This is a genomic window from Mesorhizobium sp. M7A.F.Ca.US.008.03.1.1 (genome assembly GCF_003997495.1).
Classification (GTDB): domain Bacteria; phylum Pseudomonadota; class Alphaproteobacteria; order Rhizobiales; family Rhizobiaceae; genus Mesorhizobium.
The window spans coordinates 57,672-112,151 of record NZ_RZRU01000020.1 but is presented as its reverse complement, the minus strand read 5'-3'; the positions used below and the strand labels follow the sequence as shown (position 1 = coordinate 112,151).

The window sequence follows — 54,480 nt, the reverse complement described above, 5'->3', positions numbered from 1 at the left end:
CCAGGACCCCCTTGCCAAGAGACCGACTGAAGGCCCCCTCCATCACAAGAAGATAGGTCGCCAGGACCAGCACTTGGAGGAAGCCTAGATCCAGTGCCGCAGTTCGAAAATTTCCGTTTGAATCAAGGTCTATCGAAAGGGTTGATACTGCCTTCGATTGAGCGTCCGTGCTCGTGCCGGCTGCCCATCTGGCCACCGGAAGACCGAAGAAGGATGTTGCACAAACCTGCCAATCGTAGCGGGAAAGTACAGGATCGCCTGTTCCTTTCAGACTGGCGGACTGGCAAGTTTTCCAGTTCAGCCAGAAGCGGCCTTTCACTCCGCCGTCGGTCATCAGAAACAAGGCCGCAACCAACGCATAAAGAGCAACGAAGATGACAAGGTAGTCGATAAGCGAAGCGAAAAGCCGTCGCCAAAGGCCACCTGGACGGGGCCAGGTCACTGCAAGTTCAACGCCTTCGTCAGTCATCATCCCCTCTCGCCGACAACTGACTGCGCTCCACCTTTGGCGGAAGTCTCAAGCAGCGAGGCCATGCTACCCGCCGGTAGCGCCGTTGGCTACCACCTTGCCGTCCTATGCCGCGCTGAGCTTGGCCATGGTCTCGTCGTCGACTTCGAAGTTGGCGTAGACGCTTTGCACGTCGTCGTCGTCCTCGAGCGTGGCAACCAGCTTCATCAGCGACTGTGCCCGCTCCTCGTCGACCGGAACATTGTTCTGCGGCTGCCAGATCAGCTTCACCGATTCTGCCTCGCCGAGCGCGGTTTCCAGAGCCTTCGACACGTCGCCGAGATTTTCGAAGGCGCAATAGATGGTGTGGCCTTCCTCGTCGGTTTCCACGTCGTCGGCGCCGGCTTCGATCGCCGCTTCCATGACCTTGTCGGCGCTGCCGGCCGATGCCGGATAATAGATCTCGCCGACGCGGTCCCACATGAACGACACCGAGCCGGTTTCGCCCATCGCCCCACCGGCCTTGGTGAAGGCGGCGCGCACATTCGAGGCCGAACGGTTGCGGTTGTCGGTCAGCGCTTCGACGATGACGGCGACGCCGCCTGGACCATAGCCCTCATAGCGCACGGCTTCGTAGTTCTCTGCATCGCCCATCGAGGCCTTGTTGACGGCGCGCTGGATGTTGTCCTTCGGCATCGACACCGCCTTGGCGTTCTGGATCGCCAAGCGCAAGCGCGGGTTCATCGATGGATCGGGCGTGCCGCTCTTGGCGGCGACGGTGATTTCGCGCGCCAGCTTGGAAAACATTTTAGACCGCACCGCATCCTGGCGGCCCTTGCGGTGCATGATGTTCTTGAACTGTGAATGGCCAGCCATGGCACCCCTGTCGTCTTCTCGGCTAGAGCATCCCGAAGCGAAGTGATCTGACCTCGTCTTCCGCAATGCCCGAATTCAAAATTTCAGAGCGTCCCAAGTGCACCTCGTGGAAGCACGGCGTTCTCTGTCGGAATGGCCGGCTTATAGTTAAATCGGCTCAATTCGTCCAGCCGCACCGCGCACGGGACGCCCGACATGGGCTGTTGCGAGCGTTCACGCCTCCAGATCGGATTTCAGCCGGTCGATGATACTGAGGGCATGCCCGGCATACTGGCTGATCCAGCGGTCGTGGATCTGCTTGATCGGCAGCGCGTTGAGATGGTTCCAGCGCTCGCGGCCGTCGCGCCGCGCAACGATCAGGTCGGCCTCCTCCAATACCTTGAGATGCAGCATCACCGTGCAGCGATCGATGTCGGGAAACGCATCGCACAGCATGCCGGTCGTCTTCGGCGCGTCCTTCAGCTGATCCAGTACTTCACGCCGGCGCGGATGCGCCAGCGCCTTGAAAACATTGTCGTCTTGCGATCGGCTTGACATGTTATGTTTCTATAACATATTGTTGAGCCGATCAAGGGAAGGAGTTGTGGATATGTCACTTGGATTCAGTGTTTCCGGACGCATCGGCAAGCCGGTCGCCGACGTCTTCGACGCAGTCGTCAATCCGAAGAAACTGAGCGGCTATTTCACCACGATCGGCGGCGCCAGCGCCCCGCTGGAAGCCGGCGCCGGCGTCGTCTGGTGGGGCAAGGTGCCGGTCGAGGTCGACGAAGTGGTCAAGGACCGCCGCATCGTGCTGCGCTGGGATGCCAGCGACGCCGATGGCAAGCCGGCCTACAAGACCCGCATCGAGATGAATTTCGAACCGCTGGACGATGGCGGCACCTTCGTCACCATCGCCGAGAGCGGTTGGCAGGAAGGTGCGGTCGGCCTGAAGAAGTCCTACCTCAATTGCGAGGGCTGGTCGCAGATGCTGGCCTGCATGAAGGCCTATGTCGAATACGGCATCAATTTGCGCGACGGCTACTACCGCAGCGAGATGAGGGGCGAACCCGCCAATGAGACCAACATTTGAACACGACAACGGAGCCAGCTATGACCGCGACAATCACCGGCGGCATCAACATCGCCATGAAGGTACCGCCGCACCAATATGAGGCGACGATCGCCTTCTACCGCGACGTTGTCGGCCTGAAGCCGTTCACGGACAAGGCACCGGCCGTCGGCTTCGAGCTGGGGTCCAACCGCCTGTGGATCGATGAAGCGCCGATGATGAGCCAGGCCGAGGTGTGGCTGGAGCTGTTTACCGACGATTTTTCGACGGCTGCGGATCATCTCGCCAAGGCTGGCGTTGTGCGTTGCGACGTCATCGAGCCCTTGGGCGAAGGCTTTCGCGGCGGTTGGATCGCCAACCCGGCCAACATCGTACACATGCTGCGCGAGCCCGATGCCTGGTGAGCGCCAAGCCACGAAAGGAGCATCCGATGGAGATCCGCGAAAAACCAACCGCCGAGGCCGGCATGCTGATCCGGCGGCCTGTTGCCGACGTGTTCGAGGCCATCGTCGATCCGGCCATCACCACGAAATTCTGGTTCACCCACGCCAGCGGCCGCCTGGACAGCGGCAAGCAGATCCGCTGGGAATGGCGCATGTATGACGTCTCGACGATGGTCACCGTCACCGAGATCGTTGCGAATGAAAAGATCGTCATGCAGTGGAGCGATCCGCCGACCACCGTGGTCTGGACCTTCACCGAAATGCCTGGCGAGACGACCTTTCTCGAGGTTCGCAATTTCGGCTTCGCCGGCGATGGCGACGAGCAGGTTAAAGAGGCAGTCGGCTCAACCGGCGGCTTCACGCTGGTGCTGGCCGGTGCCAAGGCGTGGCTGGAACAGGGCCTGACGCTCGGCCTGATCGGCGACCGTCACCCCAAGGGCGTGCCAGGGCACTAGGTGCTCAGGGCCTGCCTTAATGCCCTCCGCCCGGCTTCTTGCGCCGCCGCGCCAGCATGTTGAGCCCCTCGACCAGCGCCGAAAAGCCCATCGCCGCATAGATGTAGCCCTTGGGCACATGGTAACCCATGCCGTCTGCGATCAGCGTCATGCCGATCATCAGAAGGAAGCCCAGCGCCAGCATGACGATGCTCGGGTTCTTGGCGATGAAATTGGCCAGCGGCCCGGCCGCCAGCATCATCACGCTGACCGCCACGATCACGGCGATGTACATGATGGCGATCTCGTCGGTCATGCCGACGGCGGTGATGATGGAATCGATCGAGAAGACCAGGTCGAGCAACAGGATCTGGAAGATCGCGCCGGCAAGGCTGATCTGCAGCGTCTCGCCCATCATCGTATCCTTGTGGTCGTCGGGATCGACCGTGTGATGGATCTCCTTGGTCGCCTTCCAGACCAGGAACAGGCCGCCGGCGATCAGGATCAGGTCGCGCCAGGAAAAACCGTGGCCGAAGGCCGTGAACACCGGCGTGGTCAGCTGGACGATGATCGAAATGGTGGCCAGCAGCACCAGCCGCATGATCAGCGCCGCCGAGATGCCGAGCCGGCGGGCACGGGCCCGTTGTGCTTCCGGCAGCTTGTTGGTCAGGATCGAGATGAAGATCAGATTGTCGATGCCGAGCACGACCTCGAGCACGATCAGCGTCAGCAGCGCGACCCAGGCCGTCGGGTCGGAAACAAATTGAAAATGCGGCGCCAGGAATTCGATGAGCTGCATGGAGGTCGTCCCCTCTTTTAACGATCTAGAGCAGTGTCGCCGGCAGTTAGGTACTAAGGGTGCCTATATCAATGTCACGACCAGAAGGACGGTGCGGTTTCCTCCAGCCGCGGCCCGCGACGAAACGGCGCAATCCGCTCGGTCAGCCCGGTGCGGTCGGAAATATCGACGCCGACGCCGCACAAGGTCGCCGGTCCGGTGGCTGCCTCGAAACGCCCTTTCGGCACCTTCGACAGGAACCGGTTGAGCGGTTCCTCCTTGTCCATGCCGAGCGAGGAATCATAGTCGCCGCACATGCCGGCGTCGGACATATAACCGGTGCCGCCATTGAGGATCTGGTGATCGCTGGTCGGCTGGTGGGTGTGGGTGCCGATGACGAGGCTGGCACGGCCGTCGACGAAATGCGCGAAGCACATTTTTTCCGAGGTCGCCTCGGCGTGGAAGTCGATAATCACGGCATCCGCCTGCTCGCCGAGCGGACAGGCGGCAAGCTCGCGTTCGCCGGCCTGGAAGGGATCGTCGAGCTCGGGATGCATGAACACCCGGCCCATGATGTTGGCGACCAGCACGCGCGCGCCGCTCCTGGAGATATAGACACCGGAGCCGCGCCCGGGCGTGCCCTTGGGAAAGTTCGAGGGGCGCAGGAAGCGCTCTTCGCGCGGCGCGAAGGCGAGCGCGTCGCGCTGGTCCCAGACATGGTTGCCGGTGGTGACGACATCGGCACCGGCGGCGATCGTCTCGCGAAAGATATCTTCGGTGATGCCGAAGCCGCCGGCGGCGTTCTCACCATTGACGATGACGAAATCGAGTTTGAAGTCGGAGATCAGGCCGGGCAGTTGTTCCCACACCGCCGTCCGTCCTGTCTTTCCAACCATGTCACCGAGGAAGAGAAGTCTCATTTGATCCCGCACCGAAGGTCAGCGAAAGCTGCATGACGCCAGTGAAGATCATGCGTCTCCTATCTACAATTTTGGCGCGAAGCGGCGCAACCCGCTCTCGGTCAGTATTTCCGGAATGACGACGTCATGTTCCTCATCCGGCACCATTGCCACCTCCTGGCAGTCGAAGGCGATGCCGACCAGCCGCGGCGGCTGCCCCTTGTCGATCAGCTTGGCGATGGCGCGGTCATAATAGCCGGCACCATAGCCGATGCGATGGCCGCGCGCATCGAAGGCGGCGAGCGGCACCAGCATCACCGAGGGGTCGAGCACCTCGGCTTCCTCGTGCGGGCCGACCGTGCCGAAACCCATCTCGACCATCGGCGCGCCGCGCACCAGTTCGCGAAAGACGATGGTAGTCTTGTCGAGAATGGCCGGCAGGCAAAGCCGTGCGCCCTTTTCACGCAAGGCAAACATCAGCGGCCGAACGTCGACTTCCGAACGCATCGGCCAGAAGCCGGAAACGATCTGGCCCGGCCCGACATGGAGGTAATCGCGTGCCGTCTCGGCCATTTCAAGCGCGACCTCCACCCGCCAGAATTCATCGAGCGCATCGCGGCGTCCGAGGGCCTCACGGCGAAGCTGCTTTTTCAGGTCTTTGAGAGAGGTCATGCAGCCAGGGTAGAAAAGGTCAGATTTGGATGGAGTTTTGGGAGCGACGTTTTCCTCCGCAATCATCCACCGCAATGCGGGACGCGTGGCGATAAGTGACGATCCACGCAACCGGTGGAGAGAGCGATCCCGGGAACCTACAAAGTAGGTGGGCGCCGTGTGAGAAAACCCACGGGTCTTCCCAGGGACAGCTCCCTAAGGATCGTTAAGGCCCCGGGGAAAATGTTCTCCTGCCGGGAAGCACAGACCGTCCCGCCCAATATAGGCTGCCGGCCGGCTAAGCGCCAGTGAGACAGGCATTCTTTCCGTGTTGGGTTCAGGCCCTCGCGCCGCCAACACCTCACCCTTGCACAGGCACGGCCGCGTCCTTACGGTCGCGATGACCAACCGAGGAGCAAGAATGCGTTTTGAAGGCACGGCGGCCTATGTCGCCGACAAGGATCTGATGGTGGCCGCCAACGCGGCGATCGCGCTGGAGCGACCATTGCTGGTCAAGGGCGAGCCCGGCACCGGCAAGACGGAACTCGCCCGCCAGGTGGCTGCGGCACTCGGACTCGATCTCATCGAATGGCACGTCAAGTCGACGACGCGGGCGCAGCAAGGTCTTTACGAGTATGATGCCGTCTCGCGCCTGCGCGACAGCCAGTTGGGCGACGAGCGCTTTAACGACATCAGGAACTACATCAAACGCGGTAAACTCTGGGAGGCGTTCGCCGCCGGCAGGAAGGTCGTGCTCTTGATCGATGAGATCGACAAGGCCGACATCGAATTCCCCAACGACCTGCTGCAGGAACTCGATCGGATGGAGTTCTTCGTCTACGAGACCGGCGAAACCATCCGCGCCGCCGTCAGGCCGATCGTCATCATCACCTCCAACAACGAGAAGGAGTTGCCGGACGCGTTCCTGCGCCGCTGCTTCTTCCACTACATCCGCTTTCCCGACGTCGACACGCTGCACAGAATCGTCGATGTCCACTATCCCGGCATCAAGCAGAACCTGGTTCGGGCAGCCCTTACCCAATTCTATGAGATCCGCGATGTGCCGGGGCTGAAGAAGAAGCCGTCGACCTCCGAGGCGCTCGACTGGATAAGGCTGCTGGTCGCCGACGACATCGCGCCGGAAGATTTGCGCGCCGACCCGAAGAACATGCTGCCGAAGCTGCATGGGGCGCTGCTGAAAAACGAACAGGACGTGCATTTGTTCGAACGGCTGGCCTTCATGGCCAGACGGCAGGGATGAAGAGCGGTTCGCACATGATTACTGGACCGCAACAACTCGGCCTCTGACGCCGAGCTGGAAGGCCGTTGCTACGAGCGGGCCTCGCCCGCAGTCTGAGCGGAACCATGCCCCCTCTGCTCTTGCGGCGCGTCGGTCTTGGCGCCGAAGATGATGAAGCTGATGACGGCAAGAGCGAGAACGCCGATCCCGCAATAGAGCATGACCCAGCCAAAACCGCTGACCAGTGCGGCATGCGCGATGGCGCCGGATGGGTCTAGGGTCGCGAGCCTGGGCGAATATTGCGTCAAGCCATCGAGATTTCCGGTGGCGATCTTTTCCGCCAGTGCACCCAGTTCATTCGGGCCGAACGCCCCGTCAAATGCGTTCCGCAGATAAGAGACTATCCCCTGCGTAAGCAGCAGGCCCAGCACCGCGATGTTGATGGCGAGCGTGATCAAGCGCGCACTGATATCGATGCCCGAAGCCATGCCGGCGCGATCCGGTGACACCGAGCCGGTCGTGGTGTTGGTGGTCGGTGAATTGGTCAGGCCGATGCCGATGCCGGCGATCAGCGTGCCGGGCAGCATGGTCACCCAATTGGCGCCCTCGAGCCCGGACCCTATCCGCATGGCGATAAAGCCGATCCCTAACGTCAGCAGACCGAGCGGGATCGCAACCCGCGCCTGATAGCGCGCGCGCAAGCGCTCGGCGGTCGAGGACATCAGCATCAAGGGAAGCGTGTAGACGAGCAGCAACAGGCCGGTCGCGGTGCTGTCATAGCCCAGAACGCCCGAAAAATAGATCGGCAGATAGATGATGAACGGCCAGTAGCTGAAATTCATGCCAATGCCGCCCATGATCGCTCCCGAAAACTGACGGATGCGGAAGACGGAGAAATCGAACATCGGATAGGGACTGATCTTCTCGGCAAAAAGGAACGCGACGAAGGACAGGACGGCCGCAACGGTCACGCCGATGCGGGCACCGGACCCGAGATCGGCGCCTTGCGTGATCAAATAGGAGAAGCCGAACACCGCGAATGAGAGCGTCAGGATGCCGGCCCGATCAAGCCTCTGGGCGTTGTGATCGCGTGATTCAGTGACGCCTCCGCCGATGAAGACCAGAGCAAGGATCGCGAGCGGCACATGGATGAGGAACACCCATTGCCAACTGGAGAACGCCACGATCAATCCGCCAATGGCGGGCCCGAAACCAAGCCCGATGCCCGAGACGACGCTCCAGGCAACGAAAGCCTTGCCGCGTTCACCACCATCTTGAAACTGATGGGACAGCACGGCCACGCTGCAGGTGAACATCGCTCCGCCCGCGAGCCCTTGCAAAAAGCGGGCGATGATCAGAATTGGAGCGCTCGGTGCGAGGCCGCACAGCAGGGAGGCAAAGCCGAAGACTATGGTGGTGATCACCATCACCCGTTTGCGGCCGAAACGGTCGGCCAGTGTCCCCGTCGCCATCAACACCGTGGTGCAGGCGATGGTGTAGGCATTCATGATCCACTGCAAATCCTTGAAATCGGCGGCGAGCACGCTTTCCAGTTTCGGAAGGATCACCGGCACGCTGGAGATTTCGAGACCGAACAGCAGCGAGGCAAGGCAGACCCCCACAAGCGCAACGGTGTTTCGCTCAATTTGAAACCTCATATCGATCACTTTCTATCGGAGTTGCAGGCAGTGCTTTTCAAACTGCCGTCGATGAGATAGATCACCCCTGATCATGAAAAAAGGCTATGCATCTCTATTTCAGAGATGACAAATGGAATGCTCGAGATGACCAGCCTTGATGTCGACGCCGTGCGGACCTTCGTCATGGTGGCCGATCTGCGGAGCTTCACCCGGGCGGCGGCGGCGCTGGGCAGCACCCAGGCGACGATCAGCGTCAAGCTGCGCCGGCTTGAAGAAAAGCTCGGGGCGCGTTTGATCGAACGAACCCCGCGCCGCGTGAGCCTGTCAGCGAGAGGAGCGATCTTTCTCCCAGCGGCGCGCGAATTCCTTGCCGCCCATGAACGCGCCATCGCGGAGTTTTCCGAGGCGCCGTGCCGGCTTGCCCTCGGCTTTGTCGACCACGTCGCGGGACCCGAGCTTTCCATACTGATAGCCCAGCTTCATGCCCACGATCCGTCGCTCGCGCTCAATATAAGGATCGATACCAGCTCCTTGCTGGAGGACGCTTTCGATCGCGGCGAACTCGATGCGGTCATTGTGCACCGGGAGAGCGACGGTCGCCGGGGCGAAGCCTTGTCGCGCACCCATTATGGCTGGTTCGCCACCCCCGCCTTCGAATGGCGACCCGGGACGCCCTTGCGCCTGGCGCTTTTAAGCACCGTATGCAACTGCCCCGACCGTGTGAGAGCGGTCGAGGCGCTGGACAAAGCAGGCATTGCCTGGAATGAGGCTTACGTCGGCGGTGGCGGCGCGGCAGTCAACATCGCGGTATCAGCCGGTTTTGCTCTATCCGCCCTCGCTTACCGTGTCGCCCCTCCCGGGTTGATCGAGGTTGGCCGCAAATTCAGCCTGCCGCCAATTCCCTCTTCCGAGATTGTTCTGCATGCGCGCGCTTTGGCGCCACGGGCACGAGAGGCACTGAAGATGCTCACAACCGCTTTTCGCGAGTCCAATTTGCCGACAGGATAGGACAGGTGTCACGATCCGATTCTATCGGATCGGGCTCCAAACTTCGGAGGAATGAAATGACCGAGATCACCGTCCGCCCGCTCGCGCAGTCCGACCACGCCGACTGGCGGCGGCTGTGGACCGACTACCTCACCTTTTACGAGACGAAGCTTCCCGAAGAGGTCTATGCCGTCACCTGGAGGCGGCTGTTCACCGAAGGTGAGTTCGAGCCGAAAGGCTTCATCGCCACGCTGGACGGCAAGGCGGTTGGCCTCACCCACTATCTCTACCACCGCTCCGGCTGGTCGGAAAAAAACAACTGCTATCTGCAGGACCTGTTCGCCGACCCTGACGTACGCGGCAAGGGCATCGGCGCGGCGCTGATCGAGGCAGTAAAACAGGAAGCCGCGAAAATCGGCGTCAAGAACGTCTACTGGATGACGCACGAGACCAACACCACCGCGCGCAAACTCTACGATCATGTCGCGCGCCGCACGGGCTTCATCGAGTATGATTTGCTGTAGATAGACAATGTTCATCCCCTTCTTCCTCGAATTGAAGGCCGCTCGTGTTCCCGTTTCGCTGCGGGAATATCTGTCGCTGCTGGAGGGGCTGGAAGCCGGGCTGGTCGACTACGACGTCGAAGGTTTTTACTACCTCGCCCGTGCGGCGCTGGTGAAGGACGAGCGCCACATCGACCGCTTCGACCAGGTGTTCGCCCATGTCTTCAAGGGCGTCGAAGCACTGGGAGGGCCGGATGCCGTCGATGTCGCCAACATTCCCGAGGAATGGTTGCGCCGCCTCGCCGAAAAGCACCTGACCGACGAAGAGAAAAAACTGGTCGAGGCGCTGGGCGGTTTCGAGAAACTGATGGAGACCTTGAAGCAGCGGCTGGACGAGCAAAAAGGCCGCCACCAGGGCGGCTCGAAATGGATCGGTACCGGCGGCACCTCGCCCTTCGGCGCCTATGGCTACAATCCCGAAGGCGTGCGTATCGGCCAGCATGACGGCCGCAACCGCCGCGCGGTGAAGGTGTGGGACAGACGCGAGTTCAGGAATTTCGACGATGCGGTCGAGCTCGGCACCCGCAACATCAAGATCGCGCTGAAGCGCTTGCGCCGCTGGGTGCGCGAGGGCGCCGAGGAGGAATTCGACCTGCCCGGCACCATCCACGCGACGGCCGAACATGGCTATCTCGACGTGCAGACGCGACCAGAGCGGCGCAACGCGGTGAAGCTTTTGATGTTCTTCGATGTCGGCGGCTCGATGGACGACCACATCAAGAGCGTCGAGGAGCTGTTCTCGGCCGCCCGCGCCGAATTCCGCCAGCTCGAATATTTTTATTTCCACAACTGCCTCTATGAGGGCGTGTGGAAGGACAATCGCCGCAGACATGCCGAGGTGATTCCGACCTTCGACCTGCTCCACAAATACGGGCCGGACTACAAGGTGATCGTCGTCGGCGACGCCTCGATGAGCCCTTACGAGATCGCTCACCCCGGCGGTTCGGTCGAGCACTGGAATCCGGAGGCAGGCAGCGTCTGGCTCGGCCGTCTGCTGCAGCAATGGCCGAACGCGGTATGGCTGAACCCCGAAGACCCCAAGAACTGGGGCTACACCCATTCGATTGCGATGATCCGCGACATCTTCGGCGGCCGCATGTTTCCGCTGACGCTGGCCGGGCTTGAGGGCGCGACCAAGCAGCTTTCAAGAAAGCACTGAAGACCGACAAGGAGAGCCGATGATCTGCTTCCTCTGCCTGCAATGCGGCGTCCAGTTCGCGGCGACAGAGACGCCGCCAAAACATTGCCCGATCTGCGAGGACGAGCGCCAATATGTGCGCTGGGAGGGCCAAGCGTGGATCACGCCGGAGGAACTTGCTGAAGGGCACCGGCTTGTGATGAAGGACGATGCCGGCGTTCTCGCCTTCGGCATCGAGCCGCGCTTCGCCATCGGCCAACGGGCGCTGCTGGCACAGACGCCGCACGGCAACGTGCTGTGGGACTGCGTTTCGATGGTCAGCGACGAGGCGGTGGCCGAGATCAACCGCCGCGGTGGTCTGACGGCGATCGCCATCTCGCACTGCCATTATTATTCGGTGATGGCCTGTTGGAGCGAGGCGTTTGGCGGCGTGCCGATCTATCTCCATGCCGATGACCGCCAATGGATCATGCAACCGCACAAGGCGATCGTCAGCTGGCAAGGCGAGACGCTGGCCATAAACCCTTCGCTGACGCTCATCCGCTGCGGTGGCCACTTTGCCGGCGGTCAGGTGCTGCACTGGAAACGCGATGACGGCGACGTCTTGCTGGCCGGCGATATCCTGCAGGTGACGCCGACGCGCCGCCATGTCAGCTTCATGTACAGCTATCCGAACTACATTCCGCTCAACGCAGCGGTCGTGCGCCGCATCGCGGCGGCGCTGCAGCCATTCGCGTTCGACCATATCTATGGTGCATGGTGGAACCAGAATGTCATCGGGGGCGCAAAAGCGGCGTTGGCTGCTTCGGTCGATCGCTATCTGGCGGCGATCGCATAAAGATCACGATCGAAAATGCGGGCAAATCGCGTAACAAATGCCTATCTTGGTGCGAATATGAGGTTGCAATCCGCGCATGACCCGAACCTCCGGTTCGGAAAGGATCATGCGCAAACCAGAGTACTACAGCGTCCTTTGCGCGTCCGATGGACGCGCGGCGCTGCAGGAGCGAGCCGGCAAGGCTGAGGAGATCGAATGGACACCCACACCTACCCTGTAACCCGCACCGACGCCGAATGGCGCGCCCGGCTGACGCCGGAGCAGTATGCCGTCATGCGCGGCCACGGCACCGAGCGGCCGGGAAGCTGCGCTTTGCTCTACGAGAAGCGCGCCGGCACCTTTTCCTGCGTCGGCTGCGACCAGCCCTTGTTTGAATCCAAGCTGAAGTTCGAGAGCGGCACCGGCTGGCCGAGCTTCAACGACCCGGTACCGGGCTCGGTCGAAAACACCGTCGACCGCAGCTATGGCATGGTCCGCACCGAATGCCACTGCGCCCGCTGCGGCAGCCATCTCGGCCATGTCTTCGAGGACGGCCCGCCGCCGACCGGCCTGCGCTATTGCATCAACGGCGTGGCGCTGAAATTCGAGCCGGCGGCCTGAACCGAAATTTGATCGCGAAACATTGGGAAGGGCGGCTGCGGCCGCCCTTTTTTGTTGCGTCTGAAGTTGGCTGGCGCGCCAACGCCCGCTCAGGCCACGACCGTCAGGATTAGCCACAATGTGGCGCCGAGCGTCATCAGCGAGGCCTTGGCGCCACTGGCCTTTTTCGTGGTTCGCCATACGGCAAAGGTCAGAAAGATGTTGTAGGGCACCGGCGCAAAATGCACCGCCAGAACCAGCGCGAGCGGCAGCTTCAGTCCAAGCAGGATGATCGCGGCCACCAAAGATGCGACGTTGAGCGCCGTGCCGACAAGAACAAGGTCGCGCCAGAACAGCCGGTCGAGCGGCACCAGCCCTTGCCAGCGTGAGCGGAAGAAGGATCCGACGCCTTCTAGCAACACCTGATCTCTACCCCTGTCCCAGGACTTCGGTTACCGCATGCTCGAAGCGCGAGCATTCGGTCACCAGCCAGTCGGCCATGGCTGGCCAGTTATCCTCGGCATAGCAGTTTACCCGCCACATCGAATTGATGCCGAGATCCTCGCAACTCTGTTCCGGCCTGAGCTTCAGCCTGGCTTCGATATCAGGCTGGAACGGTTTCAACCGCGACCACGCCTGCGTGGCGCCGAACTTCTCGTTGCGGCCGAAGAAGACGCCGACCTGGCTCTGCGCCGGCGCGACATACATGGAAAGGACCAAGGCGAAGTCGGGCAGCCCGCGCTGCCAGAACCAGGGTCCGCGCCTCGCCATCAGAGCTCTTTCTTCCGGATGCCGCTCGGCGAACAGCGTCCAGAAGCCGCGCTGGCGGAATTCAGAGGCGCGGCGGGCGCCGAAGTCGAATTCGCTCATGGCTCAAACCGTATCTCCGGCAACCGCGTCGGTGCCGGGGCCGGCTAGTCTTACACCATGCCGAGTGCGGCCTTGTATAGATCGAGGATGGTTTCCTCTTCCTGCCGCTCGGCCTGGTCCTTCTTGCGCAGCCGGATGATCGTGCGCATCGCCTTGGTGTCGAAGCCGGTGCCCTTGGCCTCGGCGAACACTTCCTTGATGTCGTCGGAAATGGTCTTCTTCTCTTCCTCGAGCCGCTCTATGCGCTCGATGAAGGCACGCAGCTGGCCGGCGGCAACAGTCTGGCTGGTATCGGTGATATCGTCGGCCATATTTTTCTCCAAAAGAATCGGCTCCGCGACTCGCGGACGACTGCGGCAAAATTTGAGCCGGTTCGATGCCCGACCGGCGGCGGCGGGTCAAGCCGTTATCGACCAAGCCACGCGGGCTGCCGCCAGAAGCCGACAACCAGTCCGTTTTGCGAACTCTTAATTGAAAGCGATCAGCAGATCCTTGGCATCGATCTGGTCGCCCGCCTTGACCAGCACCTCGGCGACCGTGCCGTCCCGCTCGGCATGCAGCGCCGTCTCCATCTTCATCGCTTCGATGGAAAGCAGCACGTCACCGGCCTTCACAGCCTGGCCGGCGGCCACCGAAAGCGCCGAGACGACCCCCGGCATGGGTGCACCGACATGTGCCTCGTTGCCGGGTTCGGCCTTGCGGCGGGCCTTGGCGGCGGACGCGCCATGCGCCCTGTCGGGCACTTTCACGCGACGCGGCTGGCCGTTGAGTTCGAAGAACACGGTGACCATGCCCTTCTCGTCGACATCGCCGATGGCCAGGCAGCGCACCACCAGCGTCTTGCCCTTCTCGATGTCGACGAAGATCTCGTCTTCCGGCTTCATGCCGTAGAAATATGTCGGCGTCGGCAGGACGCTGACCGGCCCATAGGTTTCCTGCGCGCCGGCGAAATCCGTGAACACCTTCGGATACATTAGCCACGAGGCGAATTCGAACTCCGACAGCTTGCGCTCGAGCTTCCCCTCGATTTCCTTGCGGTTGGCCTTGAGGTCGGCTGGCTTGAGCAGCGAGCCGGGCCGCACCGTGATCGGTCTGTCGCCCTTCAGCGCCTTCCTCTGCAGCGCCGCCGGCCACCCGCCAGGCGACTGGCCGAGATCGCCGCGCAGCATCGAGACGACCGAATCCGGGAATGCGATATCCTTGTCCGGGTTTTCGACATCGGCAACAGTGAGATCCTGGCTGACCATCATCAATGCCATGTCGCCGACGACCTTGGAGGACGGCGTCACCTTGACGATGTCGCCGAACATCAGATTGACGTCGTGATAGGTCTGCGCCACCTCGTGCCAGCGCGTTTCAAGCCCGAGCGAGCGCGCCTGTTCCTTCAGATTGGTGAACTGTCCGCCCGGCATCTCGTGCAGATAGACTTCCGAGGCCGGCCCTTTCAGATCGCTTTCGAAGGCGGCGTACTGGTTGCGCACCGCTTCCCAGTAGAACGAGATCTTCCTGATCCATTGCGGGTCGAGGCCTGGGTCGCGTTCGGTGCCCTTCAGCGCCTCGACGAGCGAGCCAAGGCATGGCTGCGAGGTGTTGCCGGAGAAAGCATCCATCGCCGCGTCTATGGCGTCGACGCCGCTTTCCACCGCCGCCAGGACCGTCGCCGCCGACAGGCCCGACGTGTCGTGGGTGTGGAAATGGATCGGCAGGTCGGTCGCCTCGCGCAGCGCCTTGAACAGCACGCGAGCCGCTACCGGCTTCAGCAGGCCGGCCATGTCCTTGACGGCGATGATATGGGCGCCCGCCGCCTGCAACTCCCTGGCCAGGCCGACATAGTATTTGAGGTCGTATTTCGCCCGCGCCGGATCGAGGATGTCGCCGGTATAGCAGATCGCCGCTTCGATCAGCTTGCCCTCGGCGCCGACCGCATCCATGGCGACGCGCATATTGTCGACCCAGTTCAGGCAATCGAAGACCCGGAACAGGTCGATGCCGCCGCTTGCTGCCTGTTTGACGAAATGCTGCACGACATTGTCGGGATAGTTGGTGTAGCCGACGCCATTGGCGCCGCGCAGCAGCATCTGCAACAGCAGATTGGGCGCCGCCTCGCGCACCAGCGATAGCCGCTCCCACGGATCCTCGGTAAGGAAGCGCATGGCGACGTCGAAGGTGGCGCCACCCCAGCATTCCAGCGACAGAAGCTGCGGCAAGGCACGCGCATAGGTACCGGCGATGCCGGCAATGTCATGCGTGCGCATGCGTGTCGCCAGCAGCGATTGATGGCCATCGCGCATCGTCGTGTCGGTGACCAGAACCTCTTTCTGGTCGCGCATCCAGGCTGCGAATTTCTGTGGACCCAGCACGTCGAGCTTCTGCTTGCTACCGCCCGGCACATTGCCGTTGAGATAGGGCACAACCGGCGCCGCCGCGTCAGCTTTCGGCTGCGGCCGGCCGCGCGTCTCGGGATGGCCGTTGACGCTGACGTCGGCGAGATAGTTGATGAGCTTGGTGGCGCGATCCTGACGCTTGACCTGCTGGAACAGTTCCGGCGTCGTGTCGATGAACTTGGTCGTGTAGGAATTGTCGGCGAAGCTCGGGTGGTTGATGATCGCTTCGAGGAAGGTCAGGTTGGTGGCGACGCCGCGGATGCGGAACTCGCGCAGCGCGCGGTTCATGCGGGCGATGGTCTCGGCAGGCGTCGGCGCCCAGGCCGTGACCTTCTCCAGCAGCGGGTCGTAGAAGCGGGTGATGACGGCGCCGGAATAGGCGGTGCCGCCATCGAGGCGGATGCCGAAGCCTGTGGCGCCGCGATAGGCGGTGATGCGGCCGTAGTCCGGGATGAAATTGTGCTCGGGGTCTTCCGTGGTGATGCGGCACTGCAAGGCGTGGCCGTTCAGCCTGATGTCCTTTTGCGCCGGCACGCCCGATTCCGGCGTGCCGATGGCAAAGCCGTCGAGGATATGGATCTGCGCCTTGACGATATCGATGCCGGTCACCTGCTCGGTGACGGTGTGCTCGACCTGGATGCGCGGGTTGACCTCGATGAAATAGAATTTGCCGGTGTCGGCGTCCTGCAGGAACTCGACCGTGCCGGCGCCGATATAGCTGGTCTCGCGGGCGATCTTCAGCGCATGGCCGCAAAGCTCCTCGCGCTGCGACATTTCGAGATAGGGCGCCGGCGCCCGCTCGACGACCTTCTGGTTGCGGCGCTGGATCGAACAGTCGCGCTCGAACAGGTGCACCGCATTGCCATGAGTGTCGCCCAGCACCTGCACCTCGACATGGCGGGCGCGTTCGATCAGCTTTTCGAGATAGACCTCGTCCTTGCCGAAGGCGGCTTTCGCCTCGCGCTTGCCTTCGGTGACTTCACGGGCAAGATCGGCTTCGGCACGAATGGCGCGCATGCCGCGGCCGCCGCCGCCCCATGATGCCTTCAGCATCACGGGATAGCCTATTTCCTTGGCCAGTTTCTTGACCGCCTCCATGTCATCAGGCAACGGATCGGTGGCGGGGATCACCGGCACGCCGACCTCGATGGCGAGATTGCGCGCCGCGACCTTGTTGCCGAGCCGCCGCATTGTGTCCGGCTTCGGCCCGATGAAGGTGATGCCGGCTTCGGCACAAGCGTCGGCGAATTCGGGACTTTCCGACAACAATCCGTAGCCGGGATGAATAGCATCGGCGCCCGACAGTCTGGCGACGCGGATCACCTCCTCGATCGACAGATAGCTTTCGATCGGTCCCATGTCCCGGGTCAGATGCGGCCCACGTCCGACCTGGTAGCTCTCGTCGGCCTTGAAGCGGTGCAGGGAGTACTTGTCCTCCTCCGCCCAGATCGCCACGGTTTTGAGGCCAAGTTCGTTGGCCGCGCGAAAGACGCGAATGGCGATTTCGGACCGGTTGGCGACGAGGATCTTCGTGATGGCCAAGGACTGGGCTCCAGCGACGGAAGGAAGAGAAATCGGCGCAATGATTAGCGTGAAAATGCTGCAGTGCAAACGAAATTGACGCCCATTTAAACCGATTGAAATGGAATCGTTGCGCCAGAGGCCCCTCGCATTAATCCAAACAGCCAGAAAAGCGCCGGCTTTGCGGCTAACGCACGATCATTCCCTGGCTAAGCACCCGGCTCCATCGGCCGCCCCTGAACATGACGATGGCAAAAGAAAATGCCCGGCGCGAGGCGCCGGGCATCCGTAAATGGTTGGAAACTGACGAGCTTACATCTTCTGGATGTAGGTGTACTTGCCGTCGTCGCCCTTCTTCCATTCGTACATGACGTAGCCGGGCAGCGTCGGGTCGCCCTTGGCGTCATAGGACAGGTCGCCGAGCACGGTCTTGAACGGACCATTGCCATGCAGCGCCTTGGCAACTTCCTGCGGGTCGTTCGACTTGGCAGCGGTCGCGGCTTCCGCGATCGCCTGCACGGCAGCGTAGGCGTAGAGCGTATAGGCTTCCGGCTCGAAGCCCTGCGCACGGAACTTCTCGACGAGTTCCTTGTTGGCAGGGATCAGGCGCGGATCCGGGCCGAACGTGTTGAGCGTGCCCGCAACCGCGTCGCCCGCGATCGAAGCCAACTCGTTCGACACGATGCCGTCGCCGGAAACCAGCGTCGCCTTGAGGCCTTGGTCGGCCGCCTGACGGATGATCAGGCCGGCTTCGGTGTGCAGGCCGCCCCAGTAGATGATGGAAACGCCGGCTTCCTTCATCTTGGCGATCAGCGCCGAGAAGTCCTTGTCGCCGACATTGATGCCTTCATACATGACTTCCGTCAGGCCCTTGGCGTTCATCGCCTTCTTGGTTTCGTCGGCAAGGCCCTGGCCATAGGTGGTCTTGTCGTGCACGACCGCGATCTTGGCGTCCTTGAAGTTGGCCGCGAGATAAGCGCCGGCAATGCTGCCCTGCTGGTCATCGCGTCCGCAGGTGCGGAAAACGTTCCACAGGCCGCGCTCGGTGAACTGCGGGTTGGTCGCGGCCGGCGTCACTTCGACGATGCCGTTTTCCGCATAGACTTCCGAGGCCGGGATCGAGACGCCGGAGTTGAAGTGGCCGACCACGAACTTGACGCCGTCGCCGACGAACTTGTTGGCGACCGAGATGCCCTGCTTCGGATCGGAGACGTCGTCGCCGACTTCGAGCTTGATCTGCTCGCCGTTGATGCCGCCCTTGGCATTGATGTCGGCTACGGCCGCTTCCGCACCCTTCTGCAGCTGTGCGCCGAAGGCGGCGTTCGGACCGGTGATCGGACCGGCGACGCCAAACATTACGTCAGCCCACGCGCTGCCGCTGAACGCGACAAGCGCGGTCAGGGCAACGGCGGACAAAAGTGACTTTTTCATTTAAACGCTCCCATTAACGGAGTGGGCGTGGATGAAGCTTTCATGCGATGCCCACCCTTATCGCAGAAAGCATAGTTTGCCGATTTTCAGGCACTTGTCACGCCGATTCAATTTCGAGGCGGCGTTAATGATGAACGTCAACCTTTCGGTTTCCAGCTCAAGAGTGAAGCTCTTTCGTAGAGCCAATTATACTGTGTCACCATCTGGTTGGTGCGCGTGTATTGATAGCCGACGAAGCCGAGAATCATCAGCACGATGGTGTCGACGACATAATAGTGCAGCGAGAACATGGTGCCGCCGAACAGCGCGTGATGGATGAAGCGGATCGCGATGCCGAGGCCGAGCATATAGGCGAATAGCTGGATGAAGCTGCGCCACGTCTGAGCACTGGCCTTGCCCGTCATCCACGCCGCCCAGCCGCCGAGCAGACAGGTGACGAAGAAGAACTGCCAGATCGAGGGTTCCTCGTAAAGAATGCCCTGCATGGTGAAGTCTCCTTAGCATGACCCGAAAAGTTGCGGACTTTCCGGACAAGATCATGCGACAAACAAACAATCTGGAGCGGAATGGCGAATGCACGCATTCCGCTCCGAACTCAGTGGTGTCCGCCTTCGAGATAGGCGGCGCGCACTTCCGGATTGGCGAGCAGTTCCTTGCCGGTGCCGCTCATCGTCACATTGCCGTTGACCATGACATAGCCGCGCGTGGCGAGCTTCAGCGCGCCGAAGGCGTTCTGCTCGACCAGGAACACGGTCAGCCCCTGGGTGCGGTTCAGTTCGCGGATGGCGTCGAAGATCTGCTTGACGATCAGCGGCGCAAGGCCCAGCGACGGCTCGTCGAGCAAAAGCAGCTTCGGTCGTGCCATCAGCGCGCGTCCGATCGACAGCATCTGCTGCTCGCCGCCCGACAGCGTACCGCCGCGCTGCGCGATGCGCTCCTTCAAGCGCGGGAACAGCGTGAACACCTTCTCGACGTCCTCGTCATAGTGCTTGAGGTTGTCGAGGCTGGCGCCCATCTGCAGGTTTTCCATCACCGTCATGCGCGGAAAGATCCGCCGACCCTCGGGCGACTGAGCAATGCGCATGCGTGCGATCTCGTGCGTCGGCATCTGGGTGATGTCGGTGCCGGCAAAGGTGATGGTGCCGGCGCGAGCCCGCGGCGCACCGAAGATGGTCATCATTAGCGTCGACTTGCCGGCGCCATTGGCACCGATCAGCGCCACGATCTCACCCTGGTTGACGGTGACATCGACGCCGTTCAGCGCCCGGATGTTGCCGTAATAGGTCTGCACGCCCTTGATATCGAGCAGCGTTGTCGCGGCCATCACTTGCCCCCTCCACGCTTGCCCGCCACGGGCTTGGCAGCGGTCTTGCTCGCAGTCTTTCCGGAGGCTGCCTTGGCAGTCTTTGCGGAAGCATGGCTTGTCGCCACCTTGCCCGCATCGACGCGGCGCGAGAATTCCGTGTCCTTGTCCTGGCCGAGCAGCCGGGCCTGTTTGACCCATTCCTCGCGGGCGATTCGTCCGTCAAAGGCGAGATAGGCTTCGGCGGCCTCGACGTCAGCTTTTTTCCAGGCGCCGATCTGGTCGAAGTGGAAGATGCCGTGATCGTTGAGCTTCTTCTCGTTGACCGTCCCGATGCCCTTGATGCGGGTCAAATTGTCGGCCTTGCCGCCGCGAGGCGCAGCCAGCCGGTTGGAGATCTCTCCAGCCTTCGCCGCAGGCTTGGCGGATGCGGTCGACTTCGCCGCCGTGCCGGTTGCCGCCTTTGACGCCGCTTTCGGAGCAGGCTTTGCCTTCGCCGACGGCACGGCTGCCAGCGAGGCTGCCTTGTTTGCCGCGGCGAGCGACCTGGCGTCGACCTGAGCGGCCTTTGACGCTCCCTTGGCCACCGTGACCCGCTCGCCCGAACTATGGCCGACCGTGTCGGTCACCGGCCCGGCGAGATAGGACGACGATGTTCCCGGACCATGCGCGGCATCCGGCCCTGTATCGAGCTGTTCGATGACATCCTCGTCGCCGACTTCGGTAAGGACCGCTTCGACCTCTTCGTCGTCGACGCCGAGATAGGCGGCGATGACGCGCGGATCTGTGCGCACCGACTGCGGACTGCCGTCCGAAATCTTGCGGCCGTATTCCAGCACCACGACATGGTCGGAGATCTGCATGACCACCGACATGTCGTGCTCGATCAACAGGATCGACGCGCCGGATGTGTTCTTGATGTCGATCAGCAGCTCGTTGAGCGCCGCCGATTCCTTCGGATTGAGGCCGGCGGCCGGCTCGTCGAGGCACAGAAGCTCGGGTCCCGTGCACATGGCGCGAGCGATCTCGAGACGGCGCTGCGCGCCATAGGGCAGGTCGCCGGCCGGGTCGTCGGCACGGTCGACAAGATCGGCCTTTTCCAGCCAATGCTTGGCAAGCTCCACCGATTCGGCCGAGGCCTTGCGATAGCCGCTGAAGCCGAACAGGCCAAGGACCGTGTAACCCGATGCCTTCATCAGTTTGTTGTGCTGGGCGACCAGCAGGTTCTCCAGCAGCGTCATGCCCGAGAACAGGCGGATGTTCTGGAAGGTGCGCGCCACCTTGGCGCGCGCCGGGATCTCATGGTTGGGCAGCCGCTCGAGCAGGAAGGTCGAACCATCGTTCCGGTTGAGCGTGATCATGCCTTCCGAGGGCTTGTAAAAGCCGGTGATGCAGTTGAACACCGTGGTCTTGCCGGCGCCGTTGGGGCCGATCAGCGCTGTGATCTCGCCGCGCTTGGCGGCGAAAGACAGATCGCCGATGGCCACCAGGCCACCGAACTTCATCGACAGATGATCGACCTGAAGGATAGCGTCGTTCATGCCCGAAGTGGCTTTCTGAACAGGATTTGCATTCATCAGCCGTGTCCTTCCTTGGTGAAGGAGCTTGAGACAGCCTTTCGCTCCTTGAGGAAGGCGGTTGGTTCACGACTGCCGACGAAGCCGCGCGGCTTCCACAGCATGACGATGACCATGGCCATGCCGAACAGAAGCATGCGGTAGAGTTCCGGTGTGAAGTCCGGTCCGAAGACCTGCTTGAGGAAGTCGAGTTCACGCAACGCCTCGGTGCCGCCGATCATCACCATTGCGGCAACCGCGATGCCGACCAGCGAGCCCATGCCGCCCAGAACGACGATGGCCAGGATGATGGCCGATTCCAGGAAGACGAAGGATTCCGGGCTGACGAAGCCCTGCCGTGCGGCGAAGAACGCGCCGGCGAAGCCGCCGAACATCGCGCCCGTGGCGAAGGCTGTAAGCTTCGTGGTTGTGGTGTTGATGCCGAGCGAGCGGCAGGCGATCTCGTCCTCCCGCAACGCTTCCCAGGCACGGCCGACCGGCATGCGCCGCAGCCGGATGGTGACGAAGGCTGTCAGCAGCGCCAGCGCCAGAATCAGGTAATAGAGGAAGATCTTGTAGTAGGCGCTCGATGTCGCCAGATGCAGCACCTTGGCGATGTAATTGGGGTCCGACACGTTGAAGGTCATCAGGCCGAAGAAGGTGACCTTCGGGATGCCGGAAATACCGGCCGAACCGTTGGTGACCTCGCGCCAGTTGATCAGCACCAGGCGGATGATCTCACCGAAAGCCAAGGTGACGATCGCCAGATAGTCGCCGCGCAGGCGCAGCACCGGGAAACCGAGCAGCACGCCCCAGAAGGCGGCCATGGCGCCGGCGGCCGGCAAAAGGATCCAGAACGACAGGCCGTACTGCGTGCCGAGCAGCGCGTAGGCATAGGCGCCGACCGCGTAGAAGGCGACATAACCGAGGTCGAGCAGGCCGGCGAGGCCGACGACGATGTTCAGGCCCCAGGCCAGCATCACATAGATCAGGATCTGAATGCCGAAATTGTCGACCCATTTCAGCGAGCCTTGCAGCCCGCCGACGAACGACCAGGACATCAGCGACAGGATCGCCACCACCAGGATCGGATAGAGGATCAGCGCGGCAATCCCGAGTTTGGTGAAGTTGGCATGGATGAAGCCCCGGAAATAATAGATCACGCAGGCCAGCACATAGATGACCGCCAGCGCGCGCAGGAATTGCAAATAGCCCGCCGGCTCCGCTCCCACCCATCCAACGAGAGAGCTGTTGACCGCAAACAACAACACCGCCGCGACCAGGGCCACGATGAAGGCCGGCAACTGGAAGAAGCGTGACGCCACGCTGGCCGGCAGCAGGCCGGTGGCGACGTCGGTGATCTTCTGGTTGGCCAGGAAGGGCTGGCCATAAGCGACATAGAGGAAGCGCCCGATGGCCGTGGCGATCACCACCACGGCAAGCAGGCCCCAGCGCGTCGTCAGGACCAGTTCATTGGAAATGTTCTGACCGGTCTTCAGGCCGATGAACAGCACGAACAGGCCGAACGATATGGCAGCCGCATAAAGCGCCTCGCGCAACGCGCGCTGCATGGGGGTGGCGACGGTGTCGCGCTCCGGAGATACGGTGACGGCCATGGTCTCAGACCTTTTCGACTTCTGGCCGGCCCAATATGCCGGAAGGCAGGAAGATCAGCACAATGGCCAGGATCGAGAACGCCGCGACGTCCTTGTAGTCGATCGAGAAATAGGCCGACCACATGCTCTCGATGAAGCCGATCATCAGCCCGCCGACCACCGCGCCCGGCAGCGAACCGATGCCGCCCAGCACCGCCGCCGTGAAGGCTTTCACGCCCGGCGTGAAGCCATCCGAGAAGGCAATGACGCCGTAATACATCAGGAACAGAGTACCGGCGACCGCGGCAAGGGCCGCACCCATGATGAAGGTGATCGAGATGGTACGGTCGACATCGATGCCGAGCAGCGCCGCCATCTTGCGGTCCTGCTCACAGGCCCGTTGCGCTCGCCCGAGCGAGGTCTTGTTGACCAGATACCAGAACAGCGCCAGCAGCAGCGCCGTGACGACGACGATGATGATCTGCTTCAGCGACACGCTGATGCCGTTGATGTTGTAAACCTGGCTGACCATCGGCGGGATCGGCTTGTTGCGGGGGCCCTGCGTCACCTGGACGAAGTTCGACAGCGCGATCGACATGCCGATGGCAGTGATCAGCGGGGCCAGTCGGAACGAACCGCGCAGCGGCCGGTAGGCGACCTTTTCGATCGTCCAGTTGTAGAGGCTGGTGAGCAGCATCGCCACGATCATCATGATCAGCAGCGCCAGCACAACCGGCACCGAATAGAACAGCGCACCAAGGGCGAGGAAGACGATCAGCGCCGTGAAGGCACCCACCATGAAGATGTCGCCATGGGCGAAATTGATCATGCCGATGATGCCGTAGACCATCGTATAGCCGATCGCGATCAGCCCATAGATCGATCCCAGCGTCAGCCCGTTGATAAGCTGCTGGACAAAGTACTGCATGTGTACATGGCTCCCCTGGAATGTCGCCCATGCAGACGCATTCCTTTTCGTATTTCCCCTAGTCGTAAAGTTTCGAGCCCGGATTGCAACGTCATTTTTCAATCGTCATGCGTGTTTTCGAAGCACGCTGTCCGATTGCCCGTTTTCCATCATCCAGCCCCTGGACTATCGCGGACCCTATCATTGGCATAACGCAATGTCTTTGACGATTCGACCGCATCATGCGCTCCGTTTCGAAGAAATCACCGTCAAAATTAGGTGATGAAAGGAATCCTTGCGTTTTTGGCACGATCCATTTTTCAGGCTGTTGCTTTCCGCTAGGTCAGGATTCCCATCACTTGACAACAAATCCGTGCGCGAAGGGGTCGCGGTCGTCGATGAAGATGGTGTTCAGTCCGGTCATCCGCGCCCAGCCGCCGATCGAGGGGATGATGGCCGGTTTGCCGGCGACGGTGACATCCTTTTCGACCTTGCCCTTGAACAGCGAACCGATGATCGATTCATGGACGAAGCTGTCGCCGGCCTTGAGTTTGCCCTTGGCATGAAGCTGTGCCATGCGCGCCGAGGTGCCGGTGCCGCAGGGCGAGCGGTCGATCGCCTTGTCGCCGTAGAACACGGCATTGCGGGCATCCGCCCCATCCACCGTCGGCGCACCGGTCCACAGCATGTGCGAAAGCCGGTCGATGCCAGGATTTTCCGGATGCACGAAGGAATATTTCTCGTTGAGCCGCTGGCGCACCACCGGGCTCCAGGCGATGAAGTCGCCCGCCGAATAATCGGCCATGTCGCGATAGTTCTCCTGCGGCTCGACGATGGCGTAGAAATTGCCGCCATAGGCGACATCGACGGTGATTTCGCCGAGCCCAGGGCATTCGACCGTCAGCCCTTCGGCATGGAGGAAGGACGGCACATTGGTGATGCGCACCTCCTCGACATAGTCGCCGACCTGTTTGTATTCGGCGATGACCAGCCCGGCCGGCGTGTCGAGCCTGAGCACGCCCGGCGTCTTTGGCTTGATCAGCCCGTGCTCGATGGCCATCGTCACCGTACCGATCGTGCCATGGCCGCACATCGGCAGGCAACCGGAGGTTTCGATGAACAGGATGGCGATGTCGCAATCCTCGCGCGTCGGCGGATAGAGGATCGAACCGGACATCACGTCGTGGCCACGCGGCTCGAACATCAGGCCGGTGCGGATCCAGTCATACTCGGCCAGAAAATGCGCACGCCGCTCCATCATCGTCGCGCCCTGTAGCAGCGGGCCGCCGCCAGCGACCAGCCGCACCGGATTGCCGCAGGTGTGGCCGTCTATGCAGAAGAAGGATTTCTTGGCCATGACGCTCCTCGAAAATCAAAAACCCGAAAAAATCAAAATCGTTGCGGACTGAAGGGAGCCGGATCGATCGGTGGAGTCTGCCCCAGGACAAGATCCCGGATCAACCTTCCGGTGGCTGCCGCCTGGGTCAGGCCGAGATGGCCATGGCCGAAGGCATAGACCACCGACCGCCTTCCCGGCGCGCCACCGATGACAGGCACTGAATCCGGCAGCGAGGGGCGGAACCCCATCCATTCGCGCCCGCCCGAGGGATCGAGCCCCGGCAGGAATTTCTGCGCCTTCTGCAGCAGCGCCTTCGACCTGTTGTAATTGGGCGACCGCTCGATGCCGCCCAGTTCGACGGCGCCGCCGACGCGCAGGCCCGTTTCGAGCGGCGTGACGACGAAACCATGGCCGGAGAAAATCAGCATCCGCTTCACGTCGAAGGCACTCGTCGGCAACGTGGTGTTGTAGCCGCGCTCGGTCTCCAGCGGAATGCGATCGCCGAGCTGCCGCGCCAGCAGATGCGACCATGCGCCGGCGGCGACGACAAGGTGTCGCGCCTGCCTTGTGGCGCCGTCTGCCAACGTCAGCGTCGCACCATCCTGATCCGCCGCGACTTGGCTGATCCGGGCCAGCTCAAATCGGGCGCCCTTGGCCTGTGCATAGACCCACACGGCCTTGCCCAGCAGTTTCGGGTCGGCGACCGTCTTCCATCCCGGCACGAACGTGCCTTTGATGAAGCGCGGCGAAAGGCCTGGCTGCAAACGCGCCAGCTCCTCCCCTTCGACATGGCGAAAGCCGATGCCGAAACGCTCACGCGCCGCCCAGCCGGGCAGCCCGGCCTGAAATTCGGCTTCGCTTTCGTAGAGCTCGAGCGAGCCGTCCTCGCGCAGCATCGAGCGCGTGCCGGAGCGGTCGAGCAGGCCCATCCACTCCGCCTCGGCCAGCTTCATCATGCCCGCCTGAGCGGCAAGGCTCGCCTCATATTTCCCCGGCGCACCGGCGCGCCAGAAGCGGACCAGCCAGGGCAGAAGCTTCGGCAGATAGGCGGGCGGAATGCTGAGCGGGCCAAGCGGATCGGCCAGCCACTTCGGCAGCTGCCGCATCATGCTCTTGTGTGCCAGCGGCAGCACGTCGGAGAAGGCGAAGGCGGCGGCATTGCCGGAGCTCGTCTCCTCGCAGATGCCGGTGCGGTCGAAGATCGTGACCTTGCGTCCGGCCTCGGCGAGAGACGCAGCGGCGCAGATGCCGATGATACCGCCACCGACGATAGCAATGTCCAACATCCGGGCTGGTGCCGTCACGACGGAAAGTCTCCAGGGTTGAGGGCTTTTGTCATCAGAGGGGTTTTCCGGTCGGACTGGGTGACCGTCCAGCCAAGGATTTGATAAAAACCTTCTGCCTCCTTGGCGGCATTGACTTCAAGCTGCTCCAAACCGAGGCGGTGTGCGTAGGCCTCGATTTCCTGCATAAGAATCCGGCCCAAGCCGCGCCGCTGCAAATCCGGTTCGATGGCAACAAGCCTGACGATGCCGAGGCGGGGACCGGCAACATCAAGTCTCGCGGTCCCTACCGGCGCGTCGTCGCGCATGAGGAGCAACGGATGATTGCCCGCAAGACGATCGTCGGGATGCCGTTCGTCATAGCCATCCAAACCCCGGCCCTCCCAAAGAACGCGTTTGCGAATATGATGATATGCCGCCCAGTCCCCATCGCTTTCGACGCGCTTGAGACGGATCCGGGACGGCATATACCTTTCCTCAGAACTGCGGCAGCTTCGGCCGCACCGCGAGCGCATCCTTGACGATCTTCTCGACAGTCTTGCGGCGATCGCCAGACAGCGGCTGGCGCGGCATGCGCACGCGGTCATTTGTGTTGATCGCGAACACTTCGGCAAGCTTGATGTTTTGGACCAGATAGGTCGAGACGTCGAGATCGAGCAGCGGCCGGAACCAGCGGTAGATGGCGAGCGCCTCTTCGCGGCGGCCCTGCTTCATCAGCTGGTAGATGGCGACCGTCTCGCGCGGGAACGCGGTGACCAGTCCGGCCACCCAGCCGATGGCGCCGACCGACAGCGCCTCGAAGGCCAGATTGTCGACGCCGGTGAACAGGTCGTAGCGGGTACCGAGGCGATTGATGATCTCGGTGGACCGGCGGATGTCGTCGGAAGATTCCTTGATCGCGACAAAGCGCTTGTCCGACGCCAGTTCCTCCATCTGGTCGACGCTGACGTCGACGCGGTAGGCAAGCCGGTTGGAGTAGATCATGACCGGCAGGTCGCCCGCCTCGGCGACCGCGCGCAGCGCAGCGACCGTTTCTTCCGCATTGGTGTGGTAGATCGGGCTCGGCACGACCATGAGGCCGTTGGCGCCTTCCCGGCTCGCGCGCTTGGCGATGCTGGCCGCCTCGCGTGTGCCGGCCTCGTTGACGGTCAGCAGCACCGGCTTCTTGCCGGCGACCTTCTGTGCGGTCTTCAGCACCTCGATCTTCTCCTCGGGCGACAGCATCGGCCCCTCGCCGAGCGATCCGCAGACAATGATGCCGTCGCAGCCGGCCTCCATCTGCAGGCTGAAGCAGCGCTCCATCTCGGCATGATCGAGACGATCATCCGCGGTGAATTTGGTCGTGACGGCAGGAAAAACTCCGGTCCACATGATCATCTCTCCATCTGATATATCAGTGGTATATCTATTAACAAACCCGCTGTCAATGCGGATTCCGCTATGATATATTCAAGATATATCAGGAGAGCGCATTTGATATCCATGGCAGCAAGCACCCCGACCGAGCCGGCCGCGACCAGAGCTTACCATGTGCTCGAGCACATGATCGTCACGCTCGAACTCGCGCCGGCAAGCTTCGTCACCGAGGGTGCCCTGATCGACAGGCTCGGACTTGGCAGGACACCGGTGCGCGAGGCGATCCAGCGGCTGGCCTGGGAAGGGCTGCTCGACATCAGGCCGCGCGCCGGCATCGCCATCGCCCCGCTGCATCCCGGCGATTGGCTGCGCGTGCTCGACGCACGTCGTGGCGTCGAGGTGGTGCTGGCCCGCTCGGCCGCCCGCTTCGTCACCCGCGAAGCCGCCGACCTGTTTCACGAAGCAGCCCTTGCCATGCAGCAAGCGGTGATCTCGGGCAACGTGCTTGCCTTCATCCAGGCCGACAAGGCGCTTGACGAAGCGCTGGCGCTGGCCGCCGACAACCCGTTCGCCGCCCGCCTGGCCGCCCCCTTGCAGACCCACAGCCGCCGCTTCTGGTTCCGCTACAAGGCCGACACCGGTCTTGCCGAATCCGCCGAGCACCATGTCGCGCTGATCCGCTCGATCCTCGACGGCGACGAGGAGGCCGCGGCCAAGGATGCCAAACGCCTGATGGCGCTGCTGCGCGGCCACGCCGAGGTGGCCGCAACGCGCTGAACGTCTTTTATCTCCGGTGCGCTTTCGCGCCGACGCTTCCTCGAAGCTCGAGTCAGGTCCCTGGCAAGGCAGCCGCCGCCGTCAACGGACGGTCCCAGCCTTCGCCCGCCGTGATGACACAGCTCTGACCATGCGTGTCGGTGGCAAGAATCGTCCAGGTCCCTTGGTCGGAGACGAATATCTCGAGAATCACGCTCGAGTTGACCAGGCCGCGCGCCGCCTCGCTTTCGTGGAATTTTTCCCCGAGCGCTTTGATCATATCCGCACGGGCCGCGCATTGCTCCGCCAGCGCCGGAACGACGGGAAACGCGGAAAAGGCCGCGAAGAATAACGTCGCCACAAGACGTGTCATCTGACACCTCCTTGCGCCAACGATATCCCCGAAGCTGTCGCCAGCGCCATTGGGTTGATCTGCCGCACCTCGTCGCAGCAGGACTGCAAACCTAAGATGATAGCTGCCCGCTTGGTTCCATCACATTAGCGTTCAAGCAAATAGCGACTTGACCGGAAGGCAAAAGCCCGGGTTCGAGCCGGGCTTTGCTCGGTTCACCGCGCGCCCGAAGCCTAGGCCGGGACGCGCAGAGAACTTCTGGCTCAGTTCATCGTCGGAATGACGAACTCCGCACCATCCTTGATGCCGGACGGCCAGCGCGACGTCACCGTCTTGGTCTTGGTGTAGAAGCGGAACGCGTCCGGGCCGTGCTGGTTCAGGTCGCCGAAGGAAGACGCCTTCCAGCCGCCGAACGTGTAGTAGGCGATCGGCACCGGGATCGGCACATTGATCCCGACCATGCCGACCTGGACCCGCGAGGCGAAGTCGCGGGCGGCATCGCCGTCACGGGTGAAGATGGCGACGCCATTGCCCATCTCGTGGTCGTTGGCGAGCTTGATCGCGCTCTCATAGGTCGGCGCGCGCACCACCGAAAGCACCGGCCCGAAGATCTCTTCCTTGTAGATGCGCATGTCCGCGGTGACGTTGTCGAACAGGCAGCCGCCCATATAGTAGCCGTCTTCATAGCCCTGCATGGAGAAGCCGCGGCCGTCGACGACCAGCTTGGCGCCTTCCTTGACGCCGGTGTCGACATAGCCCTTGACCCGCTCCAGGGCCTGCGCCGTCACCAGCGGACCGAAATCGGCGGAGGAATCCGTCGATGGGCCGACCTTCAGGCTTTCGACGCGCGGTATCAGCTTTTCCATCAGCCGGTTGGCGGTGTCGTTGCCGACAGGCACGGCCACCGAGATCGCCATGCAGCGTTCGCCGGCCGAGCCGTAGCCGGCGCCGATCAGCGCGTCGACGGTCTGGTCCATGTCGGCGTCGGGCATGATGATCATGTGGTTCTTGGCGCCGCCGAAGCACTGCACGCGCTTGCCGGCGGCCGTGCCGCGCGAATAGATGTAGTGGGCGATCGGCGTCGAGCCGACAAAGCCGATGGCCTTGATGTCGGGATCGTCGAGGATGGCGTCGACGACATCCTTGTCGCCGTTGACGACGTTGAGGATGCCTGCCGGCAGGCCAGCCTCGAGGAACAGTTCAGCAATGCGCATCGGTACGCCCGGATCGCGTTCCGACGGCTTCAGGATGAAGGCATTGCCGCAGGCGATGGCAGGCGCGATCTTCCACAGCGGGATCATCGCGGGGAAATTGAACGGCGTGATGCCGGCAACGACGCCGAGCGGCTGGCGCATCGAATAGACGTCGATGCCGGGGCCGGCGCCGTCGGTGAATTCACCCTTCATCATGTGCGGCGCGCCGATGCAGACTTCGACCACTTCGAGGCCGCGCTGGATGTCGCCCTTGGCGTCGGCGATCGTCTTGCCGTGCTCGCGCGCCAGGATGTCGGCCAGTTCGTCATAGTCGCGGGCGACCAGTTCGAGGAACTTCATCAGCACGCGCACGCGGCGCTGCGGGTTGGTCGCGGCCCATTTCGGCTGAGCCGCCTTGGCATTCTCGACAGCCGCGCGCAGTTCCGCCTGCGAAGCCAGCGCCACCGTGCCACGCACGGAGCCGTCCATCGGCTGCATGACATCCTGCTTGCGGCCGCTGGTCCCGGCGACATGCTTGCCGCCGATGAAATGACCGTAGTCGATCATGATTTCTCTCCCTTTGTTTGTGATGCAGCATTGTCCGCCTTTGGCCGGCGGATGGCAACGCGACGGAGAACGCAACCGTTGTGCGGAAAATAGATAACGATTGACGGAGGAGCATCAATTCCCGCAAATGGCGCGATCACGAGACGACGCCCGAGGATTGACAGGTTGAGTTCCTTCGCGCCCCCTTCTGTCCTGCCGGACATCTCCCCCTCTAGGGGGGAGATCGGCAGTCGCGCGGACGGCTCTCCCCTAACCACCTCGGCGATCGGCGAAAGCAGAGATAACAAGGCAATCTCCCCCCTTGAGGGGGAGATGTCCGGCAGGACAGAGGGGGGCGCCACAGAACGCAACGTCGGTGGCTGTCATCCGGATCATCTCCATGAACTGGGATGACGTCCGCATCTTCCTCGCGGTGGCCCGAGCCGGCCAGATCCTTGGCGCGGCCAAACGGCTTGAACTCAACCACGCCACCGTCTCGCGCCGCATCGCCGCACTTGAGGGTGCCCTGCGGACAAAGCTGTTTCGCCGCTTGACCACCGGCAGCGAGCTGACACCCGCCGGCGAGCGCTTTCTGGAAATCGCGGAGCGCATGGAGGGCGACATGATCGCCGCGCGCTCGACTGTCGCCGGCGAGGGCGACGACGTCTCCGGCACGGTGCGCATCGGCGCGCCTGACGGTTTTGGTGTCGCCTTCCTGGCCAAGCGCCTCGGCGAACTGACGGCTCTCCACCGCGAGCTGACGATCCAGCTGGTGCCGGTGCCGCGCTCCTTCTCGCTGTCGCGCCGCGAGGCGGACATCGCCATCACTGTCGAGCGGCCGACCGAAGGCCGGCTGGTGGCGGGAAAGCTGGTCGACTACTCGCTTGGCCTGTTTGCCTCGCGCGCCTATGCGGAAATGCATGGTTTGCCCCATACGGCCGCCGAGCTCGGCCAGCACACCCTCATCGGCTATGTGCCGGACCTCATCGTCAGCCCATCGCTCGACTACGCAGCCGAATTCAGCCCGGACTGGCGCACCAGCTTCGCCATCTCCTCGGCGCTCGGCCAGGCCGAAGCGGTGCGCTCGGGCGCCGGCATCGGCATCCTGCACACCTTCGTCGCCCGCTCGATACCGGAACTGGTGCCGGTCGATGTGGTGGCGCCCATCCGGCGCGCCTACTGGCTGGTCTATCACGAATCGGTCCGGCCGCTGCGCCGCGTCCAGATCGTGGCTAGCTTCATCACCAAGATGGTGGAGCGGAAGAGAAGCCTCTTCCTATAGATAGGCCATCAGGGTGTATCGAGAACGAACGAACTCACCACCCGTTCGGCTTGATCGGCCAGCGGCCCCCACATTTGCGTTACTTGCTCGGCGCTCTGGGCCATGACATTGCAGTTCACATACCCGTAGCGCGCGCCTCGGACCGAAAACGCAAATCTGGAATGGCCATAAAAGGTTGTACTCTCGCGGCGCACCGTGAAGTCCACGTCGGCAAGGCGTACAGGATAGCCGTCCGGAAACCTTGCAAGCCTGTCATTGCTGAAATCGGCTGTGCTGAATGAACTCCCTATTGTCCTCTTCCAATTGTGCATCGACCAGCCTTCCATGAATTTACGCGTATCGGACTGCGAGCCCTGTGCCGACGGAATGTAAATCGAGGCCGATACCATGCAGTTGAGATCGGCGGACTTCACGCTCAGCCTTATCTCCTCGTCGGTAAGCGACTCATTGATCCACCCCTCCGGAAAGGTCAGCGAAAAACCGTTCACCTGGTCGTGGACAGTCTTATCGGCGGGATTGGCCGCTGTGGCGTAGACCAGAAACCCGACAGCAGTGGCCAAAAAGCAAAAACGCATCGCCGGTGCTCGCGAAATACCAGGCAAGATAACGCCCGGTCAGGTTGTGCTACCCGGCATATCACAATCGGACGATACACACGCCTTTTCCTTGCCACAAAACCGGCCAGTGTGGCATCAGGCGTGCGGATCGCTGGCCACGGGGCAGTCGCCGAGTGGGAAATCGTTCAGAAAGCTGGCGCGGATAGACATGCGAGCCGTTCTTGCCATCCTGCCGCTGCTTGTCGTTTCCGCTTGCGCCAATCCGTGGACGAAGGTGCCGGAGGCCGAACTGCCCAAGCCGATCCGCTACGCCATGGCGCGGCCCTCGCATTTCGTCTTCGGCAATTATTGCGGCCCCGGCACCCGCACCGGCGATCTGTCGGCCCGGCCGGTCAACCGCCTCGACGCGGCTTGCCAGACGCATGACGCCTGCTACATCGCCCGCCACGACCATTGCGACTGCGACGGCGCCCTCGTCGCCACGGCGAAAGCGATACGCGGCGACAAGACAGCGCCGCGCAAAATGCGCGGCGAGGCGGAGCTGCTGATCGCCACCTTCGCCATTCCCGTCTGCAAGGTTTTCCCGCAAGGCTTCATGCCACCGCGTGACCCGGCGCAATTGAGCGCCATGAAGGCCGGAGCGGCCGGGTGAGAGTCCGCGCATTCATCATCGCCGCCGTGTTCGGGCTGGCGGCCCTTGCCGGCTGCGCCGGCGCTGGCCGCAATGCCTGCGACATCCTGCAAGGCCAGACGGCCTGCGAACGGCCCTTGCTGTCGGCCGGGACATCTGGGCCGCGTATCGCCGCCGCCCAGTTTTTCGGCGACGCCGGCACGAGCGACTACGAAAAGCGGTTCCTGGCGCTGCTCGCCCACCACCAGCTTGGCGCCATGGACCGCGCCAATGGCACCGGCCCTTTCGGCCACGACCGCTATGAAATCCGCAACAGCGATTTCCAGGCGACCTACCGGACGCTGCAGCAACTGGCCGGGCCGGTTGCCGAAACGCATCTGCCGCCGGCCGGCGCCAGCGGCGGCGACGGCCGTTTCGACGGCCGCTGGCGGGTGTCGCGGCAGACGCTCTACATCGATGCGGCAGCACGGCCCTCGGAACCCAAGACTTTCGATTTCTCCGGCCTGCAGGCGCGCAGCGTCGAGATCGTGCTGCGCCAGGCCGGCAAGCAACCCGCCGACATCGAGGGCACCTGCGACGGCACGCTGGCGATCCGTGCCGGTGGCGGTTCACGCACCATCGCCACGGGCACGGCATTTCGCTTTCGCCTGTCCGGCGAGGACGACACGGTCAGCCTGTTCCCAAGTGAAAGCCTGAACCGCTGCAGCGTAAAAATCCGCTCCAGCCTTGTCCCGGCCGGCGCACCGCTCACCATCCGGCGCGAAGAGAGCGCCGATCCGGCTCTCGCCGCCTTCGATAGTCGCTACGAGCGTTGCCCGATGCCCAACCCCACCGGCCTCGATGCTCTCAGCCGCGCCTTCTATGCCAGCCGCTGGCTGTCGCAGACCTGTGCCTTGCCGATCGGAAAGCCGCGCCTGCTGCGCAAGTCGCGCGACGGCTTCAACGCCAAGGTCGAGGCGCTGATGGGAGCGCCGCTGTCCGACAGCGCCATCGACAAGGGCGACCCGGAGCTGCCGCTCGACTTCTCCAGGGCGCCAAGGCTGAAGCTGATCTATCTGTCGTCGCTGGAGTTCAAGGCCGACTTCTCAGGCCGGATCATCGAGCGGCTGATCCGCCATCATGCAGCACTTGGCACCAAGGTCCGCATCATGGTCACCGACGTGCTGGAGCGCGACAAGGACGACGCCATGCTGCATCGGCTGGCAGCCGAATTCCCCAATGTCGAGCTGCAGGAATATCGCTGGCGGGCGGACCGGGGCGCGCCGATCGACGAGCAGATTTCACAGCTGCACAAGGTCCATCATGTCAAGATGCTGGCAACGCTTGCCGACGATCCCGGGCGCTCACGCGCCATCATCGGCGGCCGTAACATCCATGACGGCTTCCTGTTCCACCAGCCGATCGATCTGTCGCGCTATCCCGATCTCGAGCAATACGGCAAGACCGACGGGCTCTCGCTGAACTACTATTCGAACTGGAGCGACTTCGACATCGAGTTCGCCGATCCGGCCACGGTGGAGACACTCGCCGCGCATCTTTCGACAGTGTGGCTGCGCGACGCCGACACCAATCTGGCGCGACCCTTCTCCATTCCGGTCCGGTCCGACGGCGCCCGGCCGTCAGGCACGGCGCGGCACTTCATTTCGGTGCCCTACGAGGATGGCCACGCGCTGGAAGACTATTTCGTCGAGCTGGTCGACGCCGCCCAGCACCATATCCAGATCGTCAATCCCTACCTCAACCTGACGCCCAAGCTTGCCCAAGCTGTTGACCGGGCGCTCGCGCGCGGCGTCAGGATCGACATTGTCGGCCGCATCGATCTCAAGGGCGATATCGGCGGCAAGTTCCTCACCGCGCTCAACAAGCTGTTCGTCGAGAAATATGGCGACCGCATCAACATCCGCGAGTTCAAGGCGCCTGACGTGGTGCTGCATTCCAAGATCATGATGATCGACGAAAGGCTGGTCGCCATCTCGTCGGTCAATCTCAACAACCGCAGCTTCTTCCACGATAGTGAGAACGGCATGATGGTGCTGGATCCGGCCTTCTACACCAGGATGAAGCCGATCTATGACGACTATGTCGCCCACTCCAATCCGGTCGCCACCAATGTGACGATCCCGTGGGCCTATCGGCTGTTGTTCGACGAGGACTGGGTCCGGCAGGCGTTCTAACCCTCTACCGCAGATAGCGCTCCTGCGCGAGGTCGCGGACGTCGATGTCAGGCACCCGGCTGGAGATGATGTCGGCCAGCACCTTGCCCGAGCCGCAGGCCATGGTCCAGCCGAGCGTGCCGTGGCCGGTGTTGAGATAGAGATTGGAGAGCTCGGTGCGGCCGATCAGCGGCGGACCATCCGGTGTCATCGGCCGCAGCCCGCACCAGAACGTCGCGTCCCGCATGGCGCCGGCGCCCGGAAAGAGATCGCCGACCGAGTGTTCCAGCGTGCGCCGCCGCGATTCGTGCAGCCTTAGGTCGAAGCCGGAAATCTCGGCCGTGCCGCCAACCCGGATGCGGTCGCCAAGCCGGGTGATCGCCACCTTGTAGGTCTCGTCCATCACCGTCGACACCGGTGCCGCGGCGGCGTCCTTGATCGGCACGGTGATCGAATAGCCCTTGACCGGATAGACTGGGATCGGCCGCTTCACCCTGCGCATGAACCCTGCCGAATAGCTGCCCAGCGCCATCACATAGGCGTCGGCGGCCTTCCAGCCTTTGCTGGTGCTGAGATTGGCAATGCGGTTGCGGCTGCGGATGACGCGCCAGATCGTCACGTCGTATTCGAACTTGACGCCGCGGGCCACGCAAAGCTCGGCCAACCTGTCGGTGAACATCTTGCAGTCGCCGGTCTCGTCGTGCGGCAGCCTGAGGCCTCCGACGAACTTTTCGCGCACCCCGGCAAGGCCAGGCTCAGCCGCGATGCAACCATCCTGGTCGAGGATCTCGTAAGGCACGCCATACTTCTTCAGCACCTCGACATCGCCGCCGGTGCCGTCGAGCTGCTTTTGCGTACGGAACAGCTGCAGCGTGCCCTGGGTCCGCTCGTCATAGGCGATACCGGTTGTTTCGCGCAGCGCCTTCAGCGTGTCACGGCTGTATTCGGCGAGCGGCACCATGCGCGCCTTGTTGATCGCATAGCGCTCGGCCGTGCAGTTGCGCAGCATCTTGATCAGCCATGTCCACATATGCGGGTCGAAGGCCGGCCGCACCACCAGCGGGCCATGCTTCATCAGCAGCCATTTGATCGCCTTCAGCGGAATGCCGGGTCCGGCCCAGGGCGAGGCGTAGCCGGGCGAAATCTCGCCGGCATTGGCGAAGCTGGTTTCCAGCGCCGGACCTTTCTGGCGGTCGAGAACCGTCACCTCGTGGCCGGCCTCGGCAAGAAAGTACGCCGTGGTCACTCCGATGACGCCACCGCCCAGCACCATGATCTTCATCGTTCACTCCTTGCCGCGCGCCCTTCAGGACACCTTGGACACGGCCGCATTTCCGATTTGCGCATGATCCCAGCGAAAATCGATGCCGATTTTCGAGATCATGCAGTGTTGCCTGTTCACGCCGCCGTGGGACCGGGGTCGTCATCCCCTGTCTGCCGCATTCCGGCTCCCTCGCCAAGGGGCTGCCAATCGGCTGCGGCGCTGTAGACGAGGGTGAGCCCATGCGGCCGTCGCGCCTCGGCTTCGGATTTCTCCCTGACGGCACGCCGCGCGGCCTCCGGCTGGTAGAGCACGGCCGCGATCAGGATCGACTCCCGCCTGCCGTCGGCCTGTTCGATCCATGCAGTCTGGCCCTCGGCCATGCCGAGCATGCAAAGCCCCCGCCTTGTCATGATCGACAGGCTGGAGCCGACCGGACCGCGCACCTCGTTCTGCACCAAGGTCCGGGTCTGGGCAGCGCCGGCATCGACACGAAACACCACTCTGCTGTTCAGCGTCACGATGCCGGGTCCGACCGAATCGATCGCAACGACCTCGGCTTTGGAAAGCTTGTCTTCAAGCATTGGAACAATCGGATCCGCGAAAGCCCGCCGACGCTCCAACATGATCTCGAGGACGGCGAAGTCCTTCGTCGTCAGCCGGAAATTCGCGCCTGTCATCGCCGTCTCCATGATCAGGACCCCTCGCGCCCGCAGGCCGGCATATCGACCACTTCGATGATCGCCGACAGTTCCCGGCCGCCACGGCTGCTCCAGCACACCGTCTGTCCGACCGACGCGCCGATGAGCGCCGTGCCCATTGGCGTCAGCACCGAGATCCTGTTTTCACTGATGTCTGCTTCGCTGGGATAGACCAGTGTGACGCGCTGGGTGCTGCCGCCATCGTTGCGGATTGTCACCGTCGAACCCATCCGCACCACGTTGGCCGGGATGGAAGCCGCTGCCGTGACGACGGCACGGTCCATCTCCGAAAGCAGTTCTTCGGCCGTCTCGGGCACGCGGTCGAGCGACGCCCGCGCCAGGCCCGTCAGCCTGTGGTGGTCGGCATCGCTGACCAGAAGCCGGCTCGGTGGACGCAATCCTGTTGCATGTTGCATGGCAAACCTCATGACTTGGCGCATCGAACAGACGCGCGCCTGCCGCCGCACAAACGGTGGCTTGATGAAAAGCCGGCAGCCGCGAAGCTGTCTGGCTCGAGAATGATGATGTCAGGTAGAAATGCCCCGGTTCGGACGGACGCCAAAAGGCAGCCGCGCCGGGGCTACGATCCCGCGATCGGGCAGACCCTGAACAAGGTTCTGATATAAGCGAGATTGCTCATGCAAGGAGCCTTGCCGACAGGCGTCCACTTGTCAAGCGCGGCCAAACCGCTCAACCGCCGACATAGCGCCGATGGAAGCGCGGGCCGAGGCTGGTCAGGATCTCGTAACCGATGGTGCCGGCATGGCCGGCGGCGTCATCGACGCTTTGCGAAGGACCGAGCAGTTCGACGAGATCGCCCTCGCGCAGCCTGCCGACCGGCAGGGCGGAAATGTCGAGAATGATCGAATCCATCGACACCCGCCCGAGGAAAGGCAGCCGCGCGCCCTCGAACCAGGCGGCGGACGCGGCGCGGCGTTGCCAGCCATCCGCGTAGCCGAACGAAATCGTCGCCAGCCTGAGCGGGCCTTGCGCATGATAGGTGTGGCCATAGCCGACGCCCGCGCCTTTTTCGACGCTGCGCGTCTGTGCCACCTTTGCCTGCAGCCACACCACCGGCAGCATCGGATTGGACTTTGCCGGTGTGGGATTGATGCCGTAGAGCGCGGCACCGGGGCGGGCGAGATCGTAGTGAAAGCGCTCCCCAAGAAAGATGCCGGAGGAATTGGCCAGCGAGGCCGGCGCCTCCGGCAGCATCTTGCGCAGCCGCTCGAACGCCGACCGCTGCTTCTCATTGGCCGGATGCTCCGGCTCGTCGGCGCAGGCCAGATGGCTCATCACGTAACGGATGTCGATGCCGTCGAAGGCCTGCGGGTCGGCGGCAATGCGATCCACATCCCGAAGCGCCATGCCGAGCCGCGACATGCCGCTGTCGACCTGGATCGCGGCAGGCAGTTTTCGGCCGGCGCGGCGAGCCGCCGCACGCCAAGCCGCCAGTTGCTCGGGGCTGTTGATGACAGCGCTAAGGTTCGCTGCCACGGCGTCCGCCTCGGCACCGGGCGGAATGCCGTTCAACACGAAAATGGCAGGGCCCGGCCCAAGCGAGCGGCGCAGGGCGACGCCTTCGCCCAGAAGCGCAACGAAGAAGATATCGCAGCCTTCGCGCAGCAGCGCCGCCGCGACCTGCCCGGCGCCAACGCCGTAGCCGTCCGCCTTGAGCACACCAGCGCAGCGAACATCGCCCAACCGCGCTTTCAGCCGCCGGTAGTTTTCACGGATTGCACCGAGATCGATGGTGAGGAGGGCCCCAGCCGCCACTTCGCTTGTGGCGGTGACCTCTTCTGGCGGCGACTTTTGGGGGGCGTCGTTCATGGCGACCCTTCGCGTGGTAGGGGATACATCAATAGGACCGCCGGGCCGGCGCGGCAACTGCGGTTTGTATCGCGGCTATTGCACCAGATGCCGGAACGCCGCCACCACATCCTCATAGACATGGCGCTTGAACGGCACGATCAGGTCGGGAAGATCCTCCATAGGCCGCCATGCCCATTTGTCGAACTCGGCGGTGTGGCCACCCGGCGGCGGGTTGATCTGGATCTCGCTGGTGTCGCCGTGGAAGCGAAAGGCGAACCATTTCTGCGTCTGGCCGCGATACCGGCCCTTGAAGGCGATGCCGACGAGATGGTCCGGCAAATCATAGTTGATCCAGTCCGGCGCCTCGGCCAGCAGCGAGACGCCGCGCATGCCGGTCTCCTCATAGAGTTCGCGCTCGGCCGCCTGCAGGGGCTCCTCGCCCTCATCAATGCCGCCTTGCGGCATCTGCCAGAGTTGCGTCGTGCCGGCAAATTCGCTGTCCGGTTCGGCAATGCGGTGCCCCACCCAGACCAGGCCCTCGGCATTGAGGATCATCAGCCCGACACAGGGACGATAAGGCAACGTTTCGCGGTCGATCTTTTTTGTCTTTGCCATCAGTCAGTCTTTCCAGCCGTGTTCCGATGGCAAGCCTTTTTGCGGGTCAATGGCCACCGCCGAAATCGGTACGATCTCGATGCCGCGCTTCTTGGCCTCGGCCACCCAAGACGTCACCGTGTCGACCGTCAGGTCGAAGGCCGAACCGATGCCGACGGCAGTGCCTTTGGCCCGCGCGGTCGCCTCCAGGCTGTCGAGCTTCTTCAGGATTTCGCCGCGATCCTGTACGGCATCGATCGCCATGTCGCCGGAGACGAAGGGCACGCCGTCCTTCAGCGCCAAGTCCGGCGCCAGGCTGCGAGCCGACGAGCCGTCGTCGATATAGGCGAGGCCGCGTTTGCCGAGCTCGGCGATGAACGGCTCCATCGCCGCCGCGTCGGCGGAAAAGCGGGCGCCCATATAGTTCATGACGCCGGTATAGTTGGTCGTCCGCGACAACGCCCAGTGCAGGCTCTTCAGGTTCTCATCCGCGCTCGCAGCCACCGTCAGCGTGTTGCGTCCCGGATTGACCTTCGGATAATCGAACGGTTCGAGCGGCACCTGCATGACGATCTCGTGGCCGCTCTGCCTGGCTGCCTGCATCCAGCGGCCGATGCTGTTGCCTTGCGGCGCGAAAGCCAGCGTCACTTCCGCCGGCAGCTTGGCGATGGCCGCCTGGGTGCCCGTCTGCGAAACCGAAAGCCCGCCGATGACGATCGCCACCCGTGCGCCGCGCCCGCCCGACCAGGGCCGCGCATAGACGTCGAACGGCCGCCTGCCATCGGCGGCGCGCACCGGCAACGGCCCGGTCTCGCTGGCCTCGACCAGCGCCTTGTCTGGAATATGCGCGATCTTCAGGTTCTGGCCGATGGTCGACGGATCGCGAATGACGATCGCTGCCTTGGGCGGCCCACCGCCCTCCTCTGTCTGCACATGGATGATCTGCGGCCCGCCTGATTTGACCGGCGTCTCCGGCTTCGGTGCCGCCGGGGCCAATGCGGGCGGCGCGGCGGCGGGCTCGGCCGCCGCGGTCACTTTGGGCGTTGAAACGGCAACCTCTTGCGGCTTTCGAAACGACTTTTCCCTGAGCGCGATCGCGCCGGAGACGCCTGCCAGCGCCAGCACGGCCACCGTCGCCATGATCGCACCGCCGCTGGGCTTGCCGGTGGCGCGCGGCGACCGGACTGCCTGTCCGAGCGGGCGTTCGATGTCCTTGCCGATATCAGCCAAGCCTAATCCCCGGGCGCATGGCTCCGAAGGCGAAGCCGCTTCGAAAAGACATGCGCGAATTCATCAATCCCGGCGCACCCCGCGCCATGTCTTGGGGGCTTTGCCTCGCACCCCGAATCAAACTGCCGGAACCTTTCGGTCCCGGCAGCATCGCATTGCTTCCATCAGGCTCAAACTGAAAGATGGAGCGGCGCGTGCACCGCTCCAGATCTTACTGGTTGAGAACCGCTTTTTGCGGATTGGGCGGGAAGGCCGGATCGGTCTTCTGGCCGCGCAGCAGTTGCTCGGCATAGATGAGCTGCAGATCGTCTTTCGGATCCGGCGGCACATAAGCCGCCGAGCCCGAACCGGTCTTGCTTTCGTCGGCGCCCTTGATATGGCCCTTGAGGTCGGATTCGCCGCGCGTCAGGTCCCTGCCCTGCAGTTCCGGCGGCAGCGGCTGGTCGACCTTGATGTCGGGCGTGATGCCCTTGCCCTGGATCGACTTGCCGGACGGCGTGTAATAGAGCGCCGTCGTCAGTCTGAGCGCACCATTCTCGCCGAGCGGAATGATGGTCTGCACCGAGCCCTTGCCGAAGGACTGCGTGCCGACCACCGTGACGCGGCGCAGATCCTGCAGCGCGCCGGCGACGATTTCCGACGCACTGGCCGAACCGCCATTGACCAGGACGATCATCGGCTTGCCGTTGATGTCGTCGACCTGCTTGGGCTTGGCGTCGAAGCGGGTGACGTCCTTGGGGTCGCGGCCGCGGGTCGAGACGATCTCGCCGCGGTTGAGGAAGGCATCGGACACGCTCACCGCCTGGTCGAGCAGGCCACCCGGATTGAGGCGGAGATCCAGAACGTAGCCCTTCAGCTTGTCGTCGGGAATCTGCTTCTTGATGGTGTCGATGGCGTTCTCGAGGTCGTCATAGGTCTTTTCGGTGAAGGAGGTGATCTTCATGTAGCCGATGTCGTTCTCGACCCGGAACTTGACCGCCTTGACCTTGATGATGTCGCGCACGACCGTCAGTTCGATCGGCTTGTCGGCGCCCTGGCGCAGGATGGTCAGCTTGATCGGCGTGTTGACCAGGCCGCGCATCTTGTCGACCGCATCGTTGAGGGTCAGGCCGCGAACCTCTTCGCCATCGATCTTGGCGATGTAGTCGCCGGCCAGCACGCCTGCCTTGGCGGCCGGCGTGTCGTCGATCGGCGTGATCACCTTGACCAGGTCGTTCTCCATGGTGACCTCGATGCCGAGGCCGCCGAACTCGCCCTTGGTCTGGACGCGCATATCCTGCGCCTGCTCCGCATTCATGTAGGAGGAATGCGGGTCAAGCGAGGCCAGCATGCCGTTAATGGCGTTCTCGACCAGCGACTTGTCGTCGGGCGGTGTCACATACTGTGCCCGCACCCGCTCGAAGATATCGCCGAAGATCGCCAGTTGCTTGTAGGTTTCCGACCCTGCAGCGTTCGCCGCCGAGCCGGGTGCGCCATAGACCAGGCTCATGGCGGACGCGCCCATCAGCGCACCGGCAAACAGAAGCGACAGTTTCCGCATTATTCACGTCCTTCCAGAAAAACGGTCCGCCCACCATGGGGCCGGATCGACGGGTTTTCCATCCTTGCGGAACTCGACATAGAGTTCCGGCGTGGCATTTCCATTCTTCGAAACCGAGGTGCTCGCCACCCGGGCCTCTCCCATCGCACCGATCGGCTCTCCTGCAAGCACTGATTGACCGGTCGCGACGCTGATTCTGCTCATCCCCGCCAAAACGACATGATAGCCGTCGCCTGCGTTCAGGATCAAGAGTTGACCATAAGAGCGAAACGGCCCCGCATAAAGCACATTTCCATCCGCCGGCGCGGTAACGATGGCTCCCGATTGTGTCGCAACCATGTCGCCTAGCATCACCGCGCCGTTACCGTCATCGGCGCCGAATCGACGTTTGATGCGGCCGGTCACCGGCAGCGCGATCTGTCCCTGCAGCGCCGAAAAGGGCACCGCGGCGGCAAGTTGGTTGCTTTCCGGCACCGGCAGTGACGCCAGTTCGGCCGGCGCAGATGTGTTGTCGCCATCCGCCGTCTTCTGCTCGGCGGCCTTGGCCGCATCGGCGGCCTTGCGGCTCTTGTCGGCCTGCACTTCGAGCGAGGCGATCAACTCCTTCAGGCTGCCGGCCTTGGCCGCCAGCGCTTCGGATCGCTGCTTTTCGGCGGCCATTTGCGTTTGCGTGTCGGCTTCGAGCTTCTGCTTGGCCTCCAGCAGCATGCCGAGCCGCTTCTTTTCCGCCGCCTGGTCGCCGACCGCCGCCGTCAGCCGCGCCCGTTCGGCCTCGATCGAGGCCGTGACCCGCGACTGCTCCTTGAGATCGGCGAGCAGGCTATCTGTCTGCTGGCGCAGTTCCGGCACCACGGCACCGAGCAGGATGGCGCTGCGCACCGACGACAGCGCATCCTCGGGCTTGACCAGGATCGCCGGCGGCGGGTTGAGGCCCATGCGCTGCAGCGCGCCCAGCACTTCGGCCAGAACGTCGCGCCGCGCCATCAGCGAGGCGCGGATCTTCTGCTCCTGGCCCTTCAGCCCTTCCAGCCTGGCGCCGATGTCTTCGATGTCCTGGCCGAGCTTCTGTTCGGTCATCGCCGACTGGATCAATGCGGCGGTGATCGAGGCGTGATCCTTCTTGATCGTCGCGATGTCGGCGGAGAGCTTGGCCAATCGTTCGGACGACAGCGTGATCTCCTTCGAGACCCGTTCGTATTCGGCCCGGCTCTGATCCGGATCAGGAGCCATGTCGAGCGTGTTTTCCGCCCGCCCCGCATGCAGCGACAGCACAAGCACCGCCGCCGCGATGCCGCAGCGCGCGCGCCATGAGCCCGTTCTTGATTTTCTGTCTTCAGACATTGAAGCCCGACTCTATGCGTGGCTTCGTTAACGAACAATCAACCATGTTCGAAACTGCCCACTCGATGCAATCTTGCGTCGGCATTGGGGCGGAAATCCGGGCATGTCGCACCAATTCACCGGTTTATGAGCGATGGTAGGGATGTCCCGAAAGGATGGTGGCCACACGATAAAGCTGCTCTCCCAGCATCACGCGCACCAGTTGATGCGGCCATGTCAGCAATCCAAACGACATCACCAGTTCGGCCTGGTCGCGCAGCGACTGATCGTGGCCGTCGGCGCCACCGATGGCGATGATCAGGGCCTTGCGGCCACCGTCACGCAACAGACCAAGGCGCCCGGCGAAATCTTCCGAGGAAAAGCTTTTGCCGCGTTCGTCCAGCAGGATCAGAGCGGTACCGGGCTGCAAATGCGTCTGCAGCTTCTGGCCTTCCTCGCGCCGCCGCTCGCTTGCGGTCTGGCCGCGCCCCTCGGCGATTTCGGCAATGCCGGCAAATTCAAGCCCCACCGCCGGGCCGCTCTTGGCGAAGCGCTCGAAATAACGGTCGGCGAGCAGCTTCTCGGGGCCGGCTTTCATCCGGCCCACGGCATGAACTGATATCTTCATCCTCGCCTTGTAAGCCGCGCGAACGACTTAGTGGAGCGTTTCTTCCTCGAGGTCCGGCGCCTGCCACATCTTTTCGAGATTGTAGAATTCGCGGACTTCGGGCCGGAAGACATGGACGATGATGTCGCCAGAATCGATCAGGACCCAGTCGGCGCCGGACAGCCCCTCGACGCGCGCGGTGCCGAGACCGGCATCCTTGATCGCTTTGAGAAGATGATCGGCGACAGCCGCGACATGACGGTGCGATCGGCCCGAAGCGACGACCATGTAGTCGCCGAGGCTCGATTTCCCCTGGATGTCGATGGAGACAATGTTTTCGGCCTTGGAGTCTTCCAGACTGGCAAGGACTGTCTTGATGGCGCGGGACACGGCGTCGTCTACGCTGATCCTGGCCGGCGAAGGCATGATATCGGCCTTCTTCCGCAGTGCTGTTCTCAGTGTATTTCCTTTCGCAGCAAGAACAACCAAATCACCCCTTGAAGCAGGTGACACCACTTAGATAGGCAGAGTTCCCTGACAGTTTCAAGACGGGACCCTGCCTCGCACGAACGTATTGTCGCTGCTGTGGTTCCGCTGCACGCCGGAAAAGATCGGAACCCTCGCCGCCCGCATAGGTTATCGGCTCATCGACCAACCGGATTTCCCCCATGCCGATCGACCCGCAAAACGCCTTAATCAGCGTCCAGGCTGGCCTCGCCCAACTGAGCACGCTGATCGTTTCGTACTCCTTCTCGGCCATCGGTGCCGTCATCCTCTTGATTGTCGGCTATATCGTCGCCGGCCTTGCCGAACGTTCGATCTTTGCCGGTCTCGGCCATATCCATGGTTTCGACGCGACGTTGCGGCATTTCTTCTCCAAGATCGTCCGCTACGCCATCCTGGTCCTCGTCACCATCATGGTGCTCGGCCAGTTCGGCGTGCAGACGGCCTCGATCATTGCCGCCATCGGTGCCATTGGCCTCGCCATCGGCCTGGCGTTGCAAGGCACGCTGCAGAACATCGCCGCCGGCATCATGCTTCTGGCGCTGCGGCCGTTTCGCATCGGCGAGTCCGTCGAGGTCGGTTCGATTGCCGGTACGATCGAGGAGATCGGCCTGTTCGCAACCAAGCTCAGGACGGCCGAGGGGGTCTACATATTGGCGCCCAACTCGACGCTGTGGAACCAGCCGGTGCGCAACTTTTCGCGCAACGGCGTGCGCCGCAGCGACATCACACTCAGCATCGGCTCCTGGAACGACATCGACAGGGCTCAGAAAACCTTGCTTGCCATTGCCGCGGCCGAGCGGCGGATCAAGCGGGAGCCGGCACCGATCGCTTTCGTCTCGACATTGGGAGACAGCACTGTTTCGATTGCCTTGCGCTATTGGACATCGTCGGCGGACTTCTTCGCCACCCAGACCGATCTCACCAAGCGCGCCAAGCAGGAATTCGATAGCGAAGGCATATCGATCCCGCTGCCGCAACCGGAAGCGCCGTCGCCGGAAGCCCGTCGACAATAGTCGGTTGGCTCAGTGCCGGCCCTCATCGTCCGGTGCGAAGGCAAGTTCGACCGGCAACGGAGCCTGCGCCGTCATCGGTGCGAAACTGCCGGTTTCACCGACCGGGACCGCACGCGTCGTGAACACACGCAAAAGCACGAACAGGCAGAAGGCTGCGGCGATGAGAACAGCCACATAGATGAAAGCCTGCGTTCCGAAGACGGCCGACAGCGCCGTCACAATGCCGGGCACGACGAAGCCCGACAACGACCAGGCAAACAAAAGCGAACTGGACAGCGCCACCATGTCATCCTTGCCGGCGCGGTCGGCGGCATGTGCGCTGGCCAGTGAATAGATCGATTCCGAAGCGCCATCCCACACGATGTAGATCACGACCAACGCGGCCAACGCGCCGCCATCGAACCCGAGCGCAAACAGGCCGGCGACCATGGCGAGCGCGGATGCGGCGATCAGCACATAGCGGCGGTCGGTTCGGTCGGAAATCCAGCCAAGCGGGATCTGCAGGATCAGCGTGCCGAGAGGCATCGCCGAAAGCAGCAGCGCCACATCGGCCTGGCTGTAGCCCTTGGCCGTGGCGTGGATCGGCGCGAAGCCCGCAATCGACATCGACAGGCCGCCGACGGCAAGCATGCCGGCGACGCCGACCGGTGAAACCCGCCAGGCCCGGCGCAGCGCCACCGAGGCCGCCTGCGGTGCCGGCGGCTGGGCAAGTTTGGTCATCCCGACAGGGAGGATCGATAGCGCCGTGAAGGCGATGCCGATCAGCGGCGCATCCGCTGTCCTGATATCGACCAGCGCCAGCGTCGCGTAACCGACGCCGAGCCCGGCGACATAGGCAACGTAGAAGAAAGCCATCACCCGGCCGCGGATGGCGTTTGGGACGGCATCGTTCAGCCAGCTCTGCGCGACGATGAACAGACCACAGATGGCAAAGCCGTAGAGCGCGCGGGCGGCTATCCACAGCAGCGGATGGACCCCGGCGCCGACAGCGGCGTTTGCCAGCGCGATCAGCGCCGACAGCACCATGAAGGCACGCGCATGGCCAACCCTTCGCACCAGCGGCCCGGTCAGGATGCAGCCGGCGAGGCCGCCGGCCGAAAGTCCTGTGATGATCAGCCCGGCCCAGGTCGGATCGAAACCCTCGGCTCCGAGCCGCACCGGGATATAGGCAAACATCAGCCCATTGCCGACGGCGATCAGCGCCATCGATACGATGACGCTGGCAATCGCGATCAGCGGCGTGGGCTCGGCGCCCTGCTCGGCTTCGCTGCGGTTTTTCCCGGGAATCGACATGCCTGCTCAGGATTGCCCATGAAACGGGCAAAGGGAGCGATAAAAGCGACATGGCCGGGCGGCCGGGCTCACCCCTTCGCCAGCTTGCGGATCGCGCTCGACGAGAGCGACGAGCGCGGGCCGTGGATGAAGGTCCAGGCCGGCGCCTTCATGCGGGCAAGCCGCGGCGCATCGCCCTCGTCGATGCGGGCATAGTCGAAGGTCTTGGCGACGACCGAGGACAGGAACGACAGCGTCGCGCCCGGGCGGTCGATGACGGCGATCGGGAAGGTCATGACGATCTCGCGCCAGCGCTGCCAGCGATGGAAATCGCGCAGACTGTCGGCGCCCATGATCCAGACGAAGTCGACACCGGGATTGCGCGCCTTGACCAGCGCCAGCGTGTCGGCGGTGTAGCGGACGTGATGGGCGGCCTCGAAAGCGGTGACCTTGATTTTCGGGTTCTTGGCGATCTGCTCCGACAGCTGCAGCCGCTCGTTGAGCGGCGCCAATTCCCTGGTGCTCTTCAGCGGATTGCCCGGCGTCACCATCCACCACAGCTGGTCGAGCGCCAGACGCCTGAGCGCGATCTCGGCGACCAGCGCATGGCCGGCATGCGGCGGATTGAACGAGCCGCCGAACAGGCCGACGGCGAGGCCTTTTTCGGCGTGCGGCATCTTGAGATAGTGGGAGGGGACGGGGGGCTGAAGGGACGACAGCATGGTGCTAGGCGCCCCCCTCTGTCCTGCCGGACATCTCCCCCTCAAGGGGGGAGATTGGCAGCTTCACCAACGGCAGAAATTCTGCGGCGGCAGCAATTGGCGAAATTAAAAACAACAGCCAATCTCCCCCCTTGAGGGGGGTGAGGAGTGGTCCGCACAGCGGACGGAAAGCCAATTGCTTGGCTTTCCGAACGACGAACGCCCGGAGCGACAGCGCAGGGCCGGGGCCGGCAGGACAGAGGGGGGTAGCTTGGCGCAACGCCTCAGGCCCTGACGACAAAAAGCTTCAAGGTCTCACCTGTCCCGAGCCGCGCACGCGGTATTTGAAAGACGTCAGCTGCTCGACGCCGACCGGTCCGCGCGCATGCATCTTGCCGGTGGCGATGCCGATCTCGGCGCCCATCCCAAACTCGCCGCCATCGGCGAACTGTGTCGAGGCGTTGTGCAGCAGGATCGCCGAATCGATCTCGTTGAAGAATTTTTCGACCGCTTGCGCATCCTCGGCGACGATCGCCTCGGTGTGATGCGAGGAAAACGTCTCGATATGCTCGATCGCACCAGCGATACCGTCGACCAGCTTCACCGCGATGATGGCATCGAGATATTCGGTCACCCAGTCGGCATCGGTCGCAGGCTGGGCGTCGAAAAACACTGTCAGCACCTCGGCATCGGCATGGATTTCGCAGCCGGCGGCGCGAAGTGCATCGAGGATCGGCACCAGATGGGTGGAGGCAACCGCCCGGTCGACCAGCAGCGTCTCGGCGGCACCGCAGACGCCGGTGCGCCGCATCTTGGCGTTGACGGCGATCCGCACCGCCATGTCGAGATCGGCCGAACGGTCGATGTAGAGATGGCAGATGCCTTCGAGATGCGCGAAGACCGGTACCCGCGCCTCGTTCTGCACCCGCCCGACGAGGCTTTTGCCACCGCGCGGAATGATGACGTCGAGCGTACCGCCCAAGCCTTTCAGCATCTCGCCAACAGCGGCGCGGTCAGTGGTCGGCACCAGCTGGATGGCGTCCTCCGGCAGGCCGGCTTCCTTCAGCCCCTCGACCAGGCAGGCATGGATGGCGGCCGAGGAATTGAGCGAATCCGAGCCGCCGCGTAGAATCACCGGATTGCCGGCCTTGAGACACAGCGCGCCGGCATCGGCGGTGACGTTCGGGCGGCTCTCATAGATGACGCCGACGACGCCGAGCGGCGTGCGCACGCGCTCGATATGCAGGCCGTTCGGACGATCCCATGCAGCGATGACATCGCCGACCGGATCGCGCAGCGCGGCGATCTCCCTGATGCCCTCGGCCATGGCACGGATACGCGCCGGATCGAGCTTCAGCCGGTCCATGAACGAAGCGGACAAGCCAGACTCGTGGCCGTTCGAGACGTCGATGGCGTTTGCGTCGAGGATGTGCTGCTCACGGGCGACGATCGCCTCGGCCATGGCGGCAAGTGCAGCATTCTTGGCGGCCGTCGCGGCGATGGCAAGCGGTCGGGCGGCAGCGCGGGCGCGACGGCCGATATCGGCCATCATCGCTACGGTGTCATCCCCGGATTTTTCATGCAGTTTCAGCATGGCTCATCCTCCGCTTATATCGCCGCCGACCGTGACTTGGTCACCGGCTAGTACCTGGTCACCAGCTCGTACTTGGTCACCAGCTCGTACTTGGTCACCGGCCCGTACTTGGTCACCGGCCCGTACTTGGTCACCGGAATGGCTCACCACAAGGTCGTCGCGGTGGATCATCGCCGAACGCGCCTCGTAACCGAGCACGGTTTCGATCTCGGCCGTCTTCAGGCCAGCGATCCTTACGGCATCGGCTGCATCGTAGGCAACCAGCCCGCGCGCGATCTCGCGGCCCTCGGGCGACAGGATCGCCACCGTGTCGCCGCGCGAGAAATTGCCGCTGACCAGCTTGACGCCGGCCGGCAGCAGCGACTTGCCCGACAGCAGCGCGCCGATGGCGCCGGCATCGACCGTCAGCCGGCCGGCTGGCTCGAGCTGGCCGGCGATCCAGGTCTTGTAGCCCTTGACCGGGTTGCCGCTCGGCCGAAAGAAAGTAGCGCGCTCGCCGCGTTCGATCGCCATCAGCGGCGATAGCCTTGTGCCCGACGTGATGATCATCGCGGTGCCGGCGGCGGTGGCGATCTTGCCGGCATCGAGCTTCGTGCGCATGCCGCCGCGCGACAGCTCGGAAGCGGCGGCGCCCGCCATCGCCTCGATATCTGGCGTGATTCGGTCGACCACCGGAATGAATTTGGCGTTGGGGTCACGCGCCGGCGGCGCCGTATAGAGCCCGTCAATGTCGGAAAGCAGCACCAGGAGGTCAGCGCCCATCATTGTGGCGACGCGGGCCGCCAACCGGTCATTGTCGCCATAGCGGATTTCGGAAGTCGCCACCGTATCGTTCTCGTTGATGACCGGCACCGCCTTCATCTTGAGCAGCGTCGAGATCGTCGCCCGCGCGTTGAGATAGCGGCGGCGCTCCTCGGTGTCGCCGAGCGTCAGCAGGATCTGGCCCGATTTCAGGCTGCCCTTGCCGAGCGCGTCCGACCAGGCGCCGGCCAATGCGATCTGTCCCACGGCTGCCGCCGCCTGGCTCTCCTCCAGTTTCAGGGCGCGCTTGCCGAGGCCAAGGATGGTGCGGCCAAGCGCGATGGCGCCGGACGAGACGACGAGGATTTCAGCGCCGCCCTGGGCCAGCACGGCAATGTCGTCGGCGAGCGAGGCCAGCCAGTCGCGCTTCAGGCCCGTCGTGCGGTCAACGAGCAGCGCCGAGCCGATCTTGACGGTGATGCGCCGATATTTTCTCAGCGACTGCATCGTCCTATCTGTCCCAGCGTGTCTCGACCGGGGCGGCGATCTGCGCACGCGCCTCGGCCACCACCGACATCAGCGCGCGCAACACCGCCTCGACACCCTCGCCGGTGACCGCCGACAACAGCATCGGCGCGCGGCCGGCGGCGCGCTTCAGCGAGGCGACCTTCTTCTTGCGTGCTTCGGCATCGAGCGTGTCGACCTGGGACAGCGCCACGATCTCGACCTTGTCGGTCAGGCCGTTGCCATAGGCTTCGAGTTCGGCGCGCACGGTCTTGTAGGCCTTGCCCGGATTTTCCTCCTGCGCCGAAACCAGATGCAGCAGCACACGCGTGCGCTCGACATGGCCAAGGAAGCGGTCGCCGATGCCGACGCCCTCATGCGCGCCTTCGATGAGGCCAGGAATATCGGCGATGACGAATTCGCGTGCGTCGATGCGGGCGACGCCAAGGCCGGGGTGCAGCGTCGTGAACGGATAGTCGGCGATCTTCGGCTTGGCCGCGGTGACGGCGGCCAGGAATGTCGACTTGCCGGCATTGGGCAGCCCGACCAGCCCGGCATCGGCGATCAGCTTCAGCCGCAGCCAGATGTTGAGCTCTTCGCCCGGCAGGCCGGGATTGGCGCGACGCGGCGCCTGGTTGGTCGAGGTCTTGAAATGCTGGTTGCCGAACCCGCCATTGCCGCCCTTGGCCAGCAGAAAGCGCTGGCCGACCACGGTCAGGTCGCAGATCAGCGTCTCATTGTCTTCTTCGAACACCTGCGTTCCCGCCGGCACCTTCAGCGTGACATCGGCGCCCTTGGCGCCGGTCATGTTGCGCCCCATGCCGTGGACGCCGGTCTTGGCCTTGAAATGCTGCTGATAGCGGTAGTCGATCAGCGTGTTCAGCCCGTTGACCGCCTCCAGCCAGACATCGCCGCCACGACCGCCATCGCCGCCGTCGGGCCCGCCGAACTCGATGAATTTTTCGCGCCTGAACGACACCGAACCAGCGCCGCCGTCACCGGAGCGTATGTAGACCTTGGCTTGATCGAGAAATTTCATGAGATTGTACAGTTTCTACTAGTGGCTTTGCGGCATTGCTCTAAACCTTGGCCCTTGCTCTAAACCAAGGCGCGGCGAAGGGCGAGGCCGTTTTGTGACAATGGCCGCGCGGGATCGGCCGGAGAGATGCCGGAATGAAGCTTGTAACCTACAACATCCAGTACGGCATCGGCCTCGACGGGCAATACGATGTCGGGCGCATCGCTGATGCCGTGCGCGACGCCGACGTGATCGCTTTGCAGGAGGTGACCCGCAACAATCCCCGGAATGGCGGCCGCGACATGGTCGCCGAGATCGGCGAGGCGCTGCCCGACTATTTCGCCGTCTATGGCAGCAATTTCGAGGCCAATATCGGTTCGCACATCGACAACGGCCGTGCCGTCACGAGAACCTTCCAGCTCGGCAACATGGTGCTGTCGAAAACACCCATTCATCTGTCGCGCAACCTGCTTTTGCCGCGCAGCCGCAGCTTCGAGATGATGAACTTCCAGCGTGGCGCGCTGGAAGCGCTGATCGAGACGCCGCTCGGTTTCATCCGCTTCTATTCCATCCATCTCGATCACCGCAGCCCCCTCGAACGCGCCAGCCAGATCCAGTTCCTGCGCCAACGCATGCTGAACTACGCGCTCGAAGGCGGCGCGCTGTCCGGCGTCGCCGAGATCGGCCTGCCGGAACTGCCGCATCCCGAAGCCTTTGTCGGCATGGGCGATTTCAACATGCTGGCCGGCTCGCCAGAATATGTCGAACTCGCCGGCCGGCCGGACCATGAATTCGGCATGCCGCTGACCGCCGACTTCGCCGTCGATGCCGCCTTGCGGCTGAACGCCAGCGGCGACGATCTCATCAGCTGGGTCGACCCCAAGCAACCCACCGATCCCAGCCGTCACAAGCGCATCGACTATATCTTCACAAGCGCTTCGCTTGCCAGATCCCTGCAGCGTCTATGGGTCGATCGAAAGGCCGTCGGCTCGGACCATTTGCCGGTCTGGGTCGAACTGGGCTGACCCCAGATTTGTCCTGCAATCTTTTTCCCAACCTTTGACTTTGACCAAAGCTCAGCGCCGAGGTGTGTCGAGATTCAGGTCAGGCCGAGCCGAAAACGCTGGTTTTCGAGAACCGGAGCGGAGCGTACTTAAAAGTACGTGAGCACTGGAAGCGCAGAAAATCAGCGTTTGCAGGCCGGCCTCACCTGAATATCGGCACACATCAAAAATGCACCCAGTTCCGCAGGCTCGTCCACGTCTTCCTGTCGAGCCGGTAGCGCTCGACCGGCACCTGGCCGGCGACGATCGAGTTCAGCATGCCCTGGCCGGCATATTGGAACCCGCATTTGTGGATGACGCGGCGCGAGGCCGGATTGATGACCCGCGTCGAGGCATGCAGAACCTGGATCGACGTCCTCTGGAAGGCGAGATCGACCAGCGCGTGCGCCGCCTCGGTCGCATAGCCCTTCTTCCAGTACGGCTCGCCGATCCAGTAACCGAGCTCCAGCCCGCGATCGGTGGTGTTGAGGCCGGCGCAACCGACAAACGTGTCGGTGCCGGCCAGCGTCAGGGCATAAGCAATGCCGGCCCGGCGCGACTTGGTCATGGCCAGGAAAGAGCGCGCCTCGGCCTCGCCATAGGGGTGCGGCATGCGTGCCAGCATTTCGGCGACATGACGGTTGTCGGCAAGTTCGACCAGTTGCGCGACATCGCCTTCGTGAGGCGCCCGCATCACCAGCCGCTCGGTGACCAGCACCGGGCAGTCTATCGCGTAACTTTCGTCTTCTGAGTCTTCCGCTTCGGCAACCATTTGAAAGTCCTCCAGGCACAAGAAAAAGGGGAGATGGAAACCCATCTCCCCTGATCCTTTTCCTGGCTTTGCCAGACACCGGTTCCCGAGATGGGCGCCGGTGTTCTAGTGCGGAACCGGCTACTCCGCGGCTTTGGCAATCGGGTTGACCGATACGTAGGTTCGGCCGTTGGCTTTTTTGTTGAACGTCACGGCGCCGGTCTCGAGCGCAAAAAGCGTATGGTCCGTGCCCATGCCGACATTGACGCCGGGATGCCACGTGGTGCCGCGTTGACGAATGATGATGTTGCCCGGGATGACGGCTTCGCCGCCGAACTTCTTCACGCCCAGACGCTTGGAATGCGAGTCGCGACCGTTGCGCGACGAGCCGCCAGCTTTCTTGTGTGCCATCTAACTAACTCCGTTGCGCCGCAAGGCGCCTAAAAGGCCTTATGAACGCGTTCGCGTTCCGTTTCAAGTCCGATCCGGCGACCTAATCGCCAGAAAATTACTTCGCAGCCAATTCCTTGGCCTGCTCGCGCCAGTCCTTGATCTGGTCGGCGCTGAAGGGCATGTGCTCGTCGATCTTGGCGACATCCTTGTCGGTCAGCTTGGCGAGCTGCGCGAAGGTGATGATGCCCTGCTCGTTGAGATCCTTGGCTGCCACCGGGCCGATGCCCTTGATCACGGT

57 protein-coding genes and 1 other RNA gene (2 of these 58 running past the window's edge) are annotated in these 54,480 nt (G+C 63.0%); 15 read left to right on the top strand and 43 right to left on the bottom strand.

The genetic code is table 11. From position 1 onward, the window contains the following. The 3 genes from EOA16_RS24545 to EOA16_RS24535 all read right to left on the bottom strand — a co-directional run. A protein-coding gene (locus EOA16_RS24545; RefSeq protein WP_164754372.1) for an RDD family protein crosses the window boundary here: on the bottom strand, positions 1-469 show its 5' portion. The gene continues 317 nt to the left of window position 1, outside the view; 469 of the gene's 786 nt are visible here — the first part of the coding sequence; its start codon is at positions 467-469; its stop codon lies off the left edge, out of view. Between the two features lie 105 nt (positions 470-574). After that, entirely contained in the window at positions 575-1,324 is a 750-nt protein-coding gene (locus EOA16_RS24540) for a YebC/PmpR family DNA-binding transcriptional regulator (protein ID WP_127260504.1), read from the bottom strand. A gap of 213 nt (positions 1,325-1,537) precedes the next feature. Beyond that, positions 1,538-1,861: a helix-turn-helix domain-containing protein gene (locus EOA16_RS24535; RefSeq protein ID WP_127260503.1), complete on the bottom strand. Its 324-nt coding sequence runs from the start codon at positions 1,859-1,861 to the stop codon at positions 1,538-1,540. 52 nt (positions 1,862-1,913) lie between these two features. Between EOA16_RS24535 and EOA16_RS24530 the strand changes: the two genes are divergently transcribed. From EOA16_RS24530 to EOA16_RS24520, 3 genes are read left to right on the top strand one after another with little or no spacing between them, the layout of a single operon-like run. Next, positions 1,914-2,396, top strand: a complete 483-nt coding sequence (locus EOA16_RS24530; protein WP_127260502.1) for an SRPBCC domain-containing protein — start codon at positions 1,914-1,916, stop codon at positions 2,394-2,396. A 20-nt stretch (positions 2,397-2,416) separates the two neighbouring features. Then, the gene (locus EOA16_RS24525; protein ID WP_127260501.1) at positions 2,417-2,779 is read left to right on the top strand and encodes a hypothetical protein; all 363 of its coding nucleotides are present in this window, start codon (positions 2,417-2,419) and stop codon (positions 2,777-2,779) included. Positions 2,780-2,805: 26 nt separating this feature from the next. Further along, entirely contained in the window at positions 2,806-3,273 is a 468-nt protein-coding gene (locus EOA16_RS24520; protein ID WP_127260500.1) for an SRPBCC family protein, read from the top strand. Between the two features lie 16 nt (positions 3,274-3,289). Here EOA16_RS24520 and EOA16_RS24515 read toward each other — a convergent pair whose 3' ends face one another. The 4 genes from EOA16_RS24515 to ssrS form a co-directional block, all read right to left on the bottom strand. Beyond that, entirely contained in the window at positions 3,290-4,051 is a 762-nt protein-coding gene (locus EOA16_RS24515) for a TerC family protein (RefSeq protein ID WP_013529109.1), read from the bottom strand. A gap of 74 nt (positions 4,052-4,125) precedes the next feature. Then, the gene (locus EOA16_RS24510; protein ID WP_127260499.1) at positions 4,126-4,950 is read right to left on the bottom strand and encodes a YmdB family metallophosphoesterase; all 825 of its coding nucleotides are present in this window, start codon (positions 4,948-4,950) and stop codon (positions 4,126-4,128) included. Positions 4,951-5,013: 63 nt separating this feature from the next. After that, entirely contained in the window at positions 5,014-5,601 is a 588-nt protein-coding gene (locus tag EOA16_RS24505) for a 5-formyltetrahydrofolate cyclo-ligase (RefSeq protein WP_127260498.1), read from the bottom strand. A gap of 96 nt (positions 5,602-5,697) precedes the next feature. After that, positions 5,698-5,853: non-coding RNA, 6S RNA (ssrS, locus tag EOA16_RS24500), on the bottom strand. A gap of 148 nt (positions 5,854-6,001) precedes the next feature. Between ssrS and EOA16_RS24495 the strand changes: the two genes are divergently transcribed. Continuing rightward, positions 6,002-6,841 carry a MoxR family ATPase gene (locus EOA16_RS24495; RefSeq protein ID WP_127260497.1) on the top strand — a complete coding sequence of 280 codons (840 nt, stop codon included), beginning with the start codon at positions 6,002-6,004 and terminating at the stop codon, positions 6,839-6,841. A gap of 68 nt (positions 6,842-6,909) precedes the next feature. Here the strand turns inward: EOA16_RS24495 and EOA16_RS24490 are convergent, their stop codons facing one another. Continuing rightward, positions 6,910-8,478 carry an MFS transporter gene (locus tag EOA16_RS24490; protein ID WP_127260496.1) on the bottom strand — a complete coding sequence of 523 codons (1,569 nt, stop codon included), beginning with the start codon at positions 8,476-8,478 and terminating at the stop codon, positions 6,910-6,912. 126 nt (positions 8,479-8,604) lie between these two features. Between EOA16_RS24490 and EOA16_RS24485 the strand changes: the two genes are divergently transcribed. The 5 genes from EOA16_RS24485 to msrB all read left to right on the top strand — a co-directional run bounded on the left by EOA16_RS24485 (position 8,605) and on the right by msrB (position 12,586). Then, the gene (locus EOA16_RS24485) at positions 8,605-9,468 is read left to right on the top strand and encodes a LysR family transcriptional regulator (protein WP_127260495.1); all 864 of its coding nucleotides are present in this window, start codon (positions 8,605-8,607) and stop codon (positions 9,466-9,468) included. Positions 9,469-9,524: 56 nt separating this feature from the next. After that, entirely contained in the window at positions 9,525-9,971 is a 447-nt protein-coding gene (locus tag EOA16_RS24480) for a GNAT family N-acetyltransferase (protein ID WP_127260494.1), read from the top strand. Positions 9,972-9,978: 7 nt separating this feature from the next. After that, positions 9,979-11,169 carry a VWA domain-containing protein gene (locus EOA16_RS24475; protein ID WP_127260493.1) on the top strand — a complete coding sequence of 397 codons (1,191 nt, stop codon included), beginning with the start codon at positions 9,979-9,981 and terminating at the stop codon, positions 11,167-11,169. A gap of 19 nt (positions 11,170-11,188) precedes the next feature. Beyond that, on the top strand, positions 11,189-11,986 hold the full coding sequence (locus EOA16_RS24470) for an MBL fold metallo-hydrolase (RefSeq protein WP_127260492.1): 798 nt from the start codon (positions 11,189-11,191) through the stop codon (positions 11,984-11,986). 195 nt (positions 11,987-12,181) lie between these two features. Then, a complete protein-coding gene (gene msrB, locus EOA16_RS24465; RefSeq protein WP_013529102.1) occupies positions 12,182-12,586 on the top strand; it encodes a peptide-methionine (R)-S-oxide reductase MsrB in 405 nt (134 codons plus the stop codon). An 89-nt stretch (positions 12,587-12,675) separates the two neighbouring features. On the opposite strand, the gene EOA16_RS24460 is transcribed toward msrB, so the two are convergent. The 14 genes from EOA16_RS24460 to EOA16_RS24395 form a co-directional block, all read right to left on the bottom strand. Next, positions 12,676-12,987 carry a hypothetical protein gene (locus tag EOA16_RS24460; RefSeq protein WP_127260491.1) on the bottom strand — a complete coding sequence of 104 codons (312 nt, stop codon included), beginning with the start codon at positions 12,985-12,987 and terminating at the stop codon, positions 12,676-12,678. A 7-nt stretch (positions 12,988-12,994) separates the two neighbouring features. Next, positions 12,995-13,435 carry a hypothetical protein gene (locus tag EOA16_RS24455; RefSeq protein WP_127260490.1) on the bottom strand — a complete coding sequence of 147 codons (441 nt, stop codon included), beginning with the start codon at positions 13,433-13,435 and terminating at the stop codon, positions 12,995-12,997. Positions 13,436-13,485: 50 nt separating this feature from the next. Next, positions 13,486-13,746 carry a DUF2312 domain-containing protein gene (locus tag EOA16_RS24450; RefSeq protein ID WP_013529099.1) on the bottom strand — a complete coding sequence of 87 codons (261 nt, stop codon included), beginning with the start codon at positions 13,744-13,746 and terminating at the stop codon, positions 13,486-13,488. A 156-nt stretch (positions 13,747-13,902) separates the two neighbouring features. Beyond that, on the bottom strand, positions 13,903-17,361 hold the full coding sequence (pyc, locus tag EOA16_RS24445; protein WP_127260489.1) for a pyruvate carboxylase: 3,459 nt from the start codon (positions 17,359-17,361) through the stop codon (positions 13,903-13,905). 291 nt (positions 17,362-17,652) lie between these two features. Next, entirely contained in the window at positions 17,653-18,771 is a 1,119-nt protein-coding gene (locus EOA16_RS24440; protein ID WP_127260488.1) for a branched-chain amino acid ABC transporter substrate-binding protein, read from the bottom strand. Positions 18,772-18,908: 137 nt separating this feature from the next. Further along, the gene (locus tag EOA16_RS24435) at positions 18,909-19,256 is read right to left on the bottom strand and encodes a DUF6867 family protein (protein WP_023811804.1); all 348 of its coding nucleotides are present in this window, start codon (positions 19,254-19,256) and stop codon (positions 18,909-18,911) included. A gap of 110 nt (positions 19,257-19,366) precedes the next feature. After that, positions 19,367-20,095 (bottom strand): ABC transporter ATP-binding protein, encoded by a 729-nt coding sequence (locus tag EOA16_RS24430; protein WP_127260487.1) that lies wholly within the window; start codon positions 20,093-20,095, stop codon positions 19,367-19,369. Next, positions 20,095-21,651: an ATP-binding cassette domain-containing protein gene (locus tag EOA16_RS24425; protein ID WP_127260486.1), complete on the bottom strand. Its 1,557-nt coding sequence runs from the start codon at positions 21,649-21,651 to the stop codon at positions 20,095-20,097. Before EOA16_RS24425 ends, EOA16_RS24430 begins: the two co-directional genes overlap by 1 nt. After that, a complete protein-coding gene (gene livM, locus EOA16_RS24420; RefSeq protein ID WP_127260485.1) occupies positions 21,651-23,246 on the bottom strand; it encodes a high-affinity branched-chain amino acid ABC transporter permease LivM in 1,596 nt (531 codons plus the stop codon). Before livM ends, EOA16_RS24425 begins: the two co-directional genes overlap by 1 nt. A 4-nt stretch (positions 23,247-23,250) precedes the next feature. Next, the gene (locus tag EOA16_RS24415) at positions 23,251-24,153 is read right to left on the bottom strand and encodes a branched-chain amino acid ABC transporter permease (protein ID WP_013529092.1); all 903 of its coding nucleotides are present in this window, start codon (positions 24,151-24,153) and stop codon (positions 23,251-23,253) included. Positions 24,154-24,487: 334 nt separating this feature from the next. Next, positions 24,488-25,489: a 4-hydroxyproline epimerase gene (locus EOA16_RS24410; protein WP_127260484.1), complete on the bottom strand. Its 1,002-nt coding sequence runs from the start codon at positions 25,487-25,489 to the stop codon at positions 24,488-24,490. A 32-nt stretch (positions 25,490-25,521) separates the two neighbouring features. Then, a complete protein-coding gene (locus EOA16_RS24405) occupies positions 25,522-26,757 on the bottom strand; it encodes an FAD-binding oxidoreductase (protein WP_164754371.1) in 1,236 nt (411 codons plus the stop codon). Positions 26,758-26,771: 14 nt separating this feature from the next. Beyond that, a complete protein-coding gene (locus EOA16_RS24400) occupies positions 26,772-27,221 on the bottom strand; it encodes a GNAT family N-acetyltransferase (RefSeq protein ID WP_127260483.1) in 450 nt (149 codons plus the stop codon). Between the two features lie 10 nt (positions 27,222-27,231). Continuing rightward, positions 27,232-28,125, bottom strand: coding sequence for a dihydrodipicolinate synthase family protein (locus EOA16_RS24395; protein ID WP_127260482.1), 894 nt, complete (start codon positions 28,123-28,125; stop codon positions 27,232-27,234). Between the two features lie 111 nt (positions 28,126-28,236). Between EOA16_RS24395 and EOA16_RS24390 the strand changes: the two genes are divergently transcribed. Further along, positions 28,237-28,887 (top strand): GntR family transcriptional regulator, encoded by a 651-nt coding sequence (locus tag EOA16_RS24390; RefSeq protein ID WP_245456013.1) that lies wholly within the window; start codon positions 28,237-28,239, stop codon positions 28,885-28,887. Between the two features lie 52 nt (positions 28,888-28,939). On the opposite strand, the gene EOA16_RS24385 is transcribed toward EOA16_RS24390, so the two are convergent. After that, positions 28,940-29,239 (bottom strand): hypothetical protein, encoded by a 300-nt coding sequence (locus EOA16_RS24385; protein WP_127260480.1) that lies wholly within the window; start codon positions 29,237-29,239, stop codon positions 28,940-28,942. Positions 29,240-29,481: 242 nt separating this feature from the next. Beyond that, positions 29,482-30,978 (bottom strand): CoA-acylating methylmalonate-semialdehyde dehydrogenase, encoded by a 1,497-nt coding sequence (locus EOA16_RS24380; protein ID WP_023811796.1) that lies wholly within the window; start codon positions 30,976-30,978, stop codon positions 29,482-29,484. A 379-nt stretch (positions 30,979-31,357) separates the two neighbouring features. Here EOA16_RS24380 and EOA16_RS24370 point away from each other — a divergent pair, with 379 nt between their 5' ends. Next, a complete protein-coding gene (locus tag EOA16_RS24370) occupies positions 31,358-32,239 on the top strand; it encodes a LysR family transcriptional regulator (protein WP_127260479.1) in 882 nt (293 codons plus the stop codon). An 8-nt stretch (positions 32,240-32,247) separates the two neighbouring features. On the opposite strand, the gene EOA16_RS24365 is transcribed toward EOA16_RS24370, so the two are convergent. After that, positions 32,248-32,841, bottom strand: a complete 594-nt coding sequence (locus EOA16_RS24365) for a hypothetical protein (protein ID WP_245456012.1) — start codon at positions 32,839-32,841, stop codon at positions 32,248-32,250. Positions 32,842-33,004: 163 nt separating this feature from the next. Here EOA16_RS24365 and EOA16_RS24360 point away from each other — a divergent pair, with 163 nt between their 5' ends. Further along, positions 33,005-33,448: a hypothetical protein gene (locus EOA16_RS24360; protein ID WP_127260478.1), complete on the top strand. Its 444-nt coding sequence runs from the start codon at positions 33,005-33,007 to the stop codon at positions 33,446-33,448. Continuing rightward, positions 33,445-35,601, top strand: coding sequence for a phosphatidylserine/phosphatidylglycerophosphate/cardiolipin synthase family protein (locus EOA16_RS24355; RefSeq protein ID WP_127260477.1), 2,157 nt, complete (start codon positions 33,445-33,447; stop codon positions 35,599-35,601). The genes EOA16_RS24360 and EOA16_RS24355 overlap by 4 nt, the downstream gene beginning before the upstream one ends. A 4-nt stretch (positions 35,602-35,605) precedes the next feature. Here the strand turns inward: EOA16_RS24355 and EOA16_RS24350 are convergent, their stop codons facing one another. From EOA16_RS24350 to rsfS, 10 genes are all read right to left on the bottom strand, one after another. Beyond that, positions 35,606-36,862, bottom strand: coding sequence for a D-amino acid dehydrogenase (locus EOA16_RS24350; protein ID WP_109664561.1), 1,257 nt, complete (start codon positions 36,860-36,862; stop codon positions 35,606-35,608). A gap of 116 nt (positions 36,863-36,978) precedes the next feature. Then, a complete protein-coding gene (locus EOA16_RS24345; protein ID WP_245456011.1) occupies positions 36,979-37,521 on the bottom strand; it encodes a nucleoside-diphosphate kinase in 543 nt (180 codons plus the stop codon). A 14-nt stretch (positions 37,522-37,535) separates the two neighbouring features. Further along, complete coding sequence (rnk, locus tag EOA16_RS24340; RefSeq protein ID WP_127260475.1) at positions 37,536-37,958, bottom strand: nucleoside diphosphate kinase regulator; 423 nt, start codon at positions 37,956-37,958, stop codon at positions 37,536-37,538. Positions 37,959-38,232: 274 nt separating this feature from the next. Further along, positions 38,233-39,372, bottom strand: coding sequence for an alanine racemase (gene alr, locus EOA16_RS24335; protein ID WP_127260474.1), 1,140 nt, complete (start codon positions 39,370-39,372; stop codon positions 38,233-38,235). Positions 39,373-39,447: 75 nt separating this feature from the next. After that, positions 39,448-39,969 carry an RNA pyrophosphohydrolase gene (locus EOA16_RS24330; RefSeq protein ID WP_127260473.1) on the bottom strand — a complete coding sequence of 174 codons (522 nt, stop codon included), beginning with the start codon at positions 39,967-39,969 and terminating at the stop codon, positions 39,448-39,450. A 3-nt stretch (positions 39,970-39,972) separates the two neighbouring features. Beyond that, positions 39,973-41,178, bottom strand: coding sequence for a divergent polysaccharide deacetylase family protein (locus tag EOA16_RS24325; protein ID WP_127260472.1), 1,206 nt, complete (start codon positions 41,176-41,178; stop codon positions 39,973-39,975). Between the two features lie 211 nt (positions 41,179-41,389). After that, on the bottom strand, positions 41,390-42,721 hold the full coding sequence (locus tag EOA16_RS24320; RefSeq protein ID WP_164754373.1) for a S41 family peptidase: 1,332 nt from the start codon (positions 42,719-42,721) through the stop codon (positions 41,390-41,392). Then, the gene (locus EOA16_RS24315) at positions 42,722-44,059 is read right to left on the bottom strand and encodes a murein hydrolase activator EnvC (protein WP_127260470.1); all 1,338 of its coding nucleotides are present in this window, start codon (positions 44,057-44,059) and stop codon (positions 42,722-42,724) included. It abuts the gene before it with no gap. A gap of 124 nt (positions 44,060-44,183) precedes the next feature. Continuing rightward, a complete protein-coding gene (gene rlmH / locus EOA16_RS24310) occupies positions 44,184-44,666 on the bottom strand; it encodes a 23S rRNA (pseudouridine(1915)-N(3))-methyltransferase RlmH (RefSeq protein WP_127260469.1) in 483 nt (160 codons plus the stop codon). 27 nt (positions 44,667-44,693) lie between these two features. Further along, on the bottom strand, positions 44,694-45,071 hold the full coding sequence (gene rsfS / locus EOA16_RS24305; RefSeq protein ID WP_013529073.1) for a ribosome silencing factor: 378 nt from the start codon (positions 45,069-45,071) through the stop codon (positions 44,694-44,696). Positions 45,072-45,313: 242 nt separating this feature from the next. Here rsfS and EOA16_RS24300 point away from each other — a divergent pair, with 242 nt between their 5' ends. Continuing rightward, positions 45,314-46,165: a mechanosensitive ion channel domain-containing protein gene (locus tag EOA16_RS24300; protein WP_127260468.1), complete on the top strand. Its 852-nt coding sequence runs from the start codon at positions 45,314-45,316 to the stop codon at positions 46,163-46,165. Between the two features lie 9 nt (positions 46,166-46,174). Here the strand turns inward: EOA16_RS24300 and EOA16_RS24295 are convergent, their stop codons facing one another. The 5 genes from EOA16_RS24295 to obgE all read right to left on the bottom strand — a co-directional run bounded on the left by EOA16_RS24295 (position 46,175) and on the right by obgE (position 52,016). Further along, positions 46,175-47,458 (bottom strand): MFS transporter, encoded by a 1,284-nt coding sequence (locus EOA16_RS24295; RefSeq protein WP_127260467.1) that lies wholly within the window; start codon positions 47,456-47,458, stop codon positions 46,175-46,177. Positions 47,459-47,526: 68 nt separating this feature from the next. Beyond that, positions 47,527-48,159, bottom strand: coding sequence for a nicotinate-nucleotide adenylyltransferase (locus EOA16_RS24290; protein WP_245456010.1), 633 nt, complete (start codon positions 48,157-48,159; stop codon positions 47,527-47,529). Between the two features lie 286 nt (positions 48,160-48,445). After that, positions 48,446-49,732: a glutamate-5-semialdehyde dehydrogenase gene (locus EOA16_RS24285; protein ID WP_127260466.1), complete on the bottom strand. Its 1,287-nt coding sequence runs from the start codon at positions 49,730-49,732 to the stop codon at positions 48,446-48,448. 3 nt (positions 49,733-49,735) lie between these two features. Beyond that, on the bottom strand, positions 49,736-50,980 hold the full coding sequence (gene proB / locus EOA16_RS24280; protein WP_127260465.1) for a glutamate 5-kinase: 1,245 nt from the start codon (positions 50,978-50,980) through the stop codon (positions 49,736-49,738). A 4-nt stretch (positions 50,981-50,984) separates the two neighbouring features. Next, positions 50,985-52,016: a GTPase ObgE gene (obgE, locus tag EOA16_RS24275; RefSeq protein ID WP_127260464.1), complete on the bottom strand. Its 1,032-nt coding sequence runs from the start codon at positions 52,014-52,016 to the stop codon at positions 50,985-50,987. A 134-nt stretch (positions 52,017-52,150) separates the two neighbouring features. Here obgE and EOA16_RS24270 point away from each other — a divergent pair, with 134 nt between their 5' ends. Further along, a complete protein-coding gene (locus EOA16_RS24270) occupies positions 52,151-53,020 on the top strand; it encodes an endonuclease/exonuclease/phosphatase family protein (RefSeq protein WP_127260463.1) in 870 nt (289 codons plus the stop codon). Positions 53,021-53,222: 202 nt separating this feature from the next. Here the strand turns inward: EOA16_RS24270 and EOA16_RS24265 are convergent, their stop codons facing one another. The 3 genes from EOA16_RS24265 to EOA16_RS24255 all read right to left on the bottom strand — a co-directional run. Continuing rightward, on the bottom strand, positions 53,223-53,810 hold the full coding sequence (locus tag EOA16_RS24265) for a GNAT family protein (RefSeq protein WP_164754369.1): 588 nt from the start codon (positions 53,808-53,810) through the stop codon (positions 53,223-53,225). 120 nt (positions 53,811-53,930) lie between these two features. Next, positions 53,931-54,200 carry a 50S ribosomal protein L27 gene (gene rpmA, locus EOA16_RS24260; protein ID WP_013529063.1) on the bottom strand — a complete coding sequence of 90 codons (270 nt, stop codon included), beginning with the start codon at positions 54,198-54,200 and terminating at the stop codon, positions 53,931-53,933. 97 nt (positions 54,201-54,297) lie between these two features. Further along, positions 54,298-54,480 carry the 3' end of a 50S ribosomal protein L21 gene (locus EOA16_RS24255; protein ID WP_127260461.1) on the bottom strand. Its footprint extends 498 nt past the window's final position, so 183 of the gene's 681 nt are visible here — the last part of the coding sequence; the start codon falls outside the window, past its right edge — the gene reads right to left on this strand; the stop codon is at positions 54,298-54,300.

What these genes read in the sequence shown, in the direction of transcription:
- EOA16_RS24540 (WP_127260504.1), bottom strand. Translation starts at nt 1,324, where the DNA reads ATGGCTGGCCATTCACAGTTCAAGAACATCATGCACCGCAAGGGCCGC.
- EOA16_RS24535 (WP_127260503.1), bottom strand. Translation starts at nt 1,861, where the DNA reads ATGTCAAGCCGATCGCAAGACGACAATGTTTTCAAGGCGCTGGCGCAT.
- EOA16_RS24530 (WP_127260502.1), top strand. Translation starts at nt 1,914, where the DNA reads ATGTCACTTGGATTCAGTGTTTCCGGACGCATCGGCAAGCCGGTCGCC.
- EOA16_RS24525 (WP_127260501.1), top strand. Translation starts at nt 2,417, where the DNA reads ATGACCGCGACAATCACCGGCGGCATCAACATCGCCATGAAGGTACCG.
- EOA16_RS24520 (WP_127260500.1), top strand. Translation starts at nt 2,806, where the DNA reads ATGGAGATCCGCGAAAAACCAACCGCCGAGGCCGGCATGCTGATCCGG.
- EOA16_RS24515 (WP_013529109.1), bottom strand. Translation starts at nt 4,051, where the DNA reads ATGCAGCTCATCGAATTCCTGGCGCCGCATTTTCAATTTGTTTCCGAC.
- EOA16_RS24510 (WP_127260499.1), bottom strand. Translation starts at nt 4,950, where the DNA reads ATGAGACTTCTCTTCCTCGGTGACATGGTTGGAAAGACAGGACGGACG.
- EOA16_RS24505 (WP_127260498.1), bottom strand. Translation starts at nt 5,601, where the DNA reads ATGACCTCTCTCAAAGACCTGAAAAAGCAGCTTCGCCGTGAGGCCCTC.
- EOA16_RS24495 (WP_127260497.1), top strand. Translation starts at nt 6,002, where the DNA reads ATGCGTTTTGAAGGCACGGCGGCCTATGTCGCCGACAAGGATCTGATG.
- EOA16_RS24490 (WP_127260496.1), bottom strand. Translation starts at nt 8,478, where the DNA reads ATGAGGTTTCAAATTGAGCGAAACACCGTTGCGCTTGTGGGGGTCTGC.
- EOA16_RS24485 (WP_127260495.1), top strand. Translation starts at nt 8,605, where the DNA reads ATGACCAGCCTTGATGTCGACGCCGTGCGGACCTTCGTCATGGTGGCC.
- EOA16_RS24480 (WP_127260494.1), top strand. Translation starts at nt 9,525, where the DNA reads ATGACCGAGATCACCGTCCGCCCGCTCGCGCAGTCCGACCACGCCGAC.
- EOA16_RS24475 (WP_127260493.1), top strand. Translation starts at nt 9,979, where the DNA reads ATGTTCATCCCCTTCTTCCTCGAATTGAAGGCCGCTCGTGTTCCCGTT.
- EOA16_RS24470 (WP_127260492.1), top strand. Translation starts at nt 11,189, where the DNA reads ATGATCTGCTTCCTCTGCCTGCAATGCGGCGTCCAGTTCGCGGCGACA.
- msrB (WP_013529102.1), top strand. Translation starts at nt 12,182, where the DNA reads ATGGACACCCACACCTACCCTGTAACCCGCACCGACGCCGAATGGCGC.
- EOA16_RS24455 (WP_127260490.1), bottom strand. Translation starts at nt 13,435, where the DNA reads ATGAGCGAATTCGACTTCGGCGCCCGCCGCGCCTCTGAATTCCGCCAG.
- EOA16_RS24450 (WP_013529099.1), bottom strand. Translation starts at nt 13,746, where the DNA reads ATGGCCGACGATATCACCGATACCAGCCAGACTGTTGCCGCCGGCCAG.
- EOA16_RS24440 (WP_127260488.1), bottom strand. Translation starts at nt 18,771, where the DNA reads ATGAAAAAGTCACTTTTGTCCGCCGTTGCCCTGACCGCGCTTGTCGCG.
- EOA16_RS24435 (WP_023811804.1), bottom strand. Translation starts at nt 19,256, where the DNA reads ATGCAGGGCATTCTTTACGAGGAACCCTCGATCTGGCAGTTCTTCTTC.
- EOA16_RS24430 (WP_127260487.1), bottom strand. Translation starts at nt 20,095, where the DNA reads ATGGCCGCGACAACGCTGCTCGATATCAAGGGCGTGCAGACCTATTAC.
- EOA16_RS24425 (WP_127260486.1), bottom strand. Translation starts at nt 21,651, where the DNA reads ATGAATGCAAATCCTGTTCAGAAAGCCACTTCGGGCATGAACGACGCT.
- livM (WP_127260485.1), bottom strand. Translation starts at nt 23,246, where the DNA reads ATGGCCGTCACCGTATCTCCGGAGCGCGACACCGTCGCCACCCCCATG.
- EOA16_RS24415 (WP_013529092.1), bottom strand. Translation starts at nt 24,153, where the DNA reads ATGCAGTACTTTGTCCAGCAGCTTATCAACGGGCTGACGCTGGGATCG.
- EOA16_RS24410 (WP_127260484.1), bottom strand. Translation starts at nt 25,489, where the DNA reads ATGGCCAAGAAATCCTTCTTCTGCATAGACGGCCACACCTGCGGCAAT.
- EOA16_RS24405 (WP_164754371.1), bottom strand. Translation starts at nt 26,757, where the DNA reads ATGTTGGACATTGCTATCGTCGGTGGCGGTATCATCGGCATCTGCGCC.
- EOA16_RS24400 (WP_127260483.1), bottom strand. Translation starts at nt 27,221, where the DNA reads ATGCCGTCCCGGATCCGTCTCAAGCGCGTCGAAAGCGATGGGGACTGG.
- EOA16_RS24395 (WP_127260482.1), bottom strand. Translation starts at nt 28,125, where the DNA reads ATGTGGACCGGAGTTTTTCCTGCCGTCACGACCAAATTCACCGCGGAT.
- EOA16_RS24390 (WP_245456013.1), top strand. Translation starts at nt 28,237, where the DNA reads ATGGCAGCAAGCACCCCGACCGAGCCGGCCGCGACCAGAGCTTACCAT.
- EOA16_RS24385 (WP_127260480.1), bottom strand. Translation starts at nt 29,239, where the DNA reads ATGACACGTCTTGTGGCGACGTTATTCTTCGCGGCCTTTTCCGCGTTT.
- EOA16_RS24380 (WP_023811796.1), bottom strand. Translation starts at nt 30,978, where the DNA reads ATGATCGACTACGGTCATTTCATCGGCGGCAAGCATGTCGCCGGGACC.
- EOA16_RS24370 (WP_127260479.1), top strand. Translation starts at nt 31,358, where the DNA reads ATGAACTGGGATGACGTCCGCATCTTCCTCGCGGTGGCCCGAGCCGGC.
- EOA16_RS24360 (WP_127260478.1), top strand. Translation starts at nt 33,005, where the DNA reads ATGCGAGCCGTTCTTGCCATCCTGCCGCTGCTTGTCGTTTCCGCTTGC.
- EOA16_RS24350 (WP_109664561.1), bottom strand. Translation starts at nt 36,862, where the DNA reads ATGAAGATCATGGTGCTGGGCGGTGGCGTCATCGGAGTGACCACGGCG.
- EOA16_RS24345 (WP_245456011.1), bottom strand. Translation starts at nt 37,521, where the DNA reads ATGACAGGCGCGAATTTCCGGCTGACGACGAAGGACTTCGCCGTCCTC.
- rnk (WP_127260475.1), bottom strand. Translation starts at nt 37,958, where the DNA reads ATGCAACATGCAACAGGATTGCGTCCACCGAGCCGGCTTCTGGTCAGC.
- alr (WP_127260474.1), bottom strand. Translation starts at nt 39,372, where the DNA reads ATGAACGACGCCCCCCAAAAGTCGCCGCCAGAAGAGGTCACCGCCACA.
- EOA16_RS24330 (WP_127260473.1), bottom strand. Translation starts at nt 39,969, where the DNA reads ATGGCAAAGACAAAAAAGATCGACCGCGAAACGTTGCCTTATCGTCCC.
- EOA16_RS24315 (WP_127260470.1), bottom strand. Translation starts at nt 44,059, where the DNA reads ATGTCTGAAGACAGAAAATCAAGAACGGGCTCATGGCGCGCGCGCTGC.
- rlmH (WP_127260469.1), bottom strand. Translation starts at nt 44,666, where the DNA reads ATGAAGATATCAGTTCATGCCGTGGGCCGGATGAAAGCCGGCCCCGAG.
- rsfS (WP_013529073.1), bottom strand. Translation starts at nt 45,071, where the DNA reads ATGCCTTCGCCGGCCAGGATCAGCGTAGACGACGCCGTGTCCCGCGCC.
- EOA16_RS24300 (WP_127260468.1), top strand. Translation starts at nt 45,314, where the DNA reads ATGCCGATCGACCCGCAAAACGCCTTAATCAGCGTCCAGGCTGGCCTC.
- EOA16_RS24295 (WP_127260467.1), bottom strand. Translation starts at nt 47,458, where the DNA reads ATGTCGATTCCCGGGAAAAACCGCAGCGAAGCCGAGCAGGGCGCCGAG.
- EOA16_RS24290 (WP_245456010.1), bottom strand. Translation starts at nt 48,159, where the DNA reads ATGCTGTCGTCCCTTCAGCCCCCCGTCCCCTCCCACTATCTCAAGATG.
- EOA16_RS24285 (WP_127260466.1), bottom strand. Translation starts at nt 49,732, where the DNA reads ATGCTGAAACTGCATGAAAAATCCGGGGATGACACCGTAGCGATGATG.
- proB (WP_127260465.1), bottom strand. Translation starts at nt 50,980, where the DNA reads ATGCAGTCGCTGAGAAAATATCGGCGCATCACCGTCAAGATCGGCTCG.
- obgE (WP_127260464.1), bottom strand. Translation starts at nt 52,016, where the DNA reads ATGAAATTTCTCGATCAAGCCAAGGTCTACATACGCTCCGGTGACGGC.
- EOA16_RS24270 (WP_127260463.1), top strand. Translation starts at nt 52,151, where the DNA reads ATGAAGCTTGTAACCTACAACATCCAGTACGGCATCGGCCTCGACGGG.
- EOA16_RS24265 (WP_164754369.1), bottom strand. Translation starts at nt 53,810, where the DNA reads ATGGTTGCCGAAGCGGAAGACTCAGAAGACGAAAGTTACGCGATAGAC.
- rpmA (WP_013529063.1), bottom strand. Translation starts at nt 54,200, where the DNA reads ATGGCACACAAGAAAGCTGGCGGCTCGTCGCGCAACGGTCGCGACTCG.